The sequence below is a fragment of the Rhizobium sp. SVR5-9E genome, from assembly GCF_056755095.1.
Genome location: NZ_JBNDHS010000034.1, coordinates 1 through 57,671 on the forward strand (window position 1 = coordinate 1; position 57,671 = coordinate 57,671).

The following is a 57,671-nucleotide window of genomic DNA, read 5'->3' on the forward strand; positions in this document are numbered from 1 at the left end:
TATTCGATGCACCACCCGTGAACCGTACGGTTCCGGTTCTCGTCCCCATGCCGGCGCCGAAGGCATACTCCTACTCCGTACCCGAAGGCATGGCGGTCGAACCCGGCTCGGTCGTGCAAGTGCCGCTCGGGCCGCGGCAGGTGATCGGCGTCGTCTGGGACGGCGGCGACGAAGGGGTCGATCCGAAGAAGCTCCGGCCGATCACGCATGTCTTCGATTGCCCGCCGCTCACGAAGGAAATGCGGGATTTCATCGACTGGGTTGCGGCATATACGCTGTCGCCGCCCGGCCTTGTCGCCCGAATGGCGCTTCGTGCTCCAAATGCGTTTGAGCCGGAGCCTATGGTGGAGGGGTTGCGCTTCGCCGGCGGCGAGCCGGAACGCATGACGCCTGCGCGAGCGCGGGTGCTCGAGACGGCAGCGGACGGCATTTCCTGGACGCGGTCGGGCCTTGCGCACGCGGCTGGCGTTTCGCTCAGCGTCGTGGATGGTCTCGTCAGCCACGGCTTGTTCGAGGCGATCTTCCTGCCACCGCCGCCCGTGGTCGCAAAACCAGATCCGGATTTTGCGCCGTCGCGCCTGGAAGGGCCGCAAAAGGCTGCAGCCGAAGAGATTCTGACCGAGGTCAGAAAGGGTGAATTTGCGGTTTCGCTAATCGACGGCGTCACGGGCTCGGGCAAGACCGAGGTCTATTTCGAGGCCATAGCCGAGACACTGAGACAAGGAAGGCAGGTGTTGATCCTGCTGCCCGAAATCGCGCTGACAGCGAGTTTCCTCGAGCGCTTTCAGGACCGCTTTGGCGCAAAGCCGGCCGAATGGCACTCCGATCTTGCGCCGCGCATGCGCGAAAAGGTCTGGCGACAGGCAGTCACCGGCGAGGTCCGGGTCGTTGCCGGGGCAAGATCAGCCCTGTTTCTGCCGTTCGAAGACCTGGGCCTCATCATCGTCGACGAGGAGCACGATCCGGCCTACAAGCAGGAAGACCGCGTCTACTACAATGCACGCGACATGGCTGTCGTGCGCGGGCGGATCGGCGATTTCCCGGTCGTTCTGGTGTCGGCGACGCCCTCCGTCGAAAGCCAGGTGAACGGCCAGAGCGGACGCTATAGCACCATTCATCTGCCGACACGTTTTGGTGACGCGGCGTTGCCGGATCTGCACCTCGTCGACATGCGGCGGCATGCTCCGGAAAGGGGTGGCTTTCTCTCGCCTGTCTTGATCCGGGCGATTGGCAAGACCATCGAGAAGAAAGAACAGGCGCTGCTCTTCCTCAATCGTCGCGGCTACGCGCCGCTGACGCTCTGCCGCGTTTGCGGCCATCGTTTCCAGTGCCCGCAATGTTCGAGCTGGCTCGTCGAGCACCGTTTCCGCAGCCAGCTCCAATGCCATCAGTGCGGCCATACGGAGCGGACACCCGAGGCCTGCCCGGAATGCGGAACGCTCGATCATCTCGTCGCCTGCGGGCCGGGAGTCGAGCGCATTGCTGAAGAGGTCGAGCGGCATTTCCCCGAGGCACGAACGATCGTGCTTTCCTCCGATATCATGGGTGGCGTCAAGCGCCTGCGTCTGGAGCTTGATGCGATTGCCAAGGGCGAAGCCGATATCGTCATCGGCACGCAGCTCGTCGCCAAGGGGCATAACTTTCCGCTCATGACCCTAGTCGGCATCGTCGACGCCGATCTCGGTCTTGCCAACGGCGATCCGCGTGCAGCGGAAAGAACCTTCCAGCTTCTTTCCCAAGTGACGGGCCGTGCAGGGCGAACAGGTCTGAAGAGCCATGGGTTGTTGCAGACCTACCAACCGCAGCATCCCGTCATGCAGGCGATTGTCTCCGGTGACGCGGGCGCGTTCTATGAACGCGAGATCTCCGAGCGGGAACGCGCAATTCTGCCGCCTTTCGGACGGCTCGCTTCGATCATCGTTTCCGCTGAAACCCGGCATGATGCGGAAAACCACGCTCGTGGCGTGCGCAATGCCGCCCCGCAGGTCTCCGGCATTTCGGTCCTCGGACCGGCTGAAGCGCCGCTCGCTCTCGTCCGCGGCCGCTACCGCTTCCGCCTGCTCGTTCACGGACGGCGGAATTCCGACATGCAAGCTTTTCTGCGAACCATGCTCGCCCAGGCGCCGAAAGAGCGTGGCTCGGTGCATGTCCAGCTCGACATCGATCCGCAGAGCTTCCTGTGAACGACACTAGCGCCTTACGACGACGGAAGGCCGGCCCGTCGCCCAATCATTCAACTTGCCGCGATGTCTTGCCACCGTTTCCTAACCGCTGGCTTCGTGCCATAAGTCGCCCCAATCATTCAGTGATTTGGGGCTGATTCATGGAGTTTTATTTTCCGGAGACCTTTGGCGAGCAGCTCGCTTTCTGCGCCGCCGCATTCACGGCTCTCGCCGGTTTCGTGATCATGTTCGCACCCGGCTATGCGATGCGGCTTTTCGGTCTGCAGCCTCGCGGCGAGCGTCGGGATGGGTTCGCCGAGCAGCGCTCCATCGGCGGCTTCTATCTCGGCTTCGGCCTTTCGGCGATCATGCTGGCGCAGGACTTCATCTACATGGCGCTCGGCGCGGCTTTCGCGATGGCGGCATTCGCCCGGGTCGTCTCCCTCCTTTCCGATAAGGGGAGTACCGCGCTCAACTATTTACTTTTGGTTGTGCAAGTCGCTCTTGCGGCACTGCCGCTCGGATATTCCTTCGGCTTCTTCGTAACGTAGATTACGACGCTCCGGGCCGTTTGCTCGCGGCGATTTGGGCCATTTTTCGATTTTCCGGTAGAAAATCATTCGAAAGGCACATTCGGACGTTACGCGTGTTGCGAGTCCCGATATCCTATGTTAGACGGACCCCGAATTTCGAAAGAGGTGAGAGGCTTCTCTTGCGCTTTCCGGGGGAAATCAAAAGCGAATTCAAGTGCATGGGCCGATTTACGCCCGTGGCAGGATTCTTGAACTGAAATAGGGGAATTTGTGCCCGTGGCAGACACGTCCCAGCTTACTTCTGGTGTTGCAGAACGCTATGCCTCGTCGCTGTTCGAACTGGCGCTTGAGGAAGGTGCCGTCGAGAGCGTCACGAGGGATCTCGACCGTTTCCAGGCGATGCTGGACGAGAGCGATGATTTGAAGCGCTTCGTTTCAAGCCCTGTCTTTTCGTCCGACGACCAGCTGAAGGCGATCGTTGCCCTCAACGAGAAAGCCGGCTTCGGCGGCTTCTTCGCCAATTTCCTGAAGGTCCTGGCGCGCAACCGCCGCCTCTTTGCCCTTCCGGGCATCATCAGGGCTTTCCGCATCATCGCTGCCAACCAACGCGGCGAAATTTCTGCCGAGGTCACCTCGGCCCATGCGCTCACTCCAGCGCAGGAAACCGAATTGAAGGCGGCGCTAAAGGGCGTCACCGGCAAAGACGTGGCGATTGCCGTCACGGTTGATCCGTCAATTCTTGGTGGTCTGATCGTGAAGGTCGGGTCCCGTCAGATTGATACGTCGCTTCGCACCAAACTTTCTACCCTCAAGCTTGCATTGAAAGAGGTTGGCTGATGGACATCCGCGCCGCGGAAATTTCCGCAATTCTCAAAGATCAAATCAAAAATTTCGGTAAAGAGGCAGAAGTCTCGGAAGTCGGCCAGGTGCTTTCTGTCGGTGACGGTATTGCTCGCGTTTACGGTCTGGACAATGTTCAGGCGGGCGAAATGGTCGAGTTTCCGGGCGGCGTCCGCGGCATGGCGCTGAACCTCGAGTCTGACAACGTCGGTGTTGTTATCTTCGGTTCGGACCGTGACATCAAGGAAGGCGACGTCGTCAAGCGGACCGGCGCCATCGTCGACGTTCCGGTTGGTCCGGAGCTGCTCGGCCGCGTCGTCGACGCTCTTGGCAATCCGATTGACGGCAAGGGCCCGATCAATGCGACACGCCGCTCGCGCGTTGACATCAAGGCTCCTGGCATTATTCCGCGCAAGTCGGTTCATGAGCCGATGTCGACCGGTCTCAAGGCCATCGACGCACTCATCCCGGTCGGCCGCGGCCAGCGCGAACTGGTCATCGGCGACCGCCAGACCGGCAAAACCGCGATCATCCTCGACACGATCCTGAACCAGAAGGCCATCCACGACTCCGGTCCAGAGGGTGAGAAGCTTTACTGCGTCTACGTTGCCGTCGGCCAGAAGCGCTCCACGGTTGCCCAGTTCGTCAAGGTTCTCGAAGAGCGCGGCGCCCTGAAGTATTCGATCATCGTTGCCGCAACGGCTTCCGATCCGGCTCCGATGCAGTATCTCGCGCCGTTTGCCGGCTGCACCATGGGCGAATATTTCCGCGACAACGGCCAGCATGCCTTGATCGGCTACGACGACCTGTCCAAGCAGGCTGTTTCCTACCGTCAGATGTCGCTGCTGCTGCGCCGTCCGCCGGGCCGCGAAGCCTATCCGGGCGACGTCTTCTATCTGCACTCGCGTCTCCTCGAGCGCGCTGCAAAGATGAGCGACGCGGCTGGCGCCGGTTCGCTGACTGCTCTGCCGGTCATCGAAACGCAGGGCAACGACGTTTCGGCGTTTATCCCGACCAACGTGATTTCGATCACCGACGGCCAGATCTTCCTCGAGACCGACCTGTTCTATCAGGGCATCCGTCCGGCTGTTAACGTCGGTCTGTCGGTTTCGCGCGTCGGCTCCGCCGCACAGATCAAGGCGATGAAGCAGGTTGCCGGCTCGATCAAGGGCGAGCTCGCCCAGTATCGCGAAATGGCCGCCTTCGCCCAGTTCGGTTCGGACCTCGATGCTGCGACACAGCGCCTGCTGAACCGTGGTGCCCGCCTGACCGAGCTCCTGAAGCAGCCGCAGTTCTCGCCGCTGAAGACGGAAGAGCAGGTCGCGGTTATCTTCGCCGGCGTCAACGGCTACCTCGACAAGCTTCCGGTCGCTCAGGTCGGCAAGTTCGAACAGGCTCTGCTGTCGTATCTCCGCTCTGAAGGCTCGGCCATCCTCGACACGATTCGGACGGAAAAGGCGATCAGCGACGACACCCGGAGCAAGCTCACCGCTGCTCTCGATACGTTCGCGAAGTCTTTTGCCTGATCGAACTCAATTAGGACGGACAACGGATGCCTTCACTTAAGGATCTGAAAAACCGGATTGCCTCGGTCAAGGCGACGCAGAAGATCACCAAGGCGATGAAAATGGTCGCCGCGGCAAAGCTTCGGCGTGCGCAGGAGGCGGCCGAGGCCGCTCGGCCTTATTCGGAGCGCATGGCGGCGGTTCTTTCGAACATCGCTAGCGCGGTTACCGATGCCGATGATGCACCCGCACTCATGACCGGTACTGGCAAGGATCAGGTTCATCTGCTCGTTGTCTGCACCGCCGAGCGTGGCCTCTGCGGCGCTTTCAATTCGCAGATCGCGCGTTTCGCGCGCGATCATACTCGCAAGCTCGTTGCCGAAGGCAAGACCGTCAAGATCTTTACCGTCGGCAAGAAGGGCTACGACATTCTTCGCCGCGAATTTTCCTCGCTCATCGTCGAGCGCAAGGAACTTCGTGACGTGAAGCGCGTCGGGTTCGAGAATGCCGACCAGATCGGCAAGCGTGTCATCGAGATGTTCGAAGCCGGCGAGTTCGACGTTTGCACGTTGTTCTACTCCCAGTTCAAATCGGTCATTTCGCAGATTCCAACGGCTCAACAGCTGATCCCGGCTTCCGCCCCGACTGGCGTCGTCGAGGATGCTGAACATGCGGGCGCGGTTTACGAATACGAGCCGGATCCGGCATCGATTCTGAGCGAATTGATCCCGCGCAACATCTCGGTCCAGATTTTCCGGGCGCTCCTTGAGAACGTCGCCGGCGAAATGGGCGCCAAGATGAGCGCCATGGACAACGCGACACGCAATGCCGGTGAGATGATCAACAAATTGACGCTCAGCTACAACCGCCAGCGTCAGGCTCAGATCACCAAGGAACTCATTGAAATCATTTCGGGCGCCGAAGCGCTCTGAGGCTAGAGAAAGAGGGTAAGAAAATGGCTAGGGCAGCTACCCCGAAGGCGGCAGCGAAGACCGCCGCTATGAAGACCGCCACAGGCTCTGTCGGCAAGGTCACACAGGTTATCGGCGCCGTCGTCGACGTTGCTTTCGAGGGCGAACTGCCGGCGATTTTGAACGCGCTCGAAACGACCAATGCCGGCCACCGCCTGGTTCTCGAAGTCGCTCAGCACCTCGGTGAGAACGAAGTCCGCACGATCGCCATGGACTCGACCGAAGGTCTCGTACGCGGTCAGCAGGTCGCCGATACCGGCGCTCCGATCTCCGTTCCGGTCGGTCCGGAAACGCTCGGCCGCATCATGAACGTCATCGGCGAGCCGGTCGACGAAGCCGGTCCGCTGGTCACGGCTACGAAGCGCGCGATCCATCAGGATGCGCCGGCTTACGTGGATCAGTCGACGGAAGCGCAGATCCTCGTCACCGGCATCAAGGTCGTTGACCTTCTGGCGCCTTACGCCAAGGGCGGCAAGATCGGCCTCTTCGGCGGTGCAGGCGTCGGCAAGACCGTTCTCATCATGGAACTGATCAACAACGTCGCCAAGGCGCACGGTGGTTACTCGGTATTTGCAGGCGTGGGCGAACGTACCCGCGAAGGCAATGACCTCTACCACGAAATGATCGAATCCGGCGTGAACAAGCACGGCGGCGGCGAAGGCTCGAAGGCAGCGCTCGTTTACGGCCAGATGAACGAACCGCCGGGCGCCCGCGCACGTGTGGCTCTGACCGGTCTGACGGTTGCGGAAAACTTCCGTGACCAGGGCCAGGACGTGCTGTTCTTCGTCGACAACATCTTCCGCTTCACCCAGGCCGGCTCGGAAGTGTCGGCTCTGCTCGGCCGTATTCCTTCGGCCGTCGGGTATCAGCCGACGCTCGCAACGGACATGGGCCAGATGCAGGAGCGTATTACGACCACGACGACCGGCTCGATCACCTCGGTTCAGGCGATTTACGTTCCGGCCGACGACTTGACCGACCCGGCTCCGGCAACCTCGTTCGCGCACCTGGACGCAACGACGGTTCTGTCGCGTTCGATCGCTGAAAAGGGTATCTACCCGGCTGTCGACCCGCTCGACTCCACCTCGCGCATGCTCGACCCGATGGTGGTCGGCGAAGAACACTACGAGATCGCTCGTAAAGTCCAGTCGACGCTGCAGCGCTACAAGTCCCTGCAGGACATCATCGCGATCCTGGGCATGGACGAGCTCTCCGAAGAGGACAAGCTGTCCGTTGCCCGCGCCCGCAAGATCGAGCGCTTCCTGTCGCAGCCGTTCTTCGTTGCGGAAGTCTTCACCGGCTCGCCGGGCAAGCTGGTTGCTCTCGAAGACACGATCAAGGGCTTCAAGGGTCTCGTCAACGGCGAGTATGACGACCTTCCGGAAGCAGCCTTCTACATGGTCGGCTCGATCGAGGAAGCCATCGAGAAGGCCAAGAAGCTCTCCGCAGCCGCTTGATGAACGAAGCTGATCACGAGGTTTTCTGCTGCGACTCCCTGAGGGAAGTCGTGGCAGAACTTCCCGCTCCAGCAGCGCCGACCGTTTACAGGGCGGACAACGGCGTGCTGATGATGGTGGTGGGCTTGGTCCAGACTGAGGAAGGTCTCGGATATCTCGATCAGGCAATACTGCATTGCCCGTTCTGCGGGACCAAACTGCAAGATGCAAAAGCCATAGCCGAGAAGGTGAATCACTGATGGCTGACAATTTCAATTTTGAACTCGTATCTCCGGAGCGCATACTTCTGTCGGAGATGGTGACGGAAGTTGTCATTCCGGCAACCGAGGGCGACATGACCGTTATGGCGCACCACGCCCCGACGATGACGACCATCAAGCCGGGCATCGTCAGCGTGCGCTCCCGCGACGGCTCCAAGCAGGACTACGTCGTTTTCGGTGGCTTCGCGGACATTCTGCCGACAGGCTGCACGCTGCTTGCGGAATCTGCCGTTGCGATCGAGGATTTGCGCAAGGACGAGCTCACCCGCCGCATCGAGACCGTGAAGGCGGAACTCGAGGACGCCCTCTCCGAGGAACACAGGTCGAGGCTCGAGCATCTGATCATGGAACTCTCGCATCTGCGCGGCGTCGTAGAGGAGTAATCTCAATCACCGGAAGTGACCGGAGCGGCCTTAACAGGCCGCTTTTTTTCGCGGTAATGTCTGCTCAACGCGGAAGAGCCTTGGCCCTGAGAAGCACCGGCCGTTCGATAAAAACATAGCTGAATGTCGCTACGGCGAACACGAGTGCTGTAGCCACGAGCGACCAGAGCAGCCATCCGAAAAGCAGGTCGCCGCCGAGCGGACCGAATGCCGAGGGAAAGATCGCTTTCATCGCTGAAATGATCGGATCTTGCCAGAGGTAGATGCCGAACGAGATCTTTGCGATAAAGCCGATCGCGCGATGATCGAGAACATCGCCAAGCCGAAGCGAGTGCGCCAGCGCAACAAGCGTCAGCGCGACAGCGGCCGGAAAAAGCGGGAAGTCATAGGGTATGCCAAGCCAGCCGTAGGCCTCCCATGTCCCGCCGGAAGCAGAGGCGAGGGCAGTGGCGGCGCCTGCCATTCCCAGAGAGGCGAGAACGTCGAAGAAAGCTGCTTTCCGTCGCGGCAGCATTGTCTCGATGCCCGATGCGAGGACGCCAAGCGCGAATATCGAGAAAAAGCCGATCGGATTGTAGCGCGGCATCCATTCCTTCGCTCCGCCCAGCATTCCGAACGCCCAGCCGCGTCGCAGGTCGTCCGGCTGCAGGTTGTTGACGATCAGCCAGTGCACGGCAAGAACCGCGGCAATGACACCAAGCCAGAGGAGACGCGTGGCGAAGCGCGGCAGCGCGCGGCCAAGGCGATAAAGTGCAAACATGCCTAGCGGCAGCAGCACGTAGCAGGTCGCCTCGAACGGAATGGACCAAAGCGGTCCGTTTCCCTCGACAGGAAAGAAGGTTCGCCAATGCCACTGGCTCATCAGCAGAAAGCCGGCGGCAAAACGAATGGCAAGGTCGGCCGTCAGCGGATGTCCGAACAGCGTGACGCTCAAAATGAAGCCGGCGGTCAGCGCCACCCAGAAGCCCGGCAGGATGCGAGCTGCCCGGCGCACCACATAGGTCTTCATGTCCGGCATCGGGCGCCGCCCATCCAGCGCAGACCAGAAGGGCCGTGCCAGGAGGTAGCCGCTCAGGACGAAGAAGATCGCCACGCCAAAATTGCCGAAGCGGGCAACGACCAGAGCTGATTGGACGCCAGGGTTCACCTGGCTGATGTCTATCCGCAAGACGAGGTGGTGAACGAGCACCAGCAAGCAGGCGGCTGCGCGCATCGCATCCGGGCCGGCCAGCCTTCCGTCTCTCTGCATCAGCGCCTCGCCTGTCTGGTTCGCATCAGGCCTAGGCCATGATAACGGACGGAACAAGGGGCAGAGCACGCTTCACTTACGCTGCGGCGGCACGTGTCAGCATGTAGCTATCCAGAGCGGCAGCCTCGTCCTTTGCCAGATATAGCCCTTTCTTGGATCGTCGCCACAGGACGTCTTCGGCGGTGATGGCCCATTCGTGCTGGACGAGATAGCCGACCTCGGCCTCGTAGAGATCGGATCCGAAGCAGCGGCCGAGGTCTCCAAGCGACTTCGCCTGCCCGAGCAGCACGCTGGCCCGGGTGCCGTAGCGGCGCGTCAGACGGCGGGCATGCGGATCGGCCAGGAACGGATAGGCCGCCTTGAGCGTTGCGACCTGCGCCTCGTAGCCCTGCACCGGAAAGTCGCCGCCCGGCAGATGGCTGTTGGCCGTCCACGGGCTAGCCTTTTCGCCGATCGCCGCGCCGATCTTTTCCAGCGCATGTTCCGACAGCCGCCGGTAGGTGGTCAGCTTGCCGCCGAAGACGTTGAGCAGCGGTGCGGCACCGGCCTCGCCCTCCACCTTCAGCACATAGTCGCGTGTCGCCTCCTGCGCCTTCGAGGCGCCGTCGTCATAGAGCGGCCGCACCGCCGAATAGCTCCAGACGATATCTTCCGGCTTCACCGGTTCGTTGAAATATTCGCTGGCGGCGGCGCACAGATAGCCGGTCTCCTCGTCGGAGATCCGGACAGCCTGCGGATCGCCGCCATAGTCGCGATCGGTGGTGCCGATCAGCGTGAAATCCTCCTCGTAGGGAATGGCGAAGATGATGCGGTTGTCGGGGTTCTGGAAGAAATAGGCGCGCGGCCCCTCGAACTTCTTCCGGACGACGATGTGGCTGCCCTGCACGAGGCGCACATGCCGGGCCTCGTTCTGGCCGAAAGCGGCGCGCAGCAGCTGATCGACCCAGGGGCCGGCGGCATTGACCAGCATGCGGGCCCGATGGCGGCGGTTCTCGCCGGTCAGCATGTTCACGCTGTCGATCTCCCACAGGCCGTTCTCGCGGCGGGCCGAGACCACCTTGGTGCGCGGCATAATCAGCGCCCCGCGGTCGGCGGCATCGCGGGCATTCAGCACCACCAGCCGGGCATCGTCGACCCAGCCGTCGGAATATTCGAAGGCCTTGGCAAACACCGGCTTCAGCGGCTTGCCGGCCGGGTCGCGGCGAAGGTCAAGCACCGCCGTCGGCGGCAACAGCCGGCGGCCGCCGAGATGGTCGTAGAGGAACAGCCCGAGACGGATCAGCCAGGCCGGCCGGATGCCGCCCGTCTGGTAGGGCAGCACGAAGCGCAGCGGCCAGATGATGTGCGGCGCCATCGCCCACAAGACCTCGCGCTCCATCAGCGATTCGCGCACCAGCCGGAACTCGTAATGCTCGAGATAGCGCAGCCCGCCATGGATCAGCTTGGTCGCCCCCGACGAGGTCCCCGAGGCGAAATCGCCCATCTCCGCCAAGGCCACCGAATAGCCGCGCCCCGCCGCATCCCGCGCGATCCCGCAGCCGTTGATCCCGCCCCCGATCACGAATAGGTCGAAGATCTCGCTGTCCACAATTGTTCTCCAAGGCTAACGCCGTAAAACGAAAGTGAAATAGCGCCTAAAATGAAATAAATCGAATGTCAAACGAACATTTTATGACCACGTCTTTCCTGCGGTCTCGATGAGATTGATGCCGCTTTCCGAACAGATCTTCCTCAGCGGTTCAACGTCGCAGTCGTCGGTAACGAAAGTGTGGACCTGGGACAGATGGCCGATGCGCACGGGGGCGGTGCGATCGAATTTCGTCGAGTCGGCAACGAGAACAACGTGGCGCGCATTCGCCATGATGGCCTGCGCGACCTTCACTTCGCGGAAATCGAAATCAAGAAGCGCTCCGTCCGGATCGATTGCGGAAGCGCCGATGACAGCGTAATCGACCTTGAATTGCCGGATGAAATCAACGGCCGCTTCACCGACGATACCGCCGTCCGAATGACGTACGACGCCGCCGGCAATGACCACCTCGATGGAGGGAAACATTCGCAATCGATTGGCGACATTGATGTTATTGGTGATCACCATCAATTCCCGGTGATCAACCAGCGCCTCCCCCACGGCTTCCGTCGTCGTCCCGATATTGATGAAGAGCGAGACGTTGTTCGGAATGAGTTCAGCCGTCGCGCGGCCGATCGCGAGCTTCTCGGCAGCAGCGATCGAGCGGCGTGCTTCGTATTTCACGTTTGCCGTCCCGGCCGGAAAGATCGCTCCGCCATGAATGCGCGTCAGCACACGCCCGTCACACAGGTCGTTCAGATCCTTGCGGATGGTCTGCGGCGTGACGGAAAAGCGCGCTGCAAGGTCTTCGACCAGCACGCGGCCTTCCGCCTTGGCGATATCGAGGATTTCCGTCTGGCGCCCGGACAGAAACATGGCTTCGCCTCCCTTTCTTTCGTTTGGCCGGATCATATGTTAAAGCGAAAATTGCGCAATCGGCGACTGGCTGCCGAGGCCCGGAGGATCCAGGGGTGTTTCATCCCAAGCTGTTTGAAAATCGCAATGTTGTCGTAACCGGCGCCGGCCGCGGCATCGGTCTTGAAGTTGCTCGACAGTTCCTGGATTGCGGTGCCCATGTTCTGGTTCACACCGGACGGGACGGGGAGCGAGAGTTGCCGGATTTCCTGCTGACTGCGGAACAGGAGCGACGCGCCATTCTCGTCGCAGGCGATTTTCTGGCGCCGGGCGGCACGGCCGCTTTCGCTGCGAAAGCAATGGATAAGTTCGGCGCCGTGCACGTACTCGTCAACAATGCCGGCACGATGGTTGGCCGGTTTCCGGCTGCAGAGTTGACGGACGAGGAATACCATACGGTCGTAAAGCTCAACCAGACATCCGTGGTGGAGCTCACCCGCGCGCTTCTGCCGGCGTTGCGGGCAGCCCACGGTGCGGCGATCGTCAACACGGTTTCCATCTCGGCGCTGACCGGCGGCAGTCCTGGCTCGGCAATCTATTCCGCCTCGAAGGCTTTCGTCTCCACCTATTCCAAGGCGCTCGCACGTGAACTCGCGCCAGATGGCATCCGGGTCAATTGCGTATCGCCGGGTACCATCGAAACCGATTTTCACGAGCGCTATTCATCGCGCGAGAAGCTGGAGCAGACCCGCAAGACGATCCCGCTTCAACGCCTCGGCATAGCGGAGGATTGCGCACCCGCCTACCTCTTCCTGGCTGCGCCATCGCTTTCCGGTTACATCACCGGGCAGGTGCTCGAGGTCAACGGCGGCCAGCTTATCTGCTGATTTGCTTGGACTTTTTTTGGCATTTCACCAATTAGGCCCAACGTCGAGGTGCGGATGTGATATCGCTCTCGTTTATCTGGGGTTAACATATTAGAGAGTCATAATGCCGAAGACTGAGCCGGGGGGGACCGGTCAGGAACTGCAAAAGCTTGCCGCCAAGGCCATTGAGGCGAGCGACCTGCTCAAAGCGATGGCGCATCAAACCAGGCTTCTCATTCTTTGCATTCTCGCCAAGGAAGAAAAAACGGTTAGTCAAATCGAAGCATTGCTTGGCGTGCAGCAAGCCATGGTGTCGCAGCAGCTCGCGCGGCTTCGCATGGAAGGCCTGGTGAATACGCGCCGGGCGGGCCGGCTCGTGTATTACAGTATCGGCAATCCCAAGGTGACGACTTTTCTCGATTCGCTATTCGGGATGCTAGATATGTCGGACGCTGGCTGACCTGTTCTTGCGATTGTTGACGGCTAAGGCCAAAGATGGCTTGCTCCGAAGTCGGTGGGAGGCCAGATGCTCGACAAGCTTGAATTCTTCATCGCCCTTGCCAACGAAAAGCACTTCGGCCGTGCCGCCGAAGAGTGCGGCATATCGCAGCCGACGCTGTCGGCCGCCATTCGGCAACTCGAAGACCAGCTCGGCGTCATGCTGGTACAGCGAGGCTCACGCTTTCAGGGCCTGACCCCTGAAGGCCAGCGTGTGCTTGAGTGGGCTCGCCGCATCGTTGGCGACACCCGCACCATGCGCGAGGAGATGCGCGCGGCCCGCAAGGGCCTCTCCGGCCATCTGCGGATCGCCTCCATCCCGACGGCGCTTGCCATGCTGCCGAGGATCACTACGCCTTTTCAGGAGCGGCATCCGGACGTCACCTTCTCGATCGTCTCGCGCAATTCGCTGCAGGTGTTGAGCATGCTCGAAAATCTCGAGATCGATGCCGGCGTCACCTATCTTGAAAACGAGCCGCTGGGGCGCGTGACGACCGTGCCTCTCTATGCTGAGCGCTATAATCTCATCACGGCCGCAGGCAGTCCGCTTTCCGATCGCGAAACCGTGACATGGCACGAAGTCGGCAATCTTCGGCTTTGCCTATTGACTGCGGACATGCAGAACCGCCGCATCATCAATCGGCATCTATCCGAAGCCGGTGCGACCGCACATCCGTCCCTGGAATCGGGATCGATGATCGTGCTTTTCTCGCATGTGCGCACCGGGCGCTGGGCGAGCATCATGCCGCGGAATGTGGCCGAATCCTTCGGCTTCCCGGCGGAAATCCGCATGATCCCGATCGTCGAGCCAGAGGCCGATCATCTGGTCGGTCTGGTGGCGACGCATCGTGAGCCGTTCACGCCGCTCGTCTCCGCGCTGTTGCATGAGGCGCGGATACTCGCAGAAAGCGAAGATCTTCGATAGAAAAATCCTATCAAGCAACGGGACGGCTTTATTGATTACCTGCATGTTCCCTGAGAAACTTCCTCCACGATGTCATACCAAGTTCGGGGGAGCTGGTGTGGCGGTTGATAAAGGGAAGCCCTGGGAGGCCTGCCATAATGAATGCCCATGTCGCCACTGGCGATATTGCCGAGCGCACGCGCGCGATCGTCTCGAACCTTCGCTCTCTGGAAGGCCCGCTTCTTCCCATCTTGCATGAAATCCAGGATGAATTCGGTTATGTGCCGCAGGAAGCGCTTCCTGTTATCGCGCAGGAACTGAATCTCTCTCGCGCCGAAGTGCACGGTGTGATGACCTTCTATCACGATTTCCGCGACCATCCCGCCGGGCGTCATGTGCTGAAGCTCTGTCGTGCCGAGGCCTGTCAGTCCATGGGTGGCGACGCCGTGGCTGAGCGTATCAAATCTCTGCTGGGGATCGATTTCCATCAGACGGCTCTCGATGGCAGCGTCACGCTGGAACCCGTTTATTGTCTCGGGCTCTGTGCCTGTTCGCCAGCGGCGATGCTGGACGGCGAACCGCATGGCCGAATCGACGACGATGTGATTGCTGAGATCGTCGCGGAGGTGCGGGCATGACCGTCAGGATTTACATCCCGCGCGATGCGGGCGCACTTTCTCTTGGGGCCGAAAAGGTTGCAAGAGCGATCGCACAGGAAATCTCGGCGCGCGGCATCGATGCGAAGATCGTCCGCAACGGTTCGCGTGGTATGTTCTGGCTGGAGCCTCTGGTCGAGGTCGAGGTTTCCGGCAAGCGAATCGGCTATGGCCCGGTCACGGCCAAGGATGTGTCGCTGCTGTTTGATGCCGGCCTTGTGAACGGCGGTAGCCACGAGCTCTGTCTGGGGGAGGTCGAAAGCCTCCCATTCCTCAAGGAACAGACCCGCCTGACCTTCGCGCGCTGCGGCATTACCGATCCGCTTTCACTGGAAGATTATGAGGCGCATGGCGGCCTTGCCGGACTCCGCCGGGCAGTGGCGATGGCCCCTACAGACGTGGTCAGGGAGGTCACCGATTCGGGCCTTCGCGGACGTGGCGGCGCGGGCTTTCCGACCGGCATCAAGTGGAAGACGGTTCTGGATGCTGCGGGTGACCGGAAATACATCGTCTGCAATGCCGACGAAGGCGACAGCGGCACATTCGCAGACCGCATGATCATGGAGGGCGATCCCTTCGTGCTGGTCGAAGGCATGGCGATTTCCGGGCTGGCGACGGGCGCCACAAAGGGTTTCGTCTATACGCGTTCGGAATATCCGCATGCGATTGCGACAATGACGGAGGCCGTCGAGATCGCCCGCCGGGCGGGCATTCTGGGACCGTCCGTGCTCGGTTCCGGCTGCGCTTTCGATATCGAGGTCCGGACAGGCGCGGGCGCCTATGTCTGCGGCGAGGAAACGTCGTTGCTGAATAGCCTGGAAGGCAAGCGCGGCGTCGTGCGCGCCAAGCCGCCGCTGCCGGCACACAAGGGGCTTTTCGACTGTCCCACCGTCATCAATAACGTGATCTCGCTCGCCTCCGTGCCGATCATCCTCGACAAGGGGGCGGCTTTCTACCGCGATTTCGGCATGGGGCGCTCGCGCGGCACGATCCCGATCCAGATCGCCGGGAACGTCAAGCATCGAGGGCTTTACGAGGCGGCTTTCGGCCTGTCGCTCGGCGACATCGTCGACAGGATCGGTGGCGGCACGGCGACCGGGCGGCCGGTGAAAGCGGTCCAGGTCGGCGGTCCGCTTGGCGCCTATTTTCCGCGCGCGCTCTTCGACACGCCCTTTGACTATGAATCCTTTGCCGCCAAGGATGGCCTCATCGGGCATGCCGGCATCGTCGTGTTCGACGACACGGCCGACATGCTGAAGCAGGCGCGCTTCGCCATGGAGTTCTGCGCCATTGAGAGTTGCGGCAAGTGCACGCCCTGCCGTATCGGTTCGACGCGCGGCGTTGAAACGCTGGACAAGATCGCCAAGAACATCGAGCCGCAAAAGCAGCTCGAGCTCGTCACCGACCTCTGCAACACGATGAAGTTCGGATCGCTTTGCGCGCTCGGAGGCTTCACCCCTTATCCGGTGATGAGCGCGATCAATCATTTTCCGGACGATTTTCGCCCGTCGCCAATAGCAGAAGCCGCGGAATAGGAGCGGACGACCATGAACGCCTTGCCCGAGTTCAAAACGCTCATTGAAGAAACCGACTACGGTACTCCGGCTTCCTCTTCCGAGAAGATGGTGACGCTGACCGTCGACGGCAGGCCAATCACCGTGCCCGAGGGCACGTCCGTCATGCGCGCCTCGATGGAGGCCGGAGTCGAGATACCGAAGCTCTGCGCCACCGACATGATCGATGCCTTCGGTTCGTGCCGCGTTTGCCTGGTCGAGATCGAAGGCCGCGGCGGCACGCCGGCATCCTGCACGACGCCAGTCGGCGACGGCATGGTGGTGCACACTCAGTCGGACCGGCTGAACGCGATCCGGCGCGGCGTGATGGAGCTTTACGTTTCCGACCATCCGAGCGCGTGGGGCGGATCAGCCGGTACGGGTGCCGGAACTGGCGCGAGCGAATTCGACAAGGTCATCGCGTCGGTCGGCCTGACCGAGAACCGCTACGGCATCGATGGCCGCAATCATGTGGCGCCGGGCAACGGCTCCCTCACCATCGACTACATGGTACGCGACGAATCGAACCCGTATTTCACCTACGATCCGTCGCAGTGCATCGTCTGCTCGCGTTGCGTGCGCGCCTGCGAAGAGGTGCAAGGCACCTTCGCGCTGACCATCGAAGGTCGCGGTTTCGAGAGCCGCATGACCGCTGGCATGCACCAGCCCTTCCTCGAAAGCGAATGCGTCTCCTGCGGCGCCTGTGTGCAGGCCTGTCCGACCGATGCGCTGCGCGAAAAGACCGTGCTTGAGATGGGCATGCCGGAACATTCGGTGGTGACCACCTGCGCTTATTGCGGCGTCGGCTGCTCCTTCAAAGCTGAGATGAAGGGCGAGGAGTTGGTGCGGATGGTGCCCTGGAAGGATGGGCAGGCCAATCGCGGGCATTCCTGTGTCAAGGGCCGCTTCGCCTATGGCTACTCCACGCATAAGGACCGCATCCTCAATCCGATGATCCGCGAAAAGATCACCGATCCTTGGCGGGAGGTAAGCTGGGAAGAGGCTTTCGCGCACGTAGCATCGGAATTCCGCCGTATCCAGTATCAGTACGGCCGCGATTCGGTCGGCGGCATCACGTCGTCGCGCTGCACGAATGAGGAGACATTCCTCGTCCAGAAGCTGGTCCGCGCCGGCTTCGGCAACAACAACGTCGATACCTGCGCGCGCGTCTGCCATTCGCCGACGGGCTACGGACTAGGTCAGGCTTTCGGCACGTCGGCGGGCACGCAGGATTTCGACAGCGTCGAGCATTCGGACGTGGTGATCGTTATCGGTGCCAACCCGACGGATGGCCACCCGGTTTTTGCGTCGCGCCTGAAGAAGCGGCTGCGGCAGGGCGCGAAGCTGATCGTTATCGACCCGCGGCGCATTGATCTCGTACGCACGCCCCACGTTGAGGCTGCCTATCACCTGCCGTTGCAGCCGGGCACCAATGTAGCGGTGTTGACTGCATTGGCGCATGTGATTGTCACCGAAGGCCTCTACGACGAAAAGTTCATCCGCGAGCGCTGCGACTGGTCCGAATTCGAGGACTGGGCGGCTTTCGTTGCCGAGCCTTATCACAGCCCTGAAGAGATGGAGAAGTTCACCGGCGTTCCGGCCGAGGAGCTGCGTGGTGCTGCCCGGCTTTATGCACGTGGCGGCAATGGCGCGATCTACTACGGTCTTGGGGTCACCGAACATAGCCAGGGCTCCACGACCGTCATGGCGATCGCCAACCTTGCGATGGCGACCGGTAATATCGGGCGTCCGGGCGTCGGCGTTAATCCGCTGCGCGGCCAGAACAATGTGCAGGGCTCCTGCGATATGGGTTCCTTCCCGCATGAGCTGCCTGGCTATCGCCATATCTCTGACGATGCGACACGCGATATCTTTGAGAAGATGTGGGGTGTCAAACTCAACAGCGAACCCGGCCTTCGGATTCCGAACATGCTGGATGCGGCGGTTGATGGCACGTTCAAGGGCTTGTACGTCCAGGGCGAGGACATTCTCCAATCCGACCCGGATACCAAGCACGTGGCAGCCGGTCTGGCAGCGATGGAATGCGTCGTCGTTCAGGACCTCTTCCTGAACGAGACGGCAAACTATGCCCACGTCTTCCTGCCGGGATCGACATTCCTTGAAAAGGACGGCACCTTCACCAATGCCGAGCGCCGCATCAACCGCGTGCGCAAAGTCATGACGCCGCGCAACGGCTATGGTGATTGGGAAGTGACCCAGAAAATGGCGCAAGCCATGGGCCTTGCCTGGAATTACACCCATCCGTCCGAGATCATGGACGAGATTGCCGCGACGACGCCGAGCTTCGCGCTGGTTTCCTACGACTACCTGGAGAAGGTTGGTTCCGTGCAGTGGCCTTGCAACGAAAAGTTCCCGCAGGGCTCGCCGATCATGCACGTGAACGGTTTTGTTCGCGGCAAGGGCAAGTTCATCCGCACGGAATACGTAGCAACCGACGAGCGCACCGGCCCGCGCTTCCCGCTGCTTCTGACGACTGGCCGCATCCTCAGCCAGTATAATGTCGGCGCGCAGACGCGGCGTACCGACAACGTCGTCTGGCACGCCGAGGACCGGCTGGAGATCCATCCGCATGATGCCGAAATGCGCGGCATTCGCGATGGCGACTGGGTGAAGCTCGCCAGCCGCTCCGGCGATACGACGCTTCGGGCGCTGATCACCGACCGGGTCGCGCCGGGCGTCGTCTATACCACCTTCCATCATCCGAACACGCAGGCGAACGTCATCACCACCGACTTTTCCGACTGGGCGACGAACTGTCCGGAATACAAGGTGACGGCAGTCCAGGTCTCGCCGTCGAACGGCCCCACGGAATGGCAGATCGAGTATGACGAGCAGGCGCGCCAAAGCCGTCGCATCGCCGGCAAGCTGGAAGCTGCCGAATGATGGAAAGGCGGCCGACGCGCATTTCCGCCAATCGCATCGCCCGCAAGGGCGGTGTCGTCGCGCCGGGCCAGCGTATTGTGCCGGAAGAAATGCCGGTCGCCTTTTCCTATGGCGGCACATCACATGCCGTAATGATGGCGACGCCGGACGATCTGGTAGATTTCGCCGTCGGCTTCAGTCTGACGGAAGGCATAATCAAAGACGCTGATCAAATTTCCGCAATCGAGATCATCGATAACGAGCAGGGCATCGATGTCCAGGTGACGCTGGCCGACGATGTTGCGGATGCTTTGCGGGCGCGCCGCCGCAGCATGGCGGGACCGGTCGGATGCGGGCTGTGCGGGATCGAGTCGATCGAGCAAGCCGTTCGCCAGGTGCCCGATGTTTCAGCCGCCGGGCTCAAGCTCACGCATCGCGATATCGTGAACGCCGTCTCGCTTCTCAATGACGCGCAACCGCTGCACCGGGAGACACGCGCGGTTCACGGAGCCGGTTTCTACATTCCCGGCCAGGGCCTGCTGGCCGTCCGCGAGGATGTTGGCAGGCACAACGCACTCGACAAGCTCTGTGGCGCCGTCATTCGCGCGCAGAGAAACGGCTCGAGCGGAGCCGTCGCCGTTACGAGCCGGCTTTCGGTCGAGATGGTGCAGAAAGCGGCCATCCTCGGGAGCTCCGTCCTTATCGCGATTTCCGCGCCCACGGCCCTCGCCATCCGCACGGCGGAGCAGGCCGGAATGACGCTGGTTGCGCTGGTGCGGGGCGACGATTTTGAGATTTTCACCCACCCGCAGCGCATATTGCCCGAAAGCATTGCCGATGTCGCATGATACCCATTCCAAGCTCGTTTATATGGCCAACCAGATAGCGACCTTTTTCAAGAGCCAGCCTGAAAGCGAGGCGGTTCAAGGTGTTGCCACCCATATCAACAAATTCTGGGAGCCGCGCATGCGGCGGCAATTATTCGAAATTCTAGATAACGATAACAATGGCTTGGATACGCTCGTAATCCAGGCTGCACCTCTGATCCGCAAGCCTGAGCCGGCGGAACCAATCCGGAAATAAATATCGGTTTCATGCAAGAGGGGAACCAGGCATTTCGCCTGCTCGAGCATGGATTATTGCAGCAAAGTCATAATCGGGAGGATATTCATGACTTCAGCGGACACAACTACGACAGGGGAGTTAGCGGGCGTCGGCCTGCTTGATCGGGAGCGGATCGTCGCAAAGCCCGGTTTCAATCGCTGGCTTGTACCGCCGGCAGCTCTCGCAATCCATCTCTGCATCGGCATGGCTTACGGCTTCAGCGTTTTCTGGCTGCCGCTTTCGCGATCGCTCGGGATCACGGCACCAACGGCCTGCCCGGATCTGACGCTTGCTTCCGCGCTGTTCACGAAGACCTGCGATTGGCGCGTCGCCGATCTCGGCTGGATCTATACCCTCTTCTTCGTTCTGCTCGGCTGCTCGGCCGCGCTCTGGGGCGGCTGGCTCGAGCGCGCTGGACCGCGCAAAGCCGGTTTCGTATCCGCTTGCTGCTGGTGTGGCGGCATTCTGGTTGCCTCGGTCGGCGTGATCACCCACCAGCTGTGGCTGATGTGGCTCGGCGCCGGTGTGATCGGCGGTGTCGGCCTGGGCCTCGGCTATATTTCGCCGGTATCGACGCTCATCAAGTGGTTTCCGGACCGCCGCGGCATGGCGACCGGCATGGCCATCATGGGCTTCGGCGGCGGGGCGATGATCGGCGCTCCGCTCGCAAACCTGCTGATGAATTACTTCAAGACCGACACTTCGATTGGCGTCTGGCAGACTTTCGTCGTCATGGCGATCATCTATTTCGCCTTCATGATAGGCGGTGCTTTCGGTTACCGAATCCCGCCGGCCGGTTGGCGTCCGGAGGGCTGGACGCCTCCGGCTGCCAAGAGCACGATGATCACCACAAAGCACGTTCACCTGCGCGACGCGCACAAGACGAAGCAGTTCTGGCTGATCTGGGCCGTACTCTGCCTGAACGTCTCCGCCGGTATCGGCGTTATCGGCATGGCCTCGCCGATGCTGCAGGAAATCTTCGCAGGTTCGCTGATTGACCTGCCGGATCTTTCCTTCTCGCAGCTCGATGTGGGCCAGAAGGCGCAGATTGCCACGATCGCCGCCGGCTTCGCGGGTCTCCTGTCGCTTTTCAACATTGGCGGCCGCTTCTTCTGGGCGTCGCTTTCCGACAAGATCGGCCGCAAGAACACCTATTACACGTTCTTCATTCTCGGCATCGTTCTCTATGCGGTGGCACCGACGCTGGCCGATATCGGCAACAAGGCGCTCTTCGTGCTCGCCTTCGGTATCATCCTGTCGATGTATGGCGGTGGTTTCTCGACAATTCCGGCCTATCTTGCCGACGTCTTCGGCACGCAGTTCGTCGGCGCGATCCATGGCCGTCTTCTGACAGCGTGGGCGACCGCCGGCATCGTGGGTCCCGTGGTCGTGAACTACATTCGCGAGGCGCAAATCGCAGCCGGTGTGGCGCCCGGCCCTGCTCTTTATACCGGGACGATGTATATCCTGGCCGGCATGCTGGCGCTTGGCCTGATTGCCAATTTCTTCGTCAGGCCGCTTGAGAGCAAGTGGTTCATGTCCGATGAGGAAGTCGCCGGACTTCAGGCGAAATCCGCCGCCGCAAGCCTCGGCCCAACCGGCTCGTTTGGTATCGGCACAGGCGGCTTCGATACGAAGGCTCTGCTTGCCTGGGCGGTCGTCGGTATCCCCCTGCTTTGGGGCATATGGGTGACGCTGAAGGCGACCTTCGCGCTGTTCGGCTGATTTTGATCAGGGTGGAAAATCACGGCACGCGCTTCGGCGCGTGCTTTTTTTTGGAAACCGGATACGAGGCGCAGGCCGGCTTTGGGAGAAGCATCAGAATTCTTCCCAGTCTTCGACACGGGCGAGGGCGGCAGCGCCGCTTGCTCTGGCCACGCGTGGAGCCAGACGCCGCGGGGGCGCGCCTGCCGGTTTGGCAGCGGTGCGGTCGAGAGCCTTGGCTTCCATGCGGAACTGGCTGAGGAGCGCTCTCAGGTTTTCGGCCTCCGACGCGAGCTTGTGGCTTGCGGCCGTGCTTTCCTCAACCATTGCAGCGTTTTGCTGGGTCGCCTGGTCCAGGGAATTGACCGCCTGATTGATCTCCTTCAATCCGGTCGCCTGCTCTTTCGACGCTTCTACGATTGCTGCAACATTCGAGTTGATATCGGCGACTTGAAGCACGATTTGCTCCAGGGCGGAGCCGGTATGGCCGACGAGTTCCACGCCGTTCTTGACCAGGTCGCTCGATGTGTTGATGAGCGCTTTGATTTCCTTGGCGGCGCTTGCGGAACGCTGCGCCAGTTCACGCACTTCCTGCGCAACCACTGCAAAGCCCTTGCCTGCCTCGCCGGCCCGCGCGGCTTCGACCCCGGCATTGAGAGCGAGCAGGTTTGTCTGGAAGGCGATGTCGTCGATGACCGAGATGATATTGGTGATCTCCCGCGACGATTGCTCAATCTGGCCCATGGCGGAAACAGCCTTGCGAACAACAATGCCAGATTGTTCCGCGCCCTGTTTTGTCTTTTCGACAAGCCTTCCTGCCTCGCCGGCGCGATGGCTGGAATCATTCACTGTTGTCGTGATTTGTTCCAGTGCTGCAGCGGTTTCCTCGATCGACGCCGCCTGCTTTTCCGTCCGCTTGGAGAAAGAGTCAGCCGAAGCGCCGATTTCACGAGCCCCTGCTGCAATTGCCACCGTGTTTTCGCCGATGGTTGTCAGCGTTTCCCGAAGCTTGGAAATGGCGGCATTGAAGTCTTTCCGAAGCTGCTCCATGGAGGGGACAAAGGCTATCTCAACCGTCTGTGTCAGATCGCCTTCGGAAAGGCGGCGCAGCGCTTCCCCTAGCTGGCTGATTGCGCTCATGCGCTCTGTTACGTCGGTCGCGAATTTCACGACCTTATAGACTTTGCCGTTGGCGTCTCTGATCGGATTGTAAGCCGCCTGGATCCATATTTCCTTGCCGCCCTTCCCATACCGGACGAATTCGTTGGCAATGAATTCGCCCTGAGCAAGACGGCGCCAGAAGCCTGAATAATCTTCGGTGCGGATATAGGCGGGATCGCAGAACATGCTGTGATGCTTGCCAGTGATTTCCGGCAGTGCGTATCCAAGCGCATTGCAGAAGTTTTCGTTGGCAGTCAGAATCTCTCCGCTCGGCAGGAATTCAATAACCGCCTGCGAACGAGCGATCGCATCCAGCTTGCCGGCGTCCTCCACGGCCTTCTTCTTGGCAGCGGTGATGTCGGTCGCGAATTTCACAATCTTGTAGGGCTTGCCGTTTTTGAAGACTGGATTGTAGGAAGCCTGGATCCAGATTTCCCGGCCTCCTTTAGCCAGCCGCTTGTAGGCGCCCGCGTCGTATTCGCCGCGGCCAAGGCGACCCCAGAATTCGCGATACTCCGCCGTTGCAGTATAGGCGGGATCACAGAACGTGCTGTGATGCTTGCCGACAATCTCCGAGAGGCTGTAACCAAGCGCGCTGCAGAAATTCTTGTTCGCCGTGAGAACGTTACCTTTCAAGTCGAACTCTATGATGGCTTGTGACTTCGAAATCGCATCAAGAACATGCTTTGAATCAGAAGATAGTCCGAACATCCCCACCCGGCGCAAATTTGGCGTTAGCCGCTCGAAGCAATGCCCGCGAATACACCTCTGATCTACTTCTTAAGGCAGATCATTCGAAGGGATACTTCACAACTGATGATGAGGTTCGGAAGGTTAGCAAATCTACTATTCGTTCTATTAGAATTTGCGATGCATTCTTATAATGATTGATTTTGTCAACAAAAAAGCCGCCTCGGAAGGCGGCTTCGCTACGGCTGAACGCCGAGTACTAGGCCGCGAGCTCGTCGGCTTCGCTTTCCTTGAACATCTTGGCGAGGTTCAGGAAGCAAATCATACCATTCTCGGAGGCGATGACGCCTTCGCAGTAAGCGCGATCGAAGGAAGCCGTCACTTCCGGCACAGGCTGAACCTGGCTGGAGGAAATCGTCAGAATGTCGGACACGCGGTCGACAAGCATGCCGATGACCATGCTGTGCACTTCGGCAACAACGATAGCGCTGCGCTCGTTGGCGACGGTGCTTTTCATGCCGAGCTTGTAGGCGAGATCGATGATCGGGATCACTGAGCCACGCAGGTTCATGACACCGATGACGTCAGCCGGCGCATGCGGGATCGGGGTAGAGGGCGCCCAGCCGCGGATTTCGCGGATGGTCGTCGTCTTGACGCAGAATTCCTGATCGTGCAGCCGGAATGCGATGATCTCTAGCGTGTCGCCGCTGAAATTATTCGAGTTGATCGTGGTCATTAGAAATCGTCCCAACCTAAGCTGGCAGATGCGGCTGCGCCACCATTGGCGCGAACACCCTTGCCCTCACACCACGCGACGCCCCGTTATTCCGAGACTTCGTTACGGTTGCATGCAACTTTATCGGAAGAGTGTTGCGCAAATCTAAATCGCGGCTGCGAATTGCAAGGGGTTTCGGGGTCCCTTGCAAGCTTGTATGCGGGCGATGGCAGCCGGAAGAAATCCGCCTCAGGTGATCGTCTTTTCGATCTGGGAAACGGCCCACTCCACCTGCTCCTTGGTGATGACGAGCGGCGGCGCCAGGCGGATTGTGTTTTCGTGCGTATCCTTTGCCAGCAGGCCGCGTTCCTTCAGGCCGTAACAATACTGGCGCGCTCCACCCGCTTCGGGCTCCAGCTCGACCGCCATCATCAGGCCGCGGCCGCGCACATCCTTGACGATGTTGGAGCGGATCGACTTCAGCCCGTCCAGGAAGTATGCGCCCATTTTCTCGGCGTTTTCGATCATCCCTTCTTCGGTCAGCACCTTAAGTGCCGCGCGCGCGACGGCGCAGGCGAGGGGATTACCGCCGAACGTCGAGCCGTGCTGGCCGGGCTTCAGGACCCCAAGAACCTCCGAATTGGAAAGGACGGCCGATACCGGGTAGAAGCCGCCGGACAGCGCCTTCCCGATCAACGTCACATCGGCTTCGATGCCTTCATGCTCCTCTGCCAGGAGTTTGCCGGTGCGGCCGAGGCCCGTCTGGATCTCGTCCAGGATCAGCGTCACGTTGTTTGCCGTGCACAATTCCCGGACGTGCTTGAAATAGCCAACGGGTGGGATGACGACGCCGGCTTCTCCCTGGATCGGCTCGATGAGTGCCGCAACAGTATTCTCGTTGATCGCGGCCGCAAAGGCTTCGCTGTCGCCGAAGGGAATGGTTCGGAAACCGGGCGTGTAGGGTCCAAAGCCGGTGCGGGCGTCCGGATCGGTGGAGAAGCTGATGATGCTGAGCGTCCGGCCATGGAAATTATCCGAGCAGACGATGATCTCCGCCTTGCCCTCCGGGACGCCCTTCACCTCGTAGCCCCATTTGCGAACCGCCTTGATCGCTGTCTCCACGGCTTCGGCACCGGAATTCATCGGCAGGATCTTGTGAGAGCCGGTGAGCGCCGCCAGCTCCTCGTAGAGATGCGCGAGCTGGTCGTTGCGGAATGCGCGCGACGTCAGCGTGAGCTTTCCGGCCTGCTCGACCATCGCCGCAAGGATCTTCGGATGGCAGTGCCCCTGGTTGACCGCCGAATAGGCGGAAAGGCAATCGAGGTAGCGGCTGCCGTCGGTGTCCCAGACGTAGACGCCTTGACCGCGCGTCAGGACGACATCGAGCGGCTTGTAGTTATGGGCGCCAAGCTGCTGTTCGGTAGCGATCAGGTTTGCGGATGTGGTCATTGCCGTTTCCCCCCTTATGCGGCGCGTGTCGGACGATCGAAGATGCGGCGGCCAAAGAGGCTTGCCGTCAGCTCCACGAGAATGCGGGCACTCTTGCCGCGATCGTCCAGGAAGGGATTGAGCTCCACGAGATCAAGGGACGAAACGAGCCCGCTGTCGGAGAGCATTTCCATGACGAGGTGGGCCTCGCGGAACGTCGTGCCGCCGGGAACGGTGGTGCCGACACCCGGTGCGATGTCCGGATCAAGGAAATCGACATCCAGGCTGACATGCAGCAGGCCGTTGGCCTCTTTGATCGTGCTGAGGATGTGGCGCATGATGGCTGCGATGCCCTGTTCGTCGATGGAGCGCATATCGAAAACATTGACACCGCGCTTCTGAACTTCTTCCCGCTCACGTGGATCGATGGAGCGGATGCCGACCTGAAACACGTTTCGCGGATCGACCAAAGGCCGGTCCTTGGGCAGGATTTCCGCCAATTCCGCATGGCCGCTGAAGAAAGCGACGGGCATGCCGTGCATGTTGCCCGAAGGCGATATCTCCGGCGAATTGAAGTCGGAATGGGCATCCAGCCACAGCACGAACAGCGGACGGCCTTTTTCGGCGGCGTAACGTGCCATGCCGGAGACGCTGCCCATCGACAGGCTGTGGTCGCCCCCCAAAATCAGCGGAAAACGGCCAGCCGCCGCGGCGTCATAGGTGCTGGCTTCAAGCGCACGCGTATAAGCGCCGATGAGGCGCAGGTTGTGCGCCTTGGGATGGTTCGGAAGATCCCGTGCCGGAACAACGCGGATGTCACCCTCGTCGCGCACATCGTGACCAAGGTCGATCAGGGTCTGGTCCACACCGGCGATGCGAAGGGCTGCCGGGCCCATTGCCGCGCCGCGCCGCCCTGAGCCCTCTTCCACTGGAACGCCGATGAGCGTGACTGAGCGAGATTGAACTTCCATTCTGAGGCTCCCTGGGGCACCGGATTTCGACTTTGGATTCGAACCTATATTCGGATATCGGCGTGACAGCAAAAAGATGGAAAAGTGTCAGAAGATAAGCTCTATTATACACTTTGCTAAGTGCTTTTCGACAAAGTGATCGCAATGGATGACCTTGACCAAGAACTCCTCAGCGCGCTTCGGCACAATGCCCGAGCGCCCATATCGTCCCTTGCCGCGATGACCGGTGCGTCGCGCGCAACGGTAGCCGCTCGCATGGAGAGACTGGTTGCCAACGGCACCATTGCCGCCTTCACGATCCGAACCGGTCACGAGACGCGCGCTGCCGGCGTTCGCGCCATCGTCATGATCGAGGTCCTCGGCAAGTTGGCCGACCGGGTGGCTGATCAGTTGCGCGGGCTCCCCCAGGTGCGGGCGCTGCACAGCACCAATGGCAAATGGGACTTTGTCGCTGAGCTCGAGGACCGGGACCTTGTCTCTTTCGATGAGACGCTCCGCCGCATCCGGCTCATCAATGGAATCAATTCGACCGAAACCAATATCCTGCTGAAGACCAGCAAGACCGGGTTCTAGGGTCAGCAGTAGATCCTGACCCTAGTATTCGTGCTCGTAAAAGACGCCAGCTTCGCCGGCGCCATCCCCGCCCGCGGCGCCACGCAGCTTCACGCCGCGGCCGACATCGAGATTGATGATCGCCTTGGCTCCAGCTCTTCCGCCCTGCTGCAATTCGAAGTAGGTGCGTTCATTCAGGTAGCGCCCGACACTGACGCTCGTCTGGCCCCGTTCATCGGTGCTGATGTTGAGGTCATCGACACCAAGCTGATTGCGAAGCCCCTCGAAAAGCGAGGTAGAACGGCCCCCCGCCAGCTGGCTTACGGCATCGGCGAGCTGCGCGATCTGAACCGGCGAGAGCTTTGACATGGACTGGCCGAAGATCAGCTGCGCCAGCACCTCGTCCTGCGGCAAGGTCGGCGACGACGAGAAGGTGATCGAGGGGTCGGTCGCAAGTCCGGTGACATCGACTGTGAGCGTCGTGTTTCCGGACACCGATGTCGCCTCCATATCGAGCGCCGGCGTCAAATCGCCGGCAAAGGTAATGCGGCTCCTGTCGGTAAAGGTCAGCCGCCGGTTAAGGATGGTCAGCCGTCCGCGGCGCATTGTGAAGCCGCCGGAAACGATGGGCGTTGCGGCGGTTCCTCTGATCGTGACGCTGCCGCCGAGTTCCGAATCGATGCCGCGGCCACGGACGAAAATCCGCGCCGGCGCATCAATCCGCAGATCGAGGCTGATCGTCGACTTCGCCCTGGGTCCTTGCTGGCTTTCATCACGCATCTGGGCGCGCACGGCGGGCGGCGCGTTGATGTGTCTGACATCGATCTCGCGCAAGGATGTCGGCAGCTTGTCCGGAACGGTGATCGATGCCTTTTCCACGTTCAATCTGCCGCTCAGGGTTGGGCTGGAGAGCAGGGGGCCGCGCAGACCGAGATTGCCGTTGACCGTCGCGACGAGGAGCGTTCCATCGACATAGACTGCCCTGTCGAGCCTGACCTCGATATTGGCCGGATAGCCGCTGCCTGGCCGTATGCCGATCGTGCCGCTTGCGGCAATGCTGCCGCCGCTCGCAAGATTGCCGCTCAGGCGGGAGATCGTAGCCTGCTCGCCATTCATGCTGATGTTGGCGGTGACGTTATTGAGCGCGAGATTTCTGCGGACATCGACCAGCCTCGCGCCGCTCGTTGCGATGGTCCCATTGATCAAGGGGGCGGCAGCCGTGCCGGCGACACGGAGGTCTATGTTGGCCGTGCCGTCGGCGACAAAACCCTGCTGCGCCAGCTGTGCGCCAAACATTGCAAATGGGACGTTGCCGCGAACTTGCAGGTTGAGGGCGCGATTGCCGGTGATCGCAACGCTGCCTCCACCCTGCATGGAGAGGCCGCTGCCGCCCCTAAGGTTGCTATCGATCGTCAGAGTGTTGTCGGTGAGGTTGCCGCTTGCAGCTATTGCGAATGGCGGAAGCCCGGCCCCTCTTGTGTGGCTCGTCGCCGCGTCCCTCCAGTCGAGCTTGAAATCAACTTTTGGTGCAGACAGCGGCCCTGATACCGAAGCGGTCCCGGAAACCCTTCCTTCTGCAGCAAGGCCAGGCACGAAGCCGTTTGCGACGCTCGCCGGAAGATTGGAGAGATCGGCCTTAACATCCAGGTTCTTGACCGTCGTTCCCTCGATCATGGCATTGCCACCGGCTTTCAGTGACACGTTGCCGGCGCCATTCAGATCGGCATTGAAGTCGAGCCGGTTGTTTGCGAGCCTGCCCGCGGCATTCAGCCCGAGCTGCGACAGGCCAGCCCTTCTGGTCTGGCTGGTCGCGGCATTCTTCCAATCAATTTTGAAGTCGGCTGTCGGCGAGGCCAGGCTTCCTGACGCGGTGACCGTTCCTGAAACGATGCCTTCCGCTGCAAGGCCCGGCACGAAGTTGTTGGCGAGGGCCGCCGGGAGATCGGCAATCGCCGCATCGACCCTCAAGCTTTCGACCGTCTTGCCTGCAATCGCGACATTGCCGGTTGCCTTGAGCGAAGCGCCGTCAGCGCCGCGGGCATTCGCGTCGAAATCGAGCCTGTTGTCGGTGAACTTACCGCTTGCAGTAAGGTCGAGCGGCGAGAGTCTGGCGCTCTTCGTCTGGCTGGTCGCCGCATTCTTCCAGTCAATTTTGAAATCGGCTGTAGGCGAGGCCAGGCTCCCCGAGGCCGTAACCGTTCCGGAAATGATGCCTTCTGCTGCAAGGCCCGGTACGAAATTGTTGGCGATACCGGCAGGAAGATTGGCAATGGCTGTATCGACCTTCAGGGTTTCGACAGTCTTGCCCGCAATAGTCGCATTGCCGGTGGCCTTCAGCGAGGCCCCGTCAGCGCCGCTGGCATTCGCATTGAAATCGAGCTTGTTGTCGGCAAACTTTCCGCTTGCGGTAAGGTCCAGCGACGAGAGTTTGGCGCCCTTGGTCTGGCTTGTCGCCAAGTCCCTCCAATCAAGCTTGAAATCAACGGTAGGCGACGAGGGTGTCCCGGAGGCAGTAACCGTTCCAGACACAATGCCGTCGGCTGCCAGGCCCGGCACGAAGCCGTTTGCGATGCTTGCCGGAACGTTGCTGATGTCGGCGTTAATATTCAGACTCTGGACCGTTTTTCCAGCAACGGTGACGTTACCTGACGCCTTTGCGGTCACCCCGTCTGCGGCATTGGCATTTGCATTGAAGTCGAGCTTGTTATCGGCGAATTTGCCGGTGGCGCTCAGGCCCAGTGATTTCAATCCCGCGCTCTTGGTCTGACTTGTCGCGGCGTCCTTCCAGTCGAGATCGAAATCGACAGCCGGTGCCGCAAGCGTTCCTGCCGCCTTGGCGGTTCCGGAGAGGGTACCTTCGGCGGCGAGCCCGGGCATGAAGCTATTTGCAATGCTCGCGGGGACATTGGCGAGGCTGGCGTTCACCTGCAGATTTTGGACCGCCGTACCGGCGACCGTGACATTGCCATCCGCCTTCAGGCTGAGATTGGCTGCGCCAGTGAGGTCCGCATTGAAGTCGAGCTTGTTGTCGGCAAATCTGCCGGCGGTATTCAAGCCGAGCGATTTCAATCCGGCGCTTTTGGTCTGGCTTGTGGCCGCGTCCTTCCAAGCAAGGTTGAAATCGACGGCTGGCGCAGCAAGCGTGCCCGACGCCTTGGCCGTTCCGGAGATCGTGCCTTCGGCCGCGAGCCCCGGCACGAAGCTGTTGGCAACATCCGCCGGGACATTATTTAGGTCAGCATTGACCTGCAGGCTTTGCACCTCGGTACCGGCAATCACGACATTGCCGTCTGCCCTCAGGCGCATCCGGTCTGCGCCGGCCAGATTGGCGTCGAAGGCGAGCCTGTTATCGGCAAATTTACCGGTCGTGCTGAGACCCAGCGGAGCAAGGCCGGCGCGTCTCGTCTGGCTTGTGGCGGCGTCCTTCCAATCAAGATCGAAATCGACCGCTGGAGCAGCGAGCGTTCCAGAAGCTGTCACTTTCCCGGTGATCGCACCTTCGGCAGCAAGGTCCGGAACGAAGCCGTTTGCCATTTTTGCCGGAAGATTGACGACATCGGCGTCGATTTTCAGGCTCTGACCGCCTGTTCCGGCGACGACGATATTCCCCCGTGCCTTCAAGGCCAAATCATCGGCGCCATCGAGCGTTGTGTCGAAGTCGAGGGTGTTGTCGACGTATTTCCCGGTCGCCGCGATATCGAATGGCGCCAGTCCTGCGCGCTTCGTCTGGGCGACCTCGGCGTTTTTCCAATCAAGCTTGAAATCGGCAATCGGCGCTGCAGGCGTGCCTTTGACAGATCCGGTGCCGGAAATGGCGCCTGCCGCATCCAGATTCGGAACGAAGCTGTTGGCGAGGCTTGCCGGGAGTTCTTTGATATCGGCGGCGATGTCGAGCGTCTCGCCCGCTGAGCCGCTGACCGTGACCGAACCGTTCCCGGTCTTGATCGCAAGGTCGTTCAGCATGGCCCTGCCGTTCGCAATCGCGATCTCGGCGGGGTGGGAGAGTTCAACTGGAATATTGCGCGGCTTGCCGGAGAACCGGTCGAGCCGGATCGTCATGTTGCCGGCGCTTGCTTCAACATTTCCCGCAGCAAGCAGCGGATTGTTATCGTATGCAGCCTTAAGATCGAAATTCGTGCGGTTCTGCTGCTGCACGAAGGTCAGCGTCGGTGCCGCGAGCTTGTTCGTGCCCGACGAAATCTCGTCGGCGCTGACGACACCGTTGGCGGCCAATGCTCTCAGATCGGTGACAGTGACATTGATGTGGGGCCGTATGATGGAAAGCGTGTCGCGCTGTATCCGATTTCCTGCGGCCGTGACCTTGAGCCCGATCTTGCCGGCGTCGTTCGTAATGTTGAGCGTGCCCTTGAGGTCACCTTGTGCCTTCTGGCCGCCAAACATCGCGAGCAGGCCTATATCGGGGAAATCGAACTCAAGCGTGCCCGTCGGCTCGAAGCCTGGAGAAAATTGCAGGCTGCCTTGCAGGCGGTTGCTGGCGACATCCGCCACCAGGGACGGAATGCTAATGGCGCCGGCTGCAGACTGCACGTTGGCATTGATGGCGATCGGCTGGCTGTCGATGGCGCCCTTTCCGTCCACGGTCGCTCGCGGCGCGGCAGGGTCGGCATTGCCGAATATCTCAACGTTGAGATCGCTGATCGTGCGGCCGGCAGTGCGTAGTCTCGCGGCGCTGACACTCGCCTTTATGACCGGTGCCGTTATCGAGCCGCTGGCATCGATCGCGTAGCTCGCCTCGCCTTCGGCGTTTTCTGTTAACTTCCTCAGGTCGGGCAGCCGCCCGGAAAGAGTGGCCGCGATGTTGTCGCCATCCAGCGTCACAGTGCCGGCGGCTTCGACCGTTCCAGATTTGATGGCGAGATTTGAAAGACTGATCTTCGAAGGAATCGTCCCGGAGACCTGCGTTTCGATAGCGATCGGCGTATCGAAACGCTGAGCAATGGCGGGTGGCAGCGCCGCCGGCTGGACGACGAGCTTTGTATTTCCCGTCAGCGTCTGATCGTCAAGCTTGTAGGTGCCGTTGACGGTACCGTTGGCATTGGCGCTCTCGAAAGTCGTGCCGTTGAAGCCTATGCCCTCAGGCGCGATCTGAAGTGGCGCGACGAGTGTCACGGGGCCTTGTACTGCTCGATTGATGTCAGGATTCGTGAACGTCGAATCGCCGGCGACCATCCGCAATTGAACGGCACCGGCGCGCTGCGTCAGATTGAAGGCTTCGCTCTTGGCGGTCAGCTTCACGTTGCCGATCGTCGCCTCTGGCAATGTCGCCGCATCAAGAGAGGCACTGGCGTTCAGTCGTGCCGTCTGCGCATCGCCGGTCAGCGCCAGGTTGAGGCCGGTGATCATGAAGCGGGCTTCGCCATCAGCAAGCGGCCAACGAAAGTCGACCGGGCCCGACGTGCCGAGCACGTTGGCGTTGAGACTGTTGTTGCCCCGACGATCCAAGGTGCCTGATGCTGCAATAACGACGCTGCCGGTCGCTATGTTGCCGGTCTGAATATCGAGCTTGCCCTTGTTGTCGAAGGTGGCGGAGACGTCGATGTTCGTCTGGCCGGAAAACAATGGTCGAAAGGCCGGCGGAAGAAGAGTGCTGAGATCGCCACCGCCCTTAAGGTCAACGTGGTGCAAGCCGTCCGGCGTCAACGCGTGACGGCCTTCAATCGAAGCGCGCTGTTGGCCGTCGAGTGATGCCTGAAGGCGACCGTTCCAATCCGAGATCGGCCCATCGCCGTCGACGGCGAGATTGACAGCAGGATCGCCCGGCAGGGACAGGAAAGTTGCGAGCAGCCCTCCTTTCGGCTCAGTAAGCTGGGCCTTCAGCCGCAACTGGTTGCGATCTGGCCTGAACGCCATGTCGGCCAGAAGTTTGGCATCCGGCACATCCGGGCGGCCGACATTGATCGTGGCACTCCCGCCATTCCGGTCGGCCTTCAGATTGCTGCCGTCGGCCGTTAGCGTAAACGCGTGGCCCGCGAACTGCTCACTGAGATTGATGCCCGCGACGGCGATCTTGTCGACGTCGATCTTGATCGGCAGATTAAATCCGCCATCCTCGGCTGCTGTCCGTGATGAGGGAATGGTCCGCACCGGCTTTCGGATGACATTGATCGAGTCGACCAAGACCTCCTGCGCGTCGAATGTGCCGCGGAGGAGCGCCAAGGGGTTCCAGTCTATCGAGAGACCGTTGATCTGCGCGAACACTCCACGCGTATCGGAGACTGTTATCTCGGCCGCGCGCAGTCCGCCGCTCAGAAGGCTGCCAGGGTCGCGGACCTTGATCGTCATGTCCCGGTTCGAAAGGATTTCCGCAACCTGTTGCGTGATGATCCGGGAGCCGAAGGAGGTGAAGCCGAAGATCGCAATCGCGGCCGCAGCAAGAATCAGCACGACGCCGGTAGAAACACCGATCGCCTTTATGGTCCAATTCGCGAACTTCGTCAGTGCTTGCATGGAGGCGAAACTACCCCGTTTTTGTCACAGTTCGACGGTTGAAACACCGCGAGTACCGGCACTCTAGAAAGACTGCCCTATTCCGGCATAGATGCCAAAACTTGCACCATCTTCGTACTTGTTCAAAGGTACGGCAAAATCAAGCCGAAGCGGTCCAAAGGGCGTGGCATAGCGAATTCCGACGCCGGCGCCAGCTCGAATATCCGAAAAATCCGGGAATTCATCGGGCCCCACGGTTCCGACGTCGATGAAGGGAACGACGCCGACGGTGTCGGTGATTCTGACGCGAGCCTCCAGCGAGGCCGTGACATAGGACTTGCCACCGGTCTCGTCACCATTGTCGTTACGAGGAGATATCTCCTGAAAGCCATAGCCGCGGACCGAGCCGCCGCCGCCGGCATAAAAACGCCGTGTCGCGGCGATCTGCTCCAATTCGCCCCCGATCAGGCTGCCCGCGGCAAGCTTGCCTGCGAAAACAACATTGTCTTCCGCACCAATTGCCTGGTAGCCGGTAATCGATCCCTCGAAGGACGAATAGATCACGCTGTCGAAAGCCTCGTAGCTTGGCGTTGCTTGCAGCGTTGCCCGATAGCCTGCAGTCGGATTGAACCTGTTGTCGCGTGCGTCACGCTCGTAGGTGAGCGGCAGCGCGAAAGTCAGGTATTCGTTGTTGCCGAATGCGTCGTCGTCGTCCTTTTCGTAGCTGATTTCTCCGCTCACCGAGGCGGTATCCTGATCGCTCAGCTCGTAGGATATGCCGAGCGACCCAGTGATCAGCGAGGCGTTGTACGGATCCGGATTTTCGGTCTTTGCGACAATGCCTGCTTTCAGCGTTGCCTCGGGGACAAAGGCGCCTGGCTTGGTGAAGAGAATGCCAGCCGAATAGTCGAGATTGCTGATGTCGTTCTCGCCGAACCGCCCGACCGAACCCTCGATCCGAAGGGATTCCGCTTCTCCGAAGAGGTTGCGGTGGCCCCAGTAGCCCTGGACGCCGAGACCATCGATCGTCGAGTAATTGGCACCGACGCCGAAGTAGCGCTGCTTGCCCTCGGAAACCTCGATCGTCATCGGCAAGGTGCCGTCCCCGGCAAGCGAATCGGCTTGGAGGATCGTGACGCTCGAAAAAACGCCAAGCGCGCGTAGTCGCTCGCTGGCTTTCTTGAGCCCCTCGGGGGAATAGGCCTCGCCTCTTTCGAGCCGGGAAAACCGCTGGATGAAAGTGGGCTTGACGGATTTTTCCCCGGTGACGCCGACATCTCCGATCGGTGCAACCGGGCCGCCCTCCGCTGCTATGACGACATCAACGGTGCTGGTGCGATGATCGGCTATCGCTTTCCGGGTTGTCAGCTTGGCGAGCGGTCTGCTTTCGCTTTTCAGCTGTTCGACGATTTTGTCGCCCGCGGCGATGATGGCCAGCGAGCCTGCCACCTGGCCAGGAGCAAGATTATAGTCGGCGGGGCTGCGGTTTGCAGCATCCCCACCAAACTGGACTTCCCTCACCCGGAAAACCGGCCCTGGGTCGATTTCGACATGCACGGGAATCGGCTTCGACCGGTCGAAGGTCGGGTTGGGAGGCAGTTCGTCGATATTCTTTCCATTAACGGTAATGGTAACGACCCCGCCATAGCGGGCATGTTCATAGAGCGTGGCAATCAAGCGGTCGCGATCGTCGCGAGCCTTGACGACAATACCGAGATCGCCGGAAACCGGGCGATCCTTGTCGCCAATAAGTCGCGAGCTGTCTTCCAGCGCTTTCTTGAGGTCGGCATCGGTGGTCTTGACGGCAAGATCAGCGGAATAGCGTACAGGATCGGGGACCTGTTCGCTCTCGCTCTGGTCCCCGCCGAAAATGGTCATGCCGAAAAGCTTGAATGCATAGGCCTTAGCAACCACGACCGGTGAAAATGCGGCCACCGCCGCGATCACCATCATAGTGCCTGTCCGCCGATACGCAGAACCCGTTTTCGGTGTCTTCCCTCTTATGTGCATCCGCCGCTTTTAGTTCCATCACAATGAAGCATTGCGTTTGCCCAGCCGTTAGCAGCTTAGCGGCAAAAATGCACGGGGTGTACCAATTAAGTTAATTTAAGTTAATTTAAGCAAATCAAGCTATTCAATTCACTAATTTAGATAGACGAAAAAATCCCGGTTGGGGCCGGGATTTTCGAGCCTCTATAAATTGGGTTCTGCCCGTTAGCGGGGGCAATCGTCGATATAGCGGCGACCATAGCGATCGCGATAGTAGCATTGGCCAGGCTGTTCCGCGACGTTGCCAATGAGGGCGCCAGCGAGACCTCCGGCTGCAGCGCCGACGGCGGCGCCGCGAACATTGCCTGTAACGACTCCGCCAATGACCGCACCGGAGGCCGCACCGATCCCGGCACCCTGCTGCGTCGGTGTACAGCTTGCAATGGACAAGCCGATCAGAGCGAATGCGATTATTTTCTTCATTTTGGTTCTCCAGGTTAGCTGCCTGCAGGCAGCAGCAGTCCCTTTGCGCTTTTTGACGTTCTTCTTAGTTTTTGAAACTATGTCGCGATAAGGTTGCGTCCAGCTTGCGCGGAAAATTTTCGCAATCACGGTTCTTTTCAATGTGACTCGATCAACACACAGTTTTGCATTCTTCGCTGAAGCATATTTGGCATGACGCCCTAAAGTAGCGGTTGATTCCAAAGCGAAAAGGTCAAATGATGCCCCCCGTGCCTGGAGGAAGGCGCGAGGAGGAAATCATGGCGAAGGTGAAACTGACGGTGAACGGCCGGGCGGTGAGCGGCGACTGTGAAGATCGTACGCTTCTTGTCCATTTTATTCGCGAAAAACTAGGTCTGACGGGAACGCACGTCGGCTGTGATACCAACCAATGCGGTGCCTGCGTCGTTCACATGGATGGCAAGTCGGTGAAGAGCTGCGGGATCCTTGCCGTCCAGGCGTCGGGTTCGACGATCACTACTGTCGAGGGGCTCGCCACCAATGGCGAACTGCATCCCGTTCAGGCGGCCTTCAAGGAAAACCACGGCCTGCAGTGCGGCTTCTGTACGCCGGGGATGGTGATGACGGCGGTCGACATGATCAACCGTCACGGCGGGCAGCTCGACGAGAATACGGTCCGCCACGAGCTCGAAGGCAATATCTGTCGCTGCACCGGCTATCACAACATCGTCAAGGCCGTGCTGTCCGCCAATGCGGAGATGCATGGCGGCGCAAGACAGGCTGCTGAATAACATCTCTTTGGAATTGTCTGGCTGACTGCCGAACGCGATTCTCTTTGGCGGAATGCCGGGCCCGAAACCCCATTGGGAGGACATCATGGGTGTTGAAGGAATTGGTGCACGCGTAGCGCGCAAGGAAGACAAGCGGTTCCTGACCGGCAAGGGACGCTATACGGACGACATGGTCGTGCCGGGCATGAAGTATGGCTACTTCGTTCGCAGCCCGCATGCGCATGCCAAGATCAAGGGTATCGACGTTTCTGCTGCAAGGTCCATGCCCGGGGTCATCGACGTGCTTGACGGCAAGCAGTTGCTGGCGGATGGCATCGGCAACCTCATCTGTGGCTGGATGATCCATTCCAAGGATGGTTCGCCGATGAAGATGGGTGCGTGGCGCCCGCTGGCGGTCGACACGGTGCGCTACGTCGGAGATGCCGTTGCCATCGTCGTGGCGGATTCCCTTAATGAGGCTCGCGACGCTGCGGAAGCGGTCGTCGTCGACTATGAGGAATTGCCGGCTGTGAGCGAGGCAGTCGATGCGCTCAAGGCGGGCGCGCCTCAGGTCCATCCGGAGGCTCCCAGCAATCTGATCTTCGATTGGGAACTCGGCGACGCCGGGCCAACGGACAAGGCCATTTCCGAAGCTGCCCACATCACGGAAATCGAGATCCACAACAATCGCCTCTCGCCCAATGCGATGGAACCGCGCGCCGCGCTCGGAATCTATGACGCGGGCGAAGATCACTACACCTGCTACACGACGAGCCAGAACCCGCATGTCGCGCGGCTCGTGATGAGTGCATTCTATAATGTCGCGCCGGAAAACAAGCTGCGGGTGATCGCCCCGGATGTCGGCGGCGGCTTTGGATCGAAGATTTACATCTATCCTGAGGAGGTCGTCTGTCTCTGGGCTTCGAAAAAGACGGGCGTACCGGTCAAGTGGACCGCGGACCGAACCGAAGCCTTCCTGGCGGATGCACATGGCCGCGATCACGTTTCAACCGTGAAAATGGCATTCGACAAAGACAACCGCATCATCGGGCTGAAGGTCGACACCATCTGCAATCTCGGTGCCTACATGTCCCTCTTCTCCTCGGCGGTTCCGACCTACCTCTACGCGACGCTGCTGTCGGGCCAGTACGATATCCCGGCCATCCATGCCAATGTCCGTACCGTCTATACGAATACGGCGCCTGTCGACGCTTACCGCGGCGCCGGGCGGCCGGAAGCGACCTATCTGCTCGAGCGCACGATGGAAACGGCGGCGCGGGAGCTCGGCATTTCGCCAGCGGAGTTACGGCGGAAGAATTTCATCCGCTCCTTCCCGCATCAGACGCCGGTGATCATGAACTACGACGCGGGTGACTACGAAGCATCGCTCAGTGCCGCCATGCAGGCTGCAGACTGGAATGGCTTCGCGGCGCGCAAAGCCGAGGCGGCCGGTCGCGGCATGAAGCGTGGCATCGGTATGAGCTGCTATATCGAGGCTTGCGGCATTGCACCGTCACAAGCTGTGGGTTCGCTCGGGGCCGGGGTCGGTCTCTGGGAATCGGCAGAAGTGCGAGTGAACGCGGTCGGTACGGTCGAAGTGCTGACGGGGTCGCACAGCCACGGGCAGGGGCACGAGACGACCTTTGCACAGCTGGTGGCCGATCGCCTCGGTGTCCCGATCGACAGCGTGTCGGTCCTGCACGGCGATACCGACAAGGTGCAGATGGGCATGGGCACCTATGGTTCACGCTCCGGTGCGGTTGGCATGTCTGCTGTCGTCAAGGCTCTCGACAAGGTGGAAGCCAAAGCCAAGAAGATTGCCGCGCATCAGATGGAAGCGGATGAGAGCGATATCATCATCGAAAACGGCGAGTTGAAGGTCGCCGGCACCGACAAGACGCTGCCATGGTTCCAGGTCGCGCTTGCCGCCTACACAGCTCACAATCTTCCGAGCGGGATGGAGCCGGGACTGAAGGAAACGGCGTTTTACGACCCTTCGAACTTCACTTTCCCGGCAGGCTGCTACATCTGCGAGGTCGAAGTCGATCCCGAAACGGGCAAGACGGAAATCGTCCAGTTCGTCGCCGCCGACGATTTCGGCAATATCATCAACCCGATGATCGTCGAAGGGCAGGTCCACGGCGGCATTGCCCAGGGCATCGGGCAGGCGCTGCTTGAAGGCGTCCAATATGATGAGAACGGCCAACTCCTGACCGCGAGCTACATGGACTACACCATGCCGCGCGCCGATGACTTGCCGTCCTTCAAACTGTCGCACCAGAATACCCCTTGCCCCAACAACCCGCTCGGCATCAAGGGGTGCGGCGAGGCCGGCGCAATCGGCTCGCCTCCGGCGGTGATGAACGCAATAACCGATGCGATCGGGAACAACATGCTGACGATGCCCGCCACGCCGCAGAAGGTGTGGATGGCTGCACAAGCGACCCATTGAGGAGGAACGGCCATGTATCAGACGAACTATCACCGCGCCTCTACGGTCGATGAGGCGGTCAGCATGCTTGCAGGCGCAGCCGAGGGCAAATACGTCTCCGGCGGCATGACGCTGATCGCAACGATGAAGCAGCGGCTTGCCGCGCCGAGCGACCTCGTTGACTTGCGTCACATCGCCTCGATGCAAGGGATCACCGTGCAGGGCCGAACGGTGGGGATCGGCGCGGCAGTCACGCATGCGGAAGTGGCTTCTTCCGCTGCGATCAGCGCTGTTTGTCCTGCCCTGTGCGAACTTGCCGGTTTGATCGGCGATCCGCATGTGCGCCACATGGGGACGATCGGCGGTTCGATCGCCAATGACGACCCTGCTGCGGACTATCCTGCCGCGATGCTGGCGCTGAATGCCTTGATTATCACCAACAAGCGCGAGATCGCAGCCGACGATTTCTTCACCGGTCTTTTCGAGACAGCGCTCGACGAAGGCGAATTGATAACCGCGATTACCTTTGAGGCACCGGAGAAGGCAGGCTACGCCAAGTTTCCGAACCCGGCCTCCCGCTACGCCTTGACCGGTGTCTTCGTGGCGAAGGGATCCGGCGGTGTGCGGGTCGCCGTCACTGGAGCCGGTTCCAACGGTGTGTTTCGCCAGCACGCGATGGAGCAGGCATTGAGCGCCAACTGGTCGCCCGGCGCGATAGCAGGCGTCAATGTCGACTCGACAGGCTTGATGTCGGACCTGCACGCCAGCGCGGAATATCGCGCCAATCTCGTGAAGGTGATGGCGAAGCGTGCCGTTGCCGCGGCAGGCTAATATCTTGACGGGGACAGTTCCCGTGCCAGCGAATTTGCGCGATCTCCCGGCTAATGGGTGATCGCGCATTTTTTATCTGGAATGATTCAAAAAGATAGGCCATTTGCCGCAGTTGATGCTAAAGCGGTTGACGTGTGCGCGTTCGTTGGGAGATGAACGCTGCACGATACTGGAGCAGATGATGGATTTCGAAGCGTTTTTTAAAGGCGAACTGGACGGGCTCCACGATGAGGGCCGCTATCGCGTTTTTGCCGATCTCGAGCGTCACCGCGGCAATTTTCCGCGCGCCACGCGCCACACGCCCGAAGGCCCGAAAGACGTAACCGTCTGGTGCTCCAACGACTATCTCGGCATGGGCCAGAACTCCAAGGTGATCGAGGCGATGAAGAACGCCATAGATCACTGTGGCGCGGGTGCGGGAGGCACCCGGAATATCTCTGGAACCACCCATTACCACGTTCTGCTGGAGCGCGAGCTTGCCGATCTGCACGGCAAGGAATCGGCACTGATCTTCACGTCCGGCTATGTCTCCAACTGGGCGACTCTCGGCACGTTGGGCGCCAAGATTCCCGGCCTTATCATTTTCTCCGATGCGCTGAACCACGCCTCGATGATCGAAGGCATTCGCTATGCGAAGTGCGAGAAGGTCATCTGGAAGCACAACGACGTGGCCGATCTCGAAGCCAAGCTTGCGGCCGCCGATCCGAAGGCGCCGAAGCTGATTGCCTTTGAGTCCATTTATTCCATGGATGGCGATATCGCACCGATCAAGGAAATCTGCGAACTCGCTGACAAATACGGCGCAATGACCTATCTCGACGAAGTCCATGCCGTCGGCATGTATGGACCGCGCGGCGGCGGCATTGCCGAACGCGAAGGCCTGATGGACCGGCTGACGATCATCGAAGGCACGCTCGGCAAGGCCTTCGGCGTCATGGGCGGCTATATCGCGGCCTCGACGGCGCTTTGCGATTTCATCCGCTCGTTTGCGTCCGGCTTCATCTTCACGACGGCGCTGCCGCCGGCGCTTGCCGCCGGCGCGGTCGCCTCGATCCAGCATCTGAAGGTCAGCCAGTTCGAGCGCGCCCGGCACCAGGATCGCGTCCGCAAGCTGCGCTCGTTGCTCGATCAGCGGGGTATTCCGCATATGCCGAATCCCAGCCATATCGTGCCGGTGATGGTCGGGGATGCGGCGAAGTGCAAATGGATTTCGGACCTGCTGCTCGACAATTGCGGCGTCTACGTTCAGCCGATCAACTACCCGACGGTTCCGAAGAAGACCGAGCGGCTGCGCATTACGCCGACGCCACTGCACAGCGATGCCGACATCCTGCATCTCGTCGAGGCGCTGCATTCGCTTTGGTCGCGTTGCGCACTGGCTCGGCAGGTCGCCTGAATTTAGGGAATTGTTCCTTCAGCAGAGGAGCGCAGCGCGCCGCCGGGCTTCTCTGTCCGCTGCGAAAACCTCGTCCATGGCCGTTGCCGGCGGCAGATCGATCAATTGATCCATGACGGTTTCGGTTATTCTCGCCATCTCTAGGAAAGAGAGCCGCCCCGCGATAAATGCCTCGAGGGCCACTTCCTTGGCGCCGTTCAATACGGCGCCCTGAACCCCTCCGCGGATCATCGCGAGCCGTGCCAGGCGCAATGCCGGAAAACGGACTTCATCAGGCGCCTCGAAATCCAACCTCGCCAGTTTTGCAAAGTCGAGGCGCTCTACCGGCAGAGTGGGCCGAAGCGGATAGGAAAGCGCATAGCCGATTGCCGTGCGCATGTCCGGCGCCCCAAGCTGTGCCAGCACGGAGCCGTCGGTATAGCCGACCATGGAATGGATCACCGATTGGGGATGGACGATCACCTCGATCTGTTCAGGCGCCAGCCCGAACAGATGTCTTGCCTCGATCATCTCGAGCGCCTTGTTGAACATGGACGCGCTGTCGATCGAGATTTTCAGACCCATCGACCAGTTGGGGTGAGCGCGGGCGGTCTCGACCGTGACATTTGCCATCTCGTCGACCGAACAGTTGCGGAACGGCCCTCCCGAAGCGGTCAAGATGACCCGCTCAACGGAATGGCGCTGTTTTTCCTCGAGTACCTGGAAAATGGCGTTGTGTTCGCTGTCGACAGGCAACAGCTTGCCGCCACCAGCCCTCACGGCTTCGACGAACAGCGCCCCTGCGGAAACAAGGCATTCCTTATTTGCGAGCGCGATATCGGCGCCGCGCCTCGCAGCGGCGAGTGTTGGGACAAGCCCGGCCGTGCCGACGATTGCTGCCATGACCCAGTCGGCCTCGGCGTTAGCCGCCTCCATTAAGCCGGAGGTGCCTGCTGCCACCGCGACGCCGCTGCCTGAAAGTTCACGCTTCAGCGCCTCGTAGTGCCGCTCGCTGGCCGTCACAGCGAGTTTGGCGCCCACGGATCTTGCCTGCCTCGCCAGCAATTCAACATTGCCGTTGCCGGTAAGGGCAGTGATCTCGAAATTCTCCCGCCCGCCCAGATGATCGATGACATCGAGCGTATTTTGCCCGATTGAACCCGTCGAGCCGAAGATACTCAGGCGCCTTGGGGCGTTTTTGCCGGTCGTCATGCGGGTATGTGCCAGAAATTTCCCATTTGCCTCTTGGCTCTACAGGGCTTTGAAATGAGCGGCAAGTGTGCGGTGCAGCACTTTTCCGCCGAGAAGGGGTTTACATAGCGTCTCTCTGATGTGATCCTTGTAATGTTCGTGCATGGTTTTCCGCACGACGCCGCGGCTGTCCCTACGGCCGCTCAAGGCAACTGCGAGCGCCTCCGCGCTCTATGGCACACGGCATCTTTATGCCGGGCCGCTTCACAATTGAGAGGAACAAAAGGACGCGCAGAAAGCGCATCCGGTGGTTTTTTGCGCCCTTTTCGGTGCGATTGGATTTGATGATGAGGCTGAAAAGAACATTGTTCGCCGGTGCATGCCTTCTATGGGTTCTGCCCGCCAAGGCAGATAATCTGCTGATCTGGAGGCCAGTGCGGGTTTCGGAGCAGTCCTACAAGGCGACAATGGGTTTCCACCTTCCTTCTGAGTGGGAAACCAGCGCCGGCGCCGACTTGGCGCTGGCGTCGGAAGGCGGCGGTACCGTCCAGACTGACTCCGAGCAGGCGACGCTCTGGGGCAAGATCACCAAGGTTCGTGCTACGCCCGCAGGCCAGGCGGAGCAGGATGCAAGCGTCAGAATCGATACGTTGCGCGGCAGCGGTTCGCTCCTGCTCAGCCGCTCGCGCAGCTTTATCCTATCGGATTCGCTCGACCTTCAGACGAGCCGGTTTGTCAGCGTCGGTTTCGATGCTGTCGAAACGCGACAGGCTTCGGTAACAGCAAGTCAAGCCTTGAAGCTGATCGCTCCATCGACTGGTACGACGTTTTCTGCCGGCGGCAGCGTTGTGGATTTCGGCAAGGATTTTTCAAGTTCGCTCGGAGTGAGCCAGAACATTTTTCCAAACCTCAATCTCAGTGCGGGTATGACCGATCCGCTTTCTATAGATCGTTCGGCAACCGTCAACGTCAACTACCGGGTAAGCTGGTAGGCGTCTGCACCTATGGTCGTTTGAAACAAAGGTCGTCGTTTGGCGTTTCTTGGCAATTCAGGAGGAGGAACGACCATGGTTTTCAAGCAGGCTACATTCCACGGGAAACAGCCTGAAATCGAAGCGGAGCCCGTCAATCATGCGACACTTGAAAGGGCGGTCGCTGCCGCGCTCGCAACCGCGGGCGGTATCGATGCGTCGGATGTCGAAGTGACGGCGGAAGGCGACAATATCGTTCTCAGCGGGACGGTAGGCTCGGCCTACGAAATCGAACGTGCGACGGCTGTGGCACAATCGATTTCGGGAGTTCGCGCCGTCCGCAATCAGATCGTGCTGGGCTGAATGGTCCGAGAGGGCGGTTAACCATTAATTAAACATTAACGTTTCGTAATTGGACGGCTGCATGGGCAGGCCCGTAGCTTCCGAAGCTGCATTTAAGGCGTTTTCAGAACGAAGGTGTTGCCATGCATGAGATGGAGCAAATCAACCGCCGCACATGGAGTAGTCCGATTGCCCGCCGTGACTACCGGAAGAGTAGTGGCTATCTGAATGAGGGTGAGCGTGTCGTCTTGGATATCGCGCGCAGTCGCGGACAAGGTGGCCGGATTCTCGACATCGGCGTCGGCGGCGGCCGAACGGCTGGCCTGCTTGGCGATATAGCCAAGGAATACATCGGCATCGATTACACGCCGGAAATGGTGATTCTCGCGCGCTCAAACTGTCCGGGCATCCATTTCGAACATATGGACGCGCGGGATCTGTCGGCATTCACCAGCAGTAGCTTCGACGTTGTTGTCTTCAGCTACAATGGCATCGACTCGGTCGATGCGGAAGGTCGCAAGGCTATCCTTGTAGAGGTTTCGCGGGTCTTGAAACCGGCGGGCGCCTTCGTTTTTTCGACGTTCAATCGAAACTGGAACGGCTTTGGCGACCATCGCGCACGTTCATCCATCGCATGGTCCGGCGATCCGCTTCGCTTGAGCTTCCGGCTTTTCAAGCATGCGGTGGGACTGGTGCGCGAGCGCCGCTTCGCACCCTTGGAGCAGCGCGAGGGTGAGCATGCCATTCTCCTGCATCACGCCCATGACTTCGGAATCATGGTCTATGCGACCACGCCAGGGCAACTCCGCTCCCAACTTTCAGCGAGTGGCTTCGACAGCAACCCCATGCTCTTTTCGGTCGACGGCCAGCCCCTCGGCGGTGAAACGCTGCCGGACGAGGAGTATTTCCATGTGGTCGCTTATAAGCCGGCGCTCAGCTAATCAGCCGGCAAAGCGTTCGACGAGAAACGTTGATTGGTAGCCGGCGCCCGCAGAACGATCGGTCTTCTGGGTTGTAATGGGCCCGGATGACTGATGAGCAATAGCAAGCAGCGCGACGCTGATCGCGACATAGGCTGCAATCAGTATGGTCATCTTGATGCGCATGGCGAGACCTCCTGTTTCGCCTTCAACGCCGGCCTCATTTCAAAGTTCCAAGTATCGCACTCTATGGTGCGATCGCGATGCCGCTACGTGTGACAGGCTGGCGCAGCTCGTTCACTATTTGAGACGGATATTAAAACAGCCTGACCGGCTCTGCCTTCTAAAAGTCCGTTTGCAGTGAACACTGGATGAGCCGCTCGCAAAAAAGTGCGGACGCCACGATACGGAATCAGGAAGATAGTTCGGATCATTCTTCGATGACATACGTTTATATAGCGCCGGAGTTGTTCTTCGTTGGCCGGGCTCAATCGTATCTGGCCAAATTTAGAAGGAGACGATGATGAGAAAAATCATTGCGATGGTGGTCGCCACGGCAGCACTGGCCCAAGCCGGTTCAACAGTTGCATTCGCAGCCGATGCGATTCGCACGTATCAACCGCCGCCCCAGCAGTCGGATGTGCGTGGCGGGGTGAAGATCGGTTTGCTGACCTGCGATGTCGGTGGAGGCGTTGGATATGTCCTCGGTTCAGCGAAGGAAGCCGATTGCGTCTTTACGTCCAGCATCGATAACGAGTTTTCTGACCATTATAGTGGCGACATAAGAAAACTCGGCGTGGACCTCGGATTTACGACGCGCAGCCGTCTTATCTGGGCGGTCTTTGCGCCGACCGCCGGCTACCATCACGGATCGCTTGCCGGCCTTTATGTCGGCGCCGCGGCCGAAGCCACAATCGGTGCCGGTGTCGGGGCGAATGTGCTCGTCGGTGGTACGACTGGATCGATTCATCTCCAGCCTCTCAGCGTCACGGGTCAGTTCGGGCTCAACGTTGCTGCCGCCGGGGCGTCGATGACCCTCACGCCAACTTGATAAGCGGCCACACGCCCTCCGGCGGCTCCGGTCGGGCGTGTGGCTGAGTTAGGAGTTCGAACTATGAGCCAGACAGCAAAGCTATCCGCTAGAGCAACGTTCGCTCGCGGCATGCTTAAGTCGGCTTCTTGGTCTGATTTGCAGACATCGTTCCATCGGCGCGTGCGGCATCGTTCAAGTTTCGGAGCACGGGAATCAGCAGCAGCGGCATTAGAGGCCTTTTGCGGCCTCATGTCACGTCCTGAAATGTGCTGATATCGCATTAGCGCCTTGCAAAGTAGGATATTCTATAGTTAGTTTTGATTGGAGCCAAACGACCCGGGATGCACATTTTTGTGCCTTGCCATAGATGGCGGACAGGTGTCCAATCAATTCACGAAACGTGTTGATTCTCAACGAAATGTCGTTTTCCATTTATTGGTTCGGCAATTTCGAGCGCCTGCGGCATAAACCTTGAATGGAGGCCCCATGCTGAATGAATCCGTGTTCGATGCGTTTGCGCGTAGCTACGAAGCGCGTCGCGAAACTGAAATGTCCATTACAGATTACCTGGAGCTCTGCAAACAGGAGCCGCTCGCCTATGCGAACGCGACGGAGCGCCTGCTCGCTGCGATCGGCGAGCCGCAGATGCTGGACACCGCCAAGGATCCACGCCTCGGCCGGATCTTCATGAATAGAACTATTCGGACTTACCCCTCCTTCACCGGCTTTTACGGAATGGAAGAGACGATCGAGCGGATCGTTTCCTTCTTTACCCATGCCGCACAGGGGCTCGAAGAGCGCAAGCAGATCCTCTACCTGCTTGGTCCGGTCGGGGGCGGCAAGTCGTCCCTCGCCGAGCGGTTGAAGCAGCTGATGGAGGTCCATCCGATTTACCTGCTGAAGGCTGGTGACGAGATCAGCCCGGTTTTCGAAAATCCGCTCAGCCTCTTTGACCCTGTCGCAGTAGGCCCACTGCTTCTCGAAAAATATGGCATTCCGACGCGCCGGCTGACCGGTCTCATGAGTCCTTGGTGCGTGAAGCGACTGGACGAGTTCGGCGGCGACATCTCCCGTTTCCGCGTCGTCAGAATGCAGCCTTCGCGGCTGCGCCAGATCGCCATCGCCAAGACCGAGCCGGGCGATGAGAACAATCAGGACATTTCTTCCCTCGCCGGCAAGGTCGATATCCGCAAGCTGGAGAGCTATTCGCAGAATGATCCCGACGCCTACAGCTATTCCGGCGCGCTCAACCGCGCCAACCAAGGCCTTCTCGAATTCGTCGAGATGTTCAAGGCGCCGATCAAGATGCTGCATCCGCTGCTGACTGCGACGCAGGAGGGAAATTACATCGGTACCGAAAATATCGGCGCCATTCCGTTTTCGGGCATCGTGCTCGCGCATTCGAACGAGGCAGAATGGCAGACCTTCAAGGCGAACAAGAACAACGAGGCCTTCATCGACCGCATCTGCGTCATCAAGGTACCCTATTGCCTGCGGGTAGCCGAGGAGCAGAAGATCTACGAGAAGCTGATCGAAGGATCGGAACTCGCAGATGCTCCTTGCGCGCCGGGAACGCTTGAAATGCTCGCACGCTTCTCTGTGCTTTCGCGCTTGCGCAAGCACGAGAATTCGACATTCTTTTCCAAGATGCGCGCCTATGACGGCGAAAGCCTCAAGGAAACCGATCCGCGAGCCCGTAGTGTTCAAGAATACAGGGATGCGGCAGGTGTCGATGAGGGAATGGACGGAATATCGACACGTTTCTCCTTCAAAGTGCTTGCTTCGACCTTCAATCATCACACGAGCGAGGTCGGAGCGGATCCGGTTCACCTGATGTACGTTCTGGAGCAGGCTATCCGCCGCGAGCAGTTTCACGACGAAACCGAGAAACGCTACATAGAGTTCATCAAGGCCGATCTTGCGCCGCGGTATGCGGAGTTCATCGGCAACGAAATTCAGAAAGCCTATCTGGAATCCTATGCGGATTACGGTCAGAATCTTTTTGACCGCTACGTGGACTACGCCGATGCCTGGATCGAGGACGTGGATTTCAAGGATCCGGACACCGGTCAGCTGCTCGACCGGGAACTCCTTAATCAGGAGCTGACGAAGATTGAAAAGCCGGCGGGTATCGCCAACCCGAAGGATTTTCGCAACGAGATCGTCAAGTTCTGCCTGAGATCGCGGGCAAACAACAACGGGAAAAACCCGTCTTGGACGAGCTATGAAAAGATCAGGGAAGTGATCGAGAAGCGCATGTTCTCGCAGGTCGAGGACCTGTTGCCGGTCATTTCCTTCGGCACCAAGAAGGACGGTGATACCGAGAAGAAGCACAGTGAATTCGTTTCTCGCATGACCGCGCGCGGGTACACCGAACGACAGGTTCGGCGCCTCGTGGAATGGTACATGCGCGTTAAGCAGGCAAGTTAATGCTCAGCGGGAGCCATCATGCACATTGTCGACCGCCGGCTGAATCCGCGCGGTAAAAGCTTAGAAAATCGTCAACGGTTTCTTCGGCGCGCGAAAAGCGCCGTGCAGCTGGCGGTAAAGCGTTCTCTTCAAAGCCGTAATATTCGAGATGTGCTCGACGGTGGTGAGGTCAGCCTGCCGATTGACGGCTTGGGAGAGCCGAGCTTCCGCAGGGGTGAAGGCGGAATCAGCGATCAAATTCTGCCGGGAAACCGGGCCTTCGTCGAAGGCGACATCATTCCAAGGCCACCTGGAAGGAGCGGCGGAAGACCGAAAGAAGCGGGCGAGGGCGACGGTGAGGACAGTTTCCGCTTCGTCCTGACACGCGAAGAATTTCTCGACGTCTTTCTCGATGATCTGGAACTGCCCGATCTAGCAAAACGGCGGCTGACCGAAACCGAAGAGGAAAGTCCTGTTCGGGCCGGCTACTCCGTTTCCGGATCGCCTGCCAATATCGCTGTCGGGCGTACAACGCGGCTGGCGATGATGCGGCGCATTGCACTTCGTCGCCCGCGCATCGCAGAAATCGAGGCGCTGCGGCGCCAGATCGAAGGATGCGAGGATGATGAAAAGCGTCTGGCGCTCGAGGCTGAGCTCAAGTCGCTGACGGAAAAAAGCCGGCGCATTCCTTATATCGATCCACTTGATGTGCGCTATCGCCGCTTCGAGAGCGAACCGAAGCCGGTAGCAAAGGCCGTCATGTTCTGCCTGATGGATGTCTCCGCCTCGATGTCTGAGCATATGAAGGACCTGGCGAAGCGGTTCTATCTTCTCCTCTATCTCTTCCTCTCGCAGCGCTACAAGAAGGTGGAGATTGTCTTCATCCGTCACACGGACAGAGCCGAAGAGGTCGATGAGGAAACCTTCTTCTATGGCCCGGCGACCGGTGGCACGCTTGTCTCCAGCGCGCTTGCGGCCATGCGCGCGATCGTGGCGGCGCGCTTCGACCCGGCCGAGTGGAACATCTATGCCGCCCAGGCTTCGGATGGCGACAATTCCTATTCGGATGGGACAAGGACGGGACAGCTGCTGCGCCATGAGATTCTGCCGCTGTGCCAGTATTTCGCCTATATAGAGGTCGGCGACGAAGACAGCGATTCCTCGGTGTCACGCTCACCGCTGTGGATGCTCTACGAAGAGATACGGTCCGAGCTTCTGCCGTTGTCGATGCGCAAGGTATGTCGTCGAAACGAAATATTCCCGGTCTTCCACGAACTCTTCCAGAAACGTGACGGACAGAAGGTGGCGCCATGACGACAACAGCGATGTCCAAGGAGCGATTGCTGTTTCACGGTGCTGACTGGGATTTTACGACGCTGCAGCGAATCTACGACGCGTGCGAGGACATCGCGCTCGGCGAACTCGGCCTCGACGTTTATCCCAATCAGGTCGAGGTCATCACCTCGGAGCAGATGCTCGACGCCTATTCGTCTGCCGGCATGCCGCTGTTTTACCGGCACTGGTCTTTCGGCAAGCATTTCGCTCACCATGAAGCTTTTTATCGCCGCGGCATGCGCGACCTTGCCTACGAGATCGTCATCAACAGCTCGCCCTGCATCTCCTATCTGATGGAGGAAAACTCGGCGACGATGCAGACATTGGTGATTGCGCACGCCGCCTTCGGGCACAATCATTTTTTCAAGAACAATTATCTCTTCAAGTTGTGGACGGACGCCGAGGGAATTCTCGACTACCTCGATTTCGCCAAGGGCTACATCGCTCACTGCGAGGAACGCTATGGCGAGGTTGCCGTGGAGCGCACGCTCGACGCCGCGCACGCACTCATGTCGCATGGCGTGCATCGGTACGCCGGCAAAATGAAGCTCGACCTCCGTGAGGAGGAACGGCGGCAGCAGGAACGTCGCGCCCATGAAGAGCAGATCTTCAATGATCTTTGGCGTACCGTGCCCGTCAGCAAGACGCGCGCGGCAGCCGATGCCGGCCTGGAGAAGCGTCGCGCCGCTCTTGGTCTTCCGCAGGACAATATCCTCTACTTCCTTGAGAAATCGGCGCCTCGACTGCAGCCATGGCAGCGCGAGATTCTGCGCATCGTCCGCCATGTCGCGCAATATTTCCATCCGCAGCGGCAGACCAAGGTGATGAACGAGGGGACGGCGACCTACGTCCACTACCGGATCATGAACAGGCTTCACGAACGTGGCCAGATCAGCGACGGAAACTACCTCGAGTTTCTGAAGTCGCATGCCAATGTGGTGTTCCAGCCGAACTACGACGACCGCCGTTTCTCCGGCTTCAATCCCTATGCCTTAGGCTTTGCGATGATGCAGGATATTGAGCGGATCGTGGCAACGCCGACCGAAGAGGACAAGGCGTGGTTTCCGGACATCGCCGGGCGGGGTGACGCCATGTCCGTGCTCCGCGAGATCTGGGCCGATTACCGGGACGAGAGTTTCATCAACCAGTATCTCAGCCCGAACCTGATCCGCCAACTACGCCTTTTTCATCTTTACGACGACCCGGAACAAAAAGAGGGAATCCTGGTCTCGGCGATTCACGACGAGCGCGGCTACCGGCGTATCCGCCGCCAGCTTTCCCGGGAATATGACATCGGGTGGATTGATCCGGGCATAGACATCGTTGATGTCGATCTCGCTGGCGACCGCCGCCTCCTTTTGCACCATAATGTAGCGAATGGCTGGCTCCTTCAGGAGACCGAAACCAAGCAGGTGCTCCAGCATCTGGCCGACCTTTGGGGCTACGACGTCTTGCTTCAGGAAATCAGTAGTTCCGGCAAGGTGGCGAAGGAACACGCGACGAGCCCGCGCAAGCCGCTGCAATAGCGACCTCTCCGCATCCGGCATTTATCCGGAGGAACAGTGGTGATCCCGACGCGATTCGAACGCGTGACCCTCAGATTAGGAATCTGATGCTCTTTTTGGGGCATACCAGTCCATACCATTCGGAGCCCTATTAAGACTCATCCGCCGACTAGGCGGATTCCGTTTAGGTATACGAGCCGTTCGGACCAGCGACCCAACGTCTGGCGGTCCGTTCGGCCCGTATACAAAACAGAAGCCGGGCCCACAGGCCCGTCATTATCGTCTCGCTTGCGAGACGCCTCGGCTTTAGCTTGGTCACTGTGAGCGCAACCGCAGCATAACCGAACGGAAACACGTAGAGAGTTGTCCTGTTGCGGTAGCCGCAGGTGCTTGAGAAAGGGCTACGTTGGTTGGACTACGAAATGACGGGTAGGCCTAGCATTAGACAGGGCCCGCACGTTCGGATTTCGTCCAACGGACACCGACGCCATAGAAGCGCTTTGTGGCCGCGTCGCTCCATCCGAGGAACTCGACATGGTTCCGTTCGTAGTACTCCTGCATAGCCTCCGATGCGGCGTCCCAATGGTCACCACGCTCTAAAGCTTTCACGGTCGCCACGTGCAGACCTGTTTCGTCGGCAATGAGATTCTGCGTCTTGTTCAAGAGAGCTCTTGCAGCCCGAAAAGATATCCCGAGGTCTTCAGCTCGATACAGCGAGCGGTCTTTTGCGGACGTATCTGGAGAGCCGGGCGCACGCCATCTTGCGCCAGCACCCACAACCTCGCCCCCGATCGTTGCTTCCCCAAGAAATTCAAGGCCTTGCGCAACGTAGAAGTCGACCAAAACCAGATTAAGGTTGAACATGGATTCCGAGGTTTCGGCAGTCGATATGTACCGCCTCGTGACGCCAGCACGATCGGCGGCTTCTTGTTGCGAAAACGCCGTTAATGCACGCGCGACCCGGAGCGCTTCCGGTGGAGCAGGTAACCTCATTCTCCCGAGAAGCCGGTCGGGAGAAAAATTGTCAACATTTACCGTTTGGGGTCTTTTATTATCCAGAAGGGAGTCTATAAGAGTACCGTTAGGATAAAAAAACATCCAAAGAATGGAGGCGCAAGTTGGTGCTGAGTGATTCGGACCTGCCCGAGGCAGATGGCGGAAGAAATCGGTGGCTTGTGCGGCAGCGTCGGAGCCTGGCTAACGACCCGGAATTGGGCCGCACTCAGCGTTGCCGGGGTCCAACTCCCTTATAGCTTCCACGTCAGCCAGCCGTAGCAAACAAACTAGGATATCTCATGCCGAACCACGCTTCAGGCAAGCGATCCCGCGTGCCTTGGAACCAAACTACTCGGAGTGTGACGCTACCCGTGTTCATGGCGTATTGCTCGATCGCGGCCGCGCTTCGCCCGTGGAACCACATAGAGCGCAAAACGATCATCACGCTGGTGTTCACCGAAGACTACTATAGGCCCGTCTACTCCCATGCGGCGCAGGTTTTCGGCCGCCAAATATGGAAGGGGTTGGACTACGACACCTTCGTTTATGAGTGGTCAGACAAAGCCTTCCGCGATCAGGCGCTCGCCGAGAAAAACCAAGCTGGGATTTTCCTGTCACCGCCGAAGTATCGGTTGACTGACGACGAGGCGCTTTTCTCGGACGCCGTGATCGAGGTCGGTCCACGCTCCAGAAGGCATGCAAAGGCGGCACTCGTTCGGGCAGGGCTTCCAGTCGATGAGAAGCTTGTCGATCTGCTGGTGTTCGAGTCTTGGGAACGTCTATACTCGGCCTTCCAGGACAGGCGCGGTCCCCTCCAGGCATTGGAGAGGCTTCGACGTCAACAAATTTCCAAAGCAAGCCAGAACGAACCAAAGCCGCAGACCACGGAGCCGAGCGCACCGACACTCGAGGACATGCATGGATTCGGGCCGGCACAAGAGTGGGGGTACAACCTCGCGAAGGACCTGGCAGACTACAAGGAGGGCCTGATCCGGTGGAAAGACGTCGACGCCGGAGTCTTGCTTTCCGGACCGCCCGGGATCGGGAAAACGATGTTCGCGACCGCCTTGGCCAACACGTGCCAGGTGTCGGTCATCCACGGGTCCGTTTCTCGATGGCAGGAGGCGGGACACGCCGATGACCATCTGAAAGCCATGCGCGCTTCATTTGCGAAAGCAGAACAGGAAGCACCGGCGATACTCTTCATCGACGAGATAGACACATTTGGCCGTAGATCGCATTCCGATCACAACTCATCTTACCTTCGGCTCGTGATAACGGCCCTGCTTGAGCTTCTCGACGGTTTCGTCCGCCGGCAGGGCGTGGTCGTCGTCGCTGCCTGCAACCACCCCCATCTGGTCGATGCTGCCATTCTGCGAGCTGGAAGGCTTGATCGCCATCTGGCGATCAAGCTGCCCGATGGCGCTTCGCGTCTTGGCATTCTGAAATATCATTGCGGCGTTGTCCTTTCTCGCCCGGACGCCGAAATGTTTGTGCTTGCCACAGAGGGGTTTTCAGGTGCCGATGTCGAGCAACTTGTGAGGGGGGCGAGGCGGGCGGCTCGGCGCGAAGGAGCGGACATAAACGCCGTCCACGTCATCGATCAGCTCCCACCTCTGGAAAAGCTTTCGGAGGACTATCTCATGACGCTTGCCGTCCATGAAGCGGGGCACGCAGTCGTAGGTTTTGAAATCGGTCGTGAGATTTCGGGCATCACCATTTCAAAGTTCCGAACGCCCGGGCCTTCCCTCGAACTCGGTAGGGTAGACTATGTACAGCCGGGAACGCGAACCAGGACCAAAACAACATATCTCGATTCAATCGCGCTCTCTCTCGGCGGTATTGCTGCCGAGACGGAAGTCTTTGGCGCGTTCGCTGATGGTGCGGCGGGGTCAAGTGATGCCGATCTGAACAGGGCCACGGAGATCGCGACCGTGCTCGAAGGTGTGACGGGCATGGGCCACACGCTCATGTCTGAGACGCTGGAGCTGGAGAAACTCCGGACGATGCGGCTGTACAACACAGACCTGCGGGGGCATGTCCACCAGCTACTCGAGAACGAGTTTGCGAGAACGAGGTCCATCATTCAAAGGCAACGTCCCGCCTTGGATGCGCTTGCGGAACGCTTGATGGAAACGCCCTCGATGACGGGCGACGAGGTCGTCCAAGTCTTGAAAGCCAATCGGCGGTCCGTGGTCAGCCTTGCAAAGCCGCCGCGCAGGACGGGCACGTGATGGTAAAACGAACACGAAAGTCCGGAACACGAAAACCAACTGGAAGGGCCTCACCGGGATCGCTGGGAGAGGCGCTTGACCAGGTCGGCTTTCAGCCCCTTGGCAGACGAGTAATCGTCCGTCGATGCGAGATTCCGCGAACTCCACCCGCGTCGCATTGGGTTGGTTCCGTCGTCGACTTCCTGAAATTCTCCGTGCCGACGGTCGAGGGAGGCGGTTGGGAGCACCATTACATCAGCGCATACGAAGCGGGTTGCGCTGGACTGGTCGCCCTTGGCGCTGCCAAAGCCACCACGGGCGGTGCGACGCCGGTGATGGACCCCGAGCTGCCCTCAATTCTTCCACGGTGGGACGACATCGCCACTGTCGTAGTTTCGCTGGCAGCGCAGAGCGGCCTGTTGGAGTATCGACCCTTCGCGGGTACAGGCGAGCAATCCAAGTCAATAGGGGCTTTGCGTTCAAACATAGGGGAGGCCAACGGAAGTGGTCCGGCATACCTCGCATCTGAGGTGTTTCCGGTGTTCTTGAGCCTTGGTTTAGTCCTCGACGGACGATGGACGGATATCGCTGAGACGATCCTTTGGCGCGACTCTCCCACGGCATGGGGAACCGATTTCACGACCGATCGTCGTTTTGTCGCTGCCTGCGAGGAGGCTTTGGCCGGCTTGCCCGACGACATCGCCACGACGATCAACAGATTGGCGAAGTTGGTGTCCGAAGACAACGTCAATGAATTGCTGGAATTTGCCGAGAATCATACATCAGAACGGAAGACTAGCGGTGACGCCTGGAAGTCGCTTCAGTTTTGGGCTCGCCAGGGATTGGATGGGGTCTTCCATCGGCGGTGGCGTTTGAGCGACGGATGGCTCTCGGACGACGAGTCGAAGCGAGCGCTCTTCATTCAGCACGACCCGGTCGCATTAGACATGCGACGTGAATTCATGTCCCGATACATGCCCGAATTGCCATTCCTCGCGGAGTAATTTGTGCTGAACGCGGGACATCGATGGAGAACTTAATGGCTGACCATCAGCACGATGCAACTGGGAAGTCGACACCAAGCAGGATGGAGCCTGCTAAGGCAAAACGGAGATGACGTCGTGAAAATCTGGCTCTTGTCCGACTTGCACCTCGAATTCGGGATCGCGTTTGAATACTCTCCGCCGGCTGACGCGGATGTCCTTGTCTGCGCAGGCGACGTGGCTACAAAAGGCATCTTGCCAAGCATAGCATGGCTTACGAACAACATCGCTCGCAACATTCCAACGGTGTTCGTTGCTGGAAACCATGAGCTTTACGGCGCTTCCCTCGACGAAAGTCTCCGTGCCGGCATCGCGGCCGACTATCCCGGTTTCCATTTTCTGGAGAACGGTGTCGTGGAAATCGACGGGGTGACGTTCCTGGGCGGTACCTCGTGGACCGATTTTCGATTGTTCGGTCGAAATGCGGCGGTTGCGATGGCGGATGCCCAAAAAGGAATGAACGACTACAAGCGTATCAAATTCTCTAAGGTGCCGTTTCGGAAATTCCGGCCAATCCACGGTCTCGTGAAACACCACGAGACCAGAGCCTTTCTCGCTACTGAATTGGATAAGCGGCGGGGCCAGAAGACTGTGGTGGTCACCCACCATGCACCGTCCCCTCGATCGGTTTTGCCGGAATTTAAAGACGATCCTTTGGCGGGATGTTACGCGTCCGATCTGGAAGAGCTGATCTATGATATGGAGCCGACAGTTTGGGTTCATGGCCATGTCCACCATCGATGCGACTATAGGATCGGCGCAACGCGAGTGATCGCAAATCCCCGCGGTTATCCAGGCGAACGTACCGGGTTCGATCCGGTTTTCACGATCGAAATTCCCACAAACCACGTCTCAAACGAGGAGCTCTCCGCGTCGGCGCTCGCCATTCTCGACCGCGCGGCCGATAGTGATCCTGATCCAGACGACGAACTTCCAGACGGCACACCGAAGCCATGACTGGGATCGAACCAGTGAGCGCCACCAACTTAGAGCGCTTTCCACCTCGGCCTGGGAAAGCAGGCAGTCTGTCCTAAAATGACAGCGCGGGACGACGGCGAGAGCGTTGGTCTTTTCGAGCGATTGACAGACCATGATGGGGCCAATGACCGGTCCGCACGGCGAATTACGGCAGCCCTCCTCGAATCTGGCATCGTCCGCGCTGAAACTCCCGCGCTACTCTCCGACCGGCATTTCCGGTCGTGACGACAAGGCGGCTTTTGCCCGGGCTCTTGCCGGAAGACCTTGTGGGGGTCGGCTTTCTCACGCCTTGGTCGGCCTATCGGCTATCGGTGGAGAGGGGCTGAAAGGCGACATAAGTTGGCGGGCCGATGAAATCGTCAGGGCAACAGGCAGGCCGGACGGGCATATGCCCCTGGACCACCAAACAGATTATCGCTCGCTAGTCGAACCAGCCCACTACATTCACGCGCGTGGTGTGCGAGCAGGTTGAAGATGTCCTCGTCCGCATCGAGCGAGATGGATGACGATATAAAGCTGGTAAGACTGACACAGCGCATCTGGAAGTCCTTGGCAGCCTTGAGGACGCGAAATGCGTCGTCGATCACCTGTTCATCGCGACCCCAAATCTCGAGGAGCAACCGTTCGAAAAGTTTGGCCGCCACGCCTTCTTCGCCTAGAAGATACCAAAGATATGCAACGCTGGCCTTGTCCGGTTGTCGACCGCATGCTTCGATCCGCGCGACTAGGCCGGCCACCGGAGGCTGGTTCATGGTGCTCATCTCCACCTTCGAGTTTCCGACCGGCCGCTCATAGCGATTTAAAAACCTCAAAAACGTCTTTGGGCACGATTGTGTAGTTCGGCCGGGCAAGGGGGCTGAGTTTGAGGCCAAGTTCCGTGACACGCAGGTATGAATCGTCGCGTGAAAGGTCTTTTACCCAAGCGCGGACAGGGCGCATGTCCACGAAACTTGCGCCCGA

At 59.7% G+C, this 57,671-nt stretch carries 47 protein-coding genes and 1 tRNA gene (1 of these 48 running past the window's edge); 32 read left to right on the forward strand and 16 right to left on the reverse strand.

Features of this window, described 5'->3' with window-relative positions:
• The 8 genes from ACPYOJ_RS16655 to ACPYOJ_RS16690 form a co-directional block, all read left to right on the forward strand.
• Positions 1–2,183 (forward strand): primosomal protein N' (locus ACPYOJ_RS16655; protein ID WP_481417261.1); only part of this gene is annotated, 2,183 nt, incomplete at its 5' end.
• A 140-nt stretch (positions 2,184–2,323) separates the two neighbouring features.
• Positions 2,324–2,713, forward strand: a complete 390-nt coding sequence (locus ACPYOJ_RS16660) for an AGROH133_08824 family phage infection protein (RefSeq protein WP_481417262.1) — start codon at positions 2,324–2,326, stop codon at positions 2,711–2,713.
• Between the two features lie 252 nt (positions 2,714–2,965).
• Complete coding sequence (locus ACPYOJ_RS16665) at positions 2,966–3,532, forward strand: F0F1 ATP synthase subunit delta (protein WP_168832686.1); 567 nt, start codon at positions 2,966–2,968, stop codon at positions 3,530–3,532.
• On the forward strand, positions 3,532–5,061 hold the full coding sequence (atpA, locus tag ACPYOJ_RS16670; RefSeq protein ID WP_481417263.1) for a F0F1 ATP synthase subunit alpha: 1,530 nt from the start codon (positions 3,532–3,534) through the stop codon (positions 5,059–5,061). Before ACPYOJ_RS16665 ends, atpA begins: the two co-directional genes overlap by 1 nt.
• Positions 5,062–5,087: 26 nt before the next feature.
• A complete protein-coding gene (locus ACPYOJ_RS16675; protein WP_168832684.1) occupies positions 5,088–5,972 on the forward strand; it encodes a F0F1 ATP synthase subunit gamma in 885 nt (294 codons plus the stop codon).
• A 23-nt stretch (positions 5,973–5,995) separates the two neighbouring features.
• Entirely contained in the window at positions 5,996–7,468 is a 1,473-nt protein-coding gene (gene atpD / locus ACPYOJ_RS16680) for a F0F1 ATP synthase subunit beta (RefSeq protein ID WP_168832683.1), read from the forward strand.
• Entirely contained in the window at positions 7,468–7,707 is a 240-nt protein-coding gene (locus ACPYOJ_RS16685; protein WP_168832682.1) for a hypothetical protein, read from the forward strand. The genes atpD and ACPYOJ_RS16685 overlap by 1 nt, the downstream gene beginning before the upstream one ends.
• A complete protein-coding gene (locus tag ACPYOJ_RS16690) occupies positions 7,707–8,111 on the forward strand; it encodes a F0F1 ATP synthase subunit epsilon (protein ID WP_168832681.1) in 405 nt (134 codons plus the stop codon). Before ACPYOJ_RS16685 ends, ACPYOJ_RS16690 begins: the two co-directional genes overlap by 1 nt.
• 64 nt (positions 8,112–8,175) lie before the next feature.
• On the opposite strand, the gene ACPYOJ_RS16695 is transcribed toward ACPYOJ_RS16690, so the two are convergent.
• The 3 genes from ACPYOJ_RS16695 to ACPYOJ_RS16705 all read right to left on the reverse strand — a co-directional run bounded on the left by ACPYOJ_RS16695 (position 8,176) and on the right by ACPYOJ_RS16705 (position 11,806).
• The gene (locus tag ACPYOJ_RS16695; RefSeq protein ID WP_481417264.1) at positions 8,176–9,360 is read right to left on the reverse strand and encodes an acyltransferase family protein; all 1,185 of its coding nucleotides are present in this window, start codon (positions 9,358–9,360) and stop codon (positions 8,176–8,178) included.
• 76 nt (positions 9,361–9,436) lie between these two features.
• Positions 9,437–10,948 carry a glycerol-3-phosphate dehydrogenase gene (gene glpD, locus ACPYOJ_RS16700; protein WP_481417265.1) on the reverse strand — a complete coding sequence of 504 codons (1,512 nt, stop codon included), beginning with the start codon at positions 10,946–10,948 and terminating at the stop codon, positions 9,437–9,439.
• 81 nt (positions 10,949–11,029) lie between these two features.
• The gene (locus ACPYOJ_RS16705) at positions 11,030–11,806 is read right to left on the reverse strand and encodes a DeoR/GlpR family DNA-binding transcription regulator (RefSeq protein ID WP_481417266.1); all 777 of its coding nucleotides are present in this window, start codon (positions 11,804–11,806) and stop codon (positions 11,030–11,032) included.
• A gap of 95 nt (positions 11,807–11,901) precedes the next feature.
• Here ACPYOJ_RS16705 and ACPYOJ_RS16710 point away from each other — a divergent pair, with 95 nt between their 5' ends.
• The 9 genes from ACPYOJ_RS16710 (at position 11,902) to ACPYOJ_RS16750 (ending at position 21,974) form a co-directional block, all read left to right on the forward strand.
• Entirely contained in the window at positions 11,902–12,672 is a 771-nt protein-coding gene (locus ACPYOJ_RS16710) for an SDR family NAD(P)-dependent oxidoreductase (RefSeq protein ID WP_481417267.1), read from the forward strand.
• Between the two features lie 103 nt (positions 12,673–12,775).
• Positions 12,776–13,111 (forward strand): ArsR/SmtB family transcription factor, encoded by a 336-nt coding sequence (locus tag ACPYOJ_RS16715; RefSeq protein ID WP_168832676.1) that lies wholly within the window; start codon positions 12,776–12,778, stop codon positions 13,109–13,111.
• Positions 13,112–13,177: 66 nt separating this feature from the next.
• A complete protein-coding gene (locus ACPYOJ_RS16720; RefSeq protein WP_168832675.1) occupies positions 13,178–14,074 on the forward strand; it encodes a LysR family transcriptional regulator in 897 nt (298 codons plus the stop codon).
• Between the two features lie 137 nt (positions 14,075–14,211).
• The gene (locus ACPYOJ_RS16725) at positions 14,212–14,691 is read left to right on the forward strand and encodes a formate dehydrogenase subunit gamma (RefSeq protein WP_481417268.1); all 480 of its coding nucleotides are present in this window, start codon (positions 14,212–14,214) and stop codon (positions 14,689–14,691) included.
• Positions 14,688–16,244, forward strand: a complete 1,557-nt coding sequence (locus ACPYOJ_RS16730; RefSeq protein WP_481417269.1) for a formate dehydrogenase beta subunit — start codon at positions 14,688–14,690, stop codon at positions 16,242–16,244. The genes ACPYOJ_RS16725 and ACPYOJ_RS16730 overlap by 4 nt, the downstream gene beginning before the upstream one ends.
• Positions 16,245–16,256: 12 nt before the next feature.
• Positions 16,257–19,166, forward strand: coding sequence for a formate dehydrogenase subunit alpha (gene fdhF / locus ACPYOJ_RS16735; RefSeq protein ID WP_481417270.1), 2,910 nt, complete (start codon positions 16,257–16,259; stop codon positions 19,164–19,166).
• Positions 19,166–19,993: a formate dehydrogenase accessory sulfurtransferase FdhD gene (gene fdhD, locus ACPYOJ_RS16740; protein ID WP_481417289.1), complete on the forward strand. Its 828-nt coding sequence runs from the start codon at positions 19,166–19,168 to the stop codon at positions 19,991–19,993. The genes fdhF and fdhD overlap by 1 nt, the downstream gene beginning before the upstream one ends.
• A complete protein-coding gene (locus ACPYOJ_RS16745) occupies positions 19,983–20,228 on the forward strand; it encodes a formate dehydrogenase subunit delta (RefSeq protein WP_168832670.1) in 246 nt (81 codons plus the stop codon). The genes fdhD and ACPYOJ_RS16745 overlap by 11 nt, the downstream gene beginning before the upstream one ends.
• 87 nt (positions 20,229–20,315) lie before the next feature.
• The gene (locus ACPYOJ_RS16750) at positions 20,316–21,974 is read left to right on the forward strand and encodes an OFA family MFS transporter (RefSeq protein WP_481417271.1); all 1,659 of its coding nucleotides are present in this window, start codon (positions 20,316–20,318) and stop codon (positions 21,972–21,974) included.
• Between the two features lie 93 nt (positions 21,975–22,067).
• On the opposite strand, the gene ACPYOJ_RS16755 is transcribed toward ACPYOJ_RS16750, so the two are convergent.
• From ACPYOJ_RS16755 to rocF, 4 genes are all read right to left on the reverse strand, one after another.
• Entirely contained in the window at positions 22,068–23,825 is a 1,758-nt protein-coding gene (locus tag ACPYOJ_RS16755; protein WP_481417272.1) for a methyl-accepting chemotaxis protein, read from the reverse strand.
• Between the two features lie 238 nt (positions 23,826–24,063).
• Positions 24,064–24,540 (reverse strand): chemotaxis protein CheW, encoded by a 477-nt coding sequence (locus ACPYOJ_RS16760; RefSeq protein ID WP_168832667.1) that lies wholly within the window; start codon positions 24,538–24,540, stop codon positions 24,064–24,066.
• Positions 24,541–24,768: 228 nt separating this feature from the next.
• Positions 24,769–25,968: an ornithine--oxo-acid transaminase gene (rocD, locus tag ACPYOJ_RS16765; protein ID WP_481417273.1), complete on the reverse strand. Its 1,200-nt coding sequence runs from the start codon at positions 25,966–25,968 to the stop codon at positions 24,769–24,771.
• A 14-nt stretch (positions 25,969–25,982) separates the two neighbouring features.
• Complete coding sequence (gene rocF, locus ACPYOJ_RS16770; RefSeq protein ID WP_481417274.1) at positions 25,983–26,918, reverse strand: arginase; 936 nt, start codon at positions 26,916–26,918, stop codon at positions 25,983–25,985.
• Between the two features lie 144 nt (positions 26,919–27,062).
• Between rocF and ACPYOJ_RS16775 the strand changes: the two genes are divergently transcribed.
• Positions 27,063–27,491: an Lrp/AsnC family transcriptional regulator gene (locus ACPYOJ_RS16775; protein WP_168832664.1), complete on the forward strand. Its 429-nt coding sequence runs from the start codon at positions 27,063–27,065 to the stop codon at positions 27,489–27,491.
• Between the two features lie 21 nt (positions 27,492–27,512).
• Here the strand turns inward: ACPYOJ_RS16775 and ACPYOJ_RS16780 are convergent, their stop codons facing one another.
• From ACPYOJ_RS16780 to ACPYOJ_RS16790, 3 genes are all read right to left on the reverse strand, one after another.
• The gene (locus ACPYOJ_RS16780; protein WP_481417275.1) at positions 27,513–33,938 is read right to left on the reverse strand and encodes a translocation/assembly module TamB domain-containing protein; all 6,426 of its coding nucleotides are present in this window, start codon (positions 33,936–33,938) and stop codon (positions 27,513–27,515) included.
• 63 nt (positions 33,939–34,001) lie between these two features.
• On the reverse strand, positions 34,002–35,927 hold the full coding sequence (locus ACPYOJ_RS16785; protein WP_481417276.1) for an autotransporter assembly complex protein TamA: 1,926 nt from the start codon (positions 35,925–35,927) through the stop codon (positions 34,002–34,004).
• Positions 35,928–36,131: 204 nt separating this feature from the next.
• A complete protein-coding gene (locus ACPYOJ_RS16790) occupies positions 36,132–36,389 on the reverse strand; it encodes a YMGG-like glycine zipper-containing protein (RefSeq protein ID WP_168832661.1) in 258 nt (85 codons plus the stop codon).
• A gap of 278 nt (positions 36,390–36,667) precedes the next feature.
• On the opposite strand from ACPYOJ_RS16790, the gene ACPYOJ_RS16795 reads away from it, so the two are divergent.
• The 4 genes from ACPYOJ_RS16795 (at position 36,668) to hemA (ending at position 41,796) form a co-directional block, all read left to right on the forward strand.
• On the forward strand, positions 36,668–37,159 hold the full coding sequence (locus ACPYOJ_RS16795) for a (2Fe-2S)-binding protein (protein WP_168832660.1): 492 nt from the start codon (positions 36,668–36,670) through the stop codon (positions 37,157–37,159).
• Between the two features lie 85 nt (positions 37,160–37,244).
• Positions 37,245–39,590 carry a xanthine dehydrogenase family protein molybdopterin-binding subunit gene (locus tag ACPYOJ_RS16800; protein WP_168832659.1) on the forward strand — a complete coding sequence of 782 codons (2,346 nt, stop codon included), beginning with the start codon at positions 37,245–37,247 and terminating at the stop codon, positions 39,588–39,590.
• Positions 39,591–39,602: 12 nt separating this feature from the next.
• Positions 39,603–40,400 (forward strand): FAD binding domain-containing protein, encoded by a 798-nt coding sequence (locus ACPYOJ_RS16805; protein WP_168832658.1) that lies wholly within the window; start codon positions 39,603–39,605, stop codon positions 40,398–40,400.
• A 181-nt stretch (positions 40,401–40,581) separates the two neighbouring features.
• Positions 40,582–41,796 (forward strand): 5-aminolevulinate synthase, encoded by a 1,215-nt coding sequence (gene hemA, locus ACPYOJ_RS16810; protein ID WP_481417277.1) that lies wholly within the window; start codon positions 40,582–40,584, stop codon positions 41,794–41,796.
• An 18-nt stretch (positions 41,797–41,814) separates the two neighbouring features.
• Here the strand turns inward: hemA and dxr are convergent, their stop codons facing one another.
• On the reverse strand, positions 41,815–42,987 hold the full coding sequence (gene dxr, locus ACPYOJ_RS16815) for a 1-deoxy-D-xylulose-5-phosphate reductoisomerase (RefSeq protein ID WP_168832656.1): 1,173 nt from the start codon (positions 42,985–42,987) through the stop codon (positions 41,815–41,817).
• A 326-nt stretch (positions 42,988–43,313) separates the two neighbouring features.
• Here dxr and ACPYOJ_RS16820 point away from each other — a divergent pair, with 326 nt between their 5' ends.
• The 3 genes from ACPYOJ_RS16820 (at position 43,314) to ACPYOJ_RS16830 (ending at position 45,220) form a co-directional block, all read left to right on the forward strand.
• Complete coding sequence (locus tag ACPYOJ_RS16820) at positions 43,314–43,958, forward strand: hypothetical protein (protein ID WP_481417278.1); 645 nt, start codon at positions 43,314–43,316, stop codon at positions 43,956–43,958.
• Between the two features lie 75 nt (positions 43,959–44,033).
• Positions 44,034–44,300, forward strand: a complete 267-nt coding sequence (locus tag ACPYOJ_RS16825) for a BON domain-containing protein (RefSeq protein ID WP_481417279.1) — start codon at positions 44,034–44,036, stop codon at positions 44,298–44,300.
• A 122-nt stretch (positions 44,301–44,422) separates the two neighbouring features.
• Positions 44,423–45,220 (forward strand): class I SAM-dependent methyltransferase, encoded by a 798-nt coding sequence (locus tag ACPYOJ_RS16830; protein WP_481417280.1) that lies wholly within the window; start codon positions 44,423–44,425, stop codon positions 45,218–45,220.
• Here the strand turns inward: ACPYOJ_RS16830 and ACPYOJ_RS16835 are convergent, their stop codons facing one another.
• Positions 45,221–45,385: a hypothetical protein gene (locus ACPYOJ_RS16835; protein WP_481417281.1), complete on the reverse strand. Its 165-nt coding sequence runs from the start codon at positions 45,383–45,385 to the stop codon at positions 45,221–45,223. It abuts the gene before it with no gap.
• A 337-nt stretch (positions 45,386–45,722) separates the two neighbouring features.
• Here ACPYOJ_RS16835 and ACPYOJ_RS16840 point away from each other — a divergent pair, with 337 nt between their 5' ends.
• The 4 genes from ACPYOJ_RS16840 to ACPYOJ_RS16855 all read left to right on the forward strand — a co-directional run bounded on the left by ACPYOJ_RS16840 (position 45,723) and on the right by ACPYOJ_RS16855 (position 51,502).
• Positions 45,723–46,250: a DUF992 domain-containing protein gene (locus ACPYOJ_RS16840; RefSeq protein WP_168832653.1), complete on the forward strand. Its 528-nt coding sequence runs from the start codon at positions 45,723–45,725 to the stop codon at positions 46,248–46,250.
• Between the two features lie 468 nt (positions 46,251–46,718).
• Positions 46,719–48,662 (forward strand): PrkA family serine protein kinase, encoded by a 1,944-nt coding sequence (locus ACPYOJ_RS16845; protein ID WP_168832652.1) that lies wholly within the window; start codon positions 46,719–46,721, stop codon positions 48,660–48,662.
• 18 nt (positions 48,663–48,680) lie between these two features.
• Entirely contained in the window at positions 48,681–49,955 is a 1,275-nt protein-coding gene (locus ACPYOJ_RS16850; RefSeq protein ID WP_481417282.1) for a YeaH/YhbH family protein, read from the forward strand.
• Positions 49,952–51,502, forward strand: a complete 1,551-nt coding sequence (locus ACPYOJ_RS16855) for a SpoVR family protein (protein WP_481417283.1) — start codon at positions 49,952–49,954, stop codon at positions 51,500–51,502. Before ACPYOJ_RS16850 ends, ACPYOJ_RS16855 begins: the two co-directional genes overlap by 4 nt.
• 37 nt (positions 51,503–51,539) lie before the next feature.
• Here ACPYOJ_RS16855 and ACPYOJ_RS16860 read toward each other — a convergent pair.
• Both ACPYOJ_RS16860 and ACPYOJ_RS16865 read right to left on the reverse strand, forming a co-directional pair.
• Positions 51,540–51,629: transfer RNA gene (locus ACPYOJ_RS16860), tRNA-Arg, on the reverse strand.
• A 293-nt stretch (positions 51,630–51,922) separates the two neighbouring features.
• On the reverse strand, positions 51,923–52,144 hold the full coding sequence (locus ACPYOJ_RS16865; protein ID WP_481417284.1) for a hypothetical protein: 222 nt from the start codon (positions 52,142–52,144) through the stop codon (positions 51,923–51,925).
• Between the two features lie 710 nt (positions 52,145–52,854).
• Between ACPYOJ_RS16865 and ACPYOJ_RS16870 the strand changes: the two genes are divergently transcribed.
• The 3 genes from ACPYOJ_RS16870 (at position 52,855) to ACPYOJ_RS16880 (ending at position 56,690) form a co-directional block, all read left to right on the forward strand.
• Positions 52,855–54,711: an AAA family ATPase gene (locus ACPYOJ_RS16870; RefSeq protein WP_481417290.1), complete on the forward strand. Its 1,857-nt coding sequence runs from the start codon at positions 52,855–52,857 to the stop codon at positions 54,709–54,711.
• Between the two features lie 194 nt (positions 54,712–54,905).
• Entirely contained in the window at positions 54,906–55,694 is a 789-nt protein-coding gene (locus ACPYOJ_RS16875; protein ID WP_481417285.1) for a hypothetical protein, read from the forward strand.
• A gap of 117 nt (positions 55,695–55,811) precedes the next feature.
• Entirely contained in the window at positions 55,812–56,690 is an 879-nt protein-coding gene (locus ACPYOJ_RS16880) for a metallophosphoesterase (protein ID WP_481417286.1), read from the forward strand.
• A 380-nt stretch (positions 56,691–57,070) separates the two neighbouring features.
• Here ACPYOJ_RS16880 and ACPYOJ_RS16885 read toward each other — a convergent pair whose 3' ends face one another.
• Together ACPYOJ_RS16885 and ACPYOJ_RS16890 are read right to left on the reverse strand one after the other, a co-directional pair.
• Entirely contained in the window at positions 57,071–57,472 is a 402-nt protein-coding gene (locus ACPYOJ_RS16885) for a hypothetical protein (RefSeq protein ID WP_481417287.1), read from the reverse strand.
• A gap of 28 nt (positions 57,473–57,500) precedes the next feature.
• Positions 57,501–57,671, reverse strand: the end of a protein-coding gene (locus ACPYOJ_RS16890; RefSeq protein WP_481417288.1) for a hypothetical protein. The gene runs 543 nt beyond the window's last position; only the last 171 of its 714 coding nucleotides appear in the window; its start codon lies beyond the right edge, outside the window — the gene reads right to left on this strand; it ends in the stop codon at positions 57,501–57,503.

Excerpts from the sequence above, each read along its gene's own strand:
- ACPYOJ_RS16660 (WP_481417262.1), top strand. The coding sequence starts at position 2,324 with ATGGAGTTTTATTTTCCGGAGACCTTTGGCGAGCAGCTCGCTTTCTGC.
- atpA (WP_481417263.1), top strand. The coding sequence starts at position 3,532 with ATGGACATCCGCGCCGCGGAAATTTCCGCAATTCTCAAAGATCAAATC.
- ACPYOJ_RS16675 (WP_168832684.1), top strand. The coding sequence starts at position 5,088 with ATGCCTTCACTTAAGGATCTGAAAAACCGGATTGCCTCGGTCAAGGCG.
- atpD (WP_168832683.1), top strand. The coding sequence starts at position 5,996 with ATGGCTAGGGCAGCTACCCCGAAGGCGGCAGCGAAGACCGCCGCTATG.
- ACPYOJ_RS16685 (WP_168832682.1), top strand. The coding sequence starts at position 7,468 with ATGAACGAAGCTGATCACGAGGTTTTCTGCTGCGACTCCCTGAGGGAA.
- ACPYOJ_RS16690 (WP_168832681.1), top strand. The coding sequence starts at position 7,707 with ATGGCTGACAATTTCAATTTTGAACTCGTATCTCCGGAGCGCATACTT.
- ACPYOJ_RS16695 (WP_481417264.1), bottom strand. The coding sequence starts at position 9,360 with ATGCAGAGAGACGGAAGGCTGGCCGGCCCGGATGCGATGCGCGCAGCC.
- ACPYOJ_RS16705 (WP_481417266.1), bottom strand. The coding sequence starts at position 11,806 with ATGTTTCTGTCCGGGCGCCAGACGGAAATCCTCGATATCGCCAAGGCG.
- ACPYOJ_RS16715 (WP_168832676.1), top strand. The coding sequence starts at position 12,776 with ATGCCGAAGACTGAGCCGGGGGGGACCGGTCAGGAACTGCAAAAGCTT.
- ACPYOJ_RS16720 (WP_168832675.1), top strand. The coding sequence starts at position 13,178 with ATGCTCGACAAGCTTGAATTCTTCATCGCCCTTGCCAACGAAAAGCAC.
- ACPYOJ_RS16725 (WP_481417268.1), top strand. The coding sequence starts at position 14,212 with ATGAATGCCCATGTCGCCACTGGCGATATTGCCGAGCGCACGCGCGCG.
- ACPYOJ_RS16730 (WP_481417269.1), top strand. The coding sequence starts at position 14,688 with ATGACCGTCAGGATTTACATCCCGCGCGATGCGGGCGCACTTTCTCTT.
- fdhF (WP_481417270.1), top strand. The coding sequence starts at position 16,257 with ATGAACGCCTTGCCCGAGTTCAAAACGCTCATTGAAGAAACCGACTAC.
- fdhD (WP_481417289.1), top strand. The coding sequence starts at position 19,166 with ATGGAAAGGCGGCCGACGCGCATTTCCGCCAATCGCATCGCCCGCAAG.
- ACPYOJ_RS16745 (WP_168832670.1), top strand. The coding sequence starts at position 19,983 with ATGTCGCATGATACCCATTCCAAGCTCGTTTATATGGCCAACCAGATA.
- ACPYOJ_RS16750 (WP_481417271.1), top strand. The coding sequence starts at position 20,316 with ATGACTTCAGCGGACACAACTACGACAGGGGAGTTAGCGGGCGTCGGC.
- ACPYOJ_RS16755 (WP_481417272.1), bottom strand. The coding sequence starts at position 23,825 with ATGTTCGGACTATCTTCTGATTCAAAGCATGTTCTTGATGCGATTTCG.
- ACPYOJ_RS16760 (WP_168832667.1), bottom strand. The coding sequence starts at position 24,540 with ATGACCACGATCAACTCGAATAATTTCAGCGGCGACACGCTAGAGATC.
- rocD (WP_481417273.1), bottom strand. The coding sequence starts at position 25,968 with ATGACCACATCCGCAAACCTGATCGCTACCGAACAGCAGCTTGGCGCC.
- rocF (WP_481417274.1), bottom strand. The coding sequence starts at position 26,918 with ATGGAAGTTCAATCTCGCTCAGTCACGCTCATCGGCGTTCCAGTGGAA.
- ACPYOJ_RS16775 (WP_168832664.1), top strand. The coding sequence starts at position 27,063 with ATGGATGACCTTGACCAAGAACTCCTCAGCGCGCTTCGGCACAATGCC.
- ACPYOJ_RS16780 (WP_481417275.1), bottom strand. The coding sequence starts at position 33,938 with ATGCAAGCACTGACGAAGTTCGCGAATTGGACCATAAAGGCGATCGGT.
- ACPYOJ_RS16785 (WP_481417276.1), bottom strand. The coding sequence starts at position 35,927 with ATGCACATAAGAGGGAAGACACCGAAAACGGGTTCTGCGTATCGGCGG.
- ACPYOJ_RS16790 (WP_168832661.1), bottom strand. The coding sequence starts at position 36,389 with ATGAAGAAAATAATCGCATTCGCTCTGATCGGCTTGTCCATTGCAAGC.
- ACPYOJ_RS16795 (WP_168832660.1), top strand. The coding sequence starts at position 36,668 with ATGGCGAAGGTGAAACTGACGGTGAACGGCCGGGCGGTGAGCGGCGAC.
- ACPYOJ_RS16800 (WP_168832659.1), top strand. The coding sequence starts at position 37,245 with ATGGGTGTTGAAGGAATTGGTGCACGCGTAGCGCGCAAGGAAGACAAG.
- ACPYOJ_RS16805 (WP_168832658.1), top strand. The coding sequence starts at position 39,603 with ATGTATCAGACGAACTATCACCGCGCCTCTACGGTCGATGAGGCGGTC.
- hemA (WP_481417277.1), top strand. The coding sequence starts at position 40,582 with ATGGATTTCGAAGCGTTTTTTAAAGGCGAACTGGACGGGCTCCACGAT.
- dxr (WP_168832656.1), bottom strand. The coding sequence starts at position 42,987 with ATGACGACCGGCAAAAACGCCCCAAGGCGCCTGAGTATCTTCGGCTCG.
- ACPYOJ_RS16820 (WP_481417278.1), top strand. The coding sequence starts at position 43,314 with ATGAGGCTGAAAAGAACATTGTTCGCCGGTGCATGCCTTCTATGGGTT.
- ACPYOJ_RS16825 (WP_481417279.1), top strand. The coding sequence starts at position 44,034 with ATGGTTTTCAAGCAGGCTACATTCCACGGGAAACAGCCTGAAATCGAA.
- ACPYOJ_RS16830 (WP_481417280.1), top strand. The coding sequence starts at position 44,423 with ATGCATGAGATGGAGCAAATCAACCGCCGCACATGGAGTAGTCCGATT.
- ACPYOJ_RS16835 (WP_481417281.1), bottom strand. The coding sequence starts at position 45,385 with ATGCGCATCAAGATGACCATACTGATTGCAGCCTATGTCGCGATCAGC.
- ACPYOJ_RS16840 (WP_168832653.1), top strand. The coding sequence starts at position 45,723 with ATGAGAAAAATCATTGCGATGGTGGTCGCCACGGCAGCACTGGCCCAA.
- ACPYOJ_RS16845 (WP_168832652.1), top strand. The coding sequence starts at position 46,719 with ATGCTGAATGAATCCGTGTTCGATGCGTTTGCGCGTAGCTACGAAGCG.
- ACPYOJ_RS16850 (WP_481417282.1), top strand. The coding sequence starts at position 48,681 with ATGCACATTGTCGACCGCCGGCTGAATCCGCGCGGTAAAAGCTTAGAA.
- ACPYOJ_RS16855 (WP_481417283.1), top strand. The coding sequence starts at position 49,952 with ATGACGACAACAGCGATGTCCAAGGAGCGATTGCTGTTTCACGGTGCT.
- ACPYOJ_RS16870 (WP_481417290.1), top strand. The coding sequence starts at position 52,855 with ATGGCGTATTGCTCGATCGCGGCCGCGCTTCGCCCGTGGAACCACATA.
- ACPYOJ_RS16885 (WP_481417287.1), bottom strand. The coding sequence starts at position 57,472 with ATGAGCACCATGAACCAGCCTCCGGTGGCCGGCCTAGTCGCGCGGATC.